The following is a 56,280-nucleotide window of genomic DNA, read 5'->3' as shown; positions in this document are numbered from 1 at the left end:
ATCGGTCTCGACAATAGCAAACGTGCCGGTTGTATTGCCGGATTTGACCATAAAAATATCGTCACGGCGTGGAGCGCACTTCTTTGAATATTCGAAAAAAAGTTCATTGGTTATGAAGCCTCGGCGCCTTTCAAAATCAATTCTGCTGTTCTTAATTGCTTCAGCCGATATGAACTGCATGCCGGAATCGACGAACTCTGGAGTTTCGTGAGGACCATCAGTGATGGGTATTTCAATGCAATGCTTGAGTGCTTTGACCTCCCAGCCCAGGGGGGCCTCACCAATCCACTGGACGCCCGATGCTTTGTACGTGGGATATGGCTCGAAGGTCACGCAGTCACCTCATTCAGCAATGCCAAGATCTCGCTTGTCACGGCCTTGAGCTCGGCATCAATCACTTCTAGCGGCCGTGGCGGCGTGTACTGGTAGAAGAACCGATTGAACGGGATCTCGTACCCGATCTTAGTCTTGTCGTGGTCGATCCATGCATCAGGCACATGGGGCAGCACCTCACGCTTGAAGTAGGCTTCGATGTCGTCCTTTAGGGGAACGTTTTCCGTGTCACGCAGCTTGGCGTCGGCCTTGGCCTTACCCTTCTTGTCCGAGACCGCCTTACCTTGCTCATCTTTGAGTGGGCGCTCCACAGTGATAGTGCTGTATCCAAAGTCGTTGTTGTCGAAAATCCGGCACACCAAGAACGTCTCGACCTTGCCGCCCTCAGGTGCAGTCGGGATTGGCTGATCTGCCGGCAAGACGCCATCGCTAATCGTCTTGCCGTCTGCATCGGTCATTTTTACCTGCCGTAACTCTTCGAAACGCCCATGCAGTTCAACCAGGCGTTCAATGTCTGACGGTGCTAATTCCTTGCGTTTGCTGCCAAGTGTCTTCCGCATCTTGCGGTAGTACTCTGCGCCGTTGATGAGCTGCACCTTGCCCTTACGAGCGTCAGACTTCTTGTTTGTGAGGATCCAAACGTACGTCGAGATCCCTGTGTTGTAGAACATGTCAGTTGGCAGTGCGACGATCGTTTCGAGCCAGTCATTTTCAATGATCCAGCCCCGGATCTCCGACTCACCAGAACCTGCGCCGCCAGTAAATAGGGGTGAGCCGTTCAGGACGATACCGATACGAGAGCCACCTTCGTCTTTTACCTTGTCGTAGGGGCGCATTTTCGACAGCAGGTGCATTAGGAAAAGTAAGCTACCGTCAGACACCCGTGGCAGGCCAGGTCCGAAGCGACCGGCAAAGCCGCGTTGTTCGTGCTCTTTGCGGATGTCCTTCTCCACTTTCTTCCACTCGACGCCAAACGGTGGATTGCTCAGCATGTAGTCGAAGTCTTTGCCGGCATGCCCATCATCCGACAACGTGTTACCCATGATGATGTTGCCGACGTCCTGGCCCTTGATGAGCATGTCCGCCTTACAGATAGCGTAGGACTCATCGTTGAGCTCTTGACCGAACATGACCATCCGTGCCTTAGGGTTAAGGCTGTGTAAGTGTTCGCCTGCGATTGACAACATGCCACCAGTACCCGCTGTCGGATCGTAGATTGAACGGACAATGCCAGGCTTAGTCAGTGCTTCATCGTCGGCGGTGAAGAGCAAGTCCACCATCAAGCGGATTACTTCTCGTGGCGTGTAGTGCTCACCGGCCGTCTCGTTCGAGAGCTCGGCAAAACGGCGGATCAAGTCCTCGAAGACCAGTCCCATGTCTGCGTTAGAGACGACGTTCGGGTGTAGGTCGATCGCCGCAAATTTCTGGACGATGAGGAAAAGCAGGTTGTTGTCGTCCAGCTTTTCGATCTGTTTAAAGAAGTCGTATCGTTCAAAAATGTCACGTGCGTTGTCGGAAAACGCGTTGACGTAAGCGATCAGGTTGGCCTTGATATGGGCTGGATCACCCTGCAACTTTGCAAAGTCGAACGGCGACGTGTTGTAAAACGACTGCGCTGCCTTCTTCGTCAGGAACGTCTTGAGGTCGATGCCTTGGCTCTTCCGAGCCTCTACCTCCGCCAGTACGGCTGGCTTAGTGGCTTCGAGCACGCAGTCCATGCGACGGAGCAGCGTGAAGGGCAAGATGACCTTCCCGTAGTCGGATTGCTTATAGTCGCCCCGAAGAAGGTCGGCCACTGACCAAGTGAAAGATGCGATTTCGGAGTAATTTGATGACACTTTTGATCCTGAGAGTTAATTTCTGTAAGGCATTGTACGAGCAAGGAGACCAGCTTGGAAGGGAGAAATGGGAGGAACTTGGTCGCATTCCGGCGTTGCGGAACCCACGAAAAACCGAAATTTGGTGGGTTCTGATTTCTCTGGATTGTCTACCGGCGTTGGGATTCTGGAGGACTTTGTTATCTTGTAGGTAGAGGGTAACGAAAGGAAGCAAAAAAATACCGTTCCGCAGCAAGACAGCGTTGCTACGCCGTCACTGTAGGGTTAGCTTCGGCCGAGACCGTATCTGCTCACCGGCCTGTACTCCTAGTGTGAAAAGCGTCCAACAAAAAATACTACCCCAGCCATACGTGTGGCAAGATCAAGTTTTGAAATCGGAGGAACCATGGGGAAGTACGGCGACGCGGCAGTGAAAGCAGTTCGAACCTATACGACCGGGACGACTAGTTCGATAATGGACGCGTGGAACTCGGCTGTCGTTGAGATCTTCCCAAGCAGCCCATCTTCTCAGGACAAGGGCTGCCCGCGTGGGACTTTCTTGGGCATATGCGAAAGCGGCATCGTAGTTGGTGTCCCCAGCGGAAAGTATACAAAGTCGGCGAAGAATAAGATCTATGGGTTAAAGGCGGTAGCCACGCTACGGAAAGATCCTCACTACGCAAACGACGTGGCGGCTCTTTGGAAGCAAATTATGGACGGTGAAACAAAAGTACCGAATCACCAAATGGATGTAGTTACGTCGCTTTGGAAGAATGGGCTTCTCAAAGACAATGCGTAGAGGGGCCGTCTGACTTCACAATAGCTCGCAACTCTTCAATAGCTAGCAATTTAAGGCCACGATGCAGCATACGATGACAATTCGAGCAAACAATTGCTAAGTCGTGCAAGTACGTGACAGTTCTTTTGCCAGCAGAGGCGAGTGGAATTTTATGATGCACTTCGCAGTAGTCTTTCCCGTGCGCTCCGTATTTTTGCTCAAAATCGAACTCGCATACTTCGCATGCTAGAGTATGTTTTTCATTGAGGACTTGATTCTTCTTCTCCTCAACGATTGCTTGATTGCGTTCGCGTTGTAGGTGCATCACCCAGGACGCAGCGCCTTCGTTAGCAAAGATTTCGCCGTCGATATCTGGTATATCTGAGTCTGCAGCCCTGTCAGCGGCTACCCATCCAAGCTCCTCCAAGGCTGTAGCGAATTCTTCGTACATGATCCATTGGCCGTGTCCGTTTTCATCAAGAGTCGTCGTCCACTCTGCAATAGTGCTGAGTTGATCAACCGTCGGTGGAGATATTCCTGACGCCTTTGAGATAGCTCTGGCGAGTTTTCCGTAGTGGAGGCGTCCGGATCTGGGACCAGTATAGCCAGCTAGCGCAGCAAGTTTTTTAACGGATATGGTCATGTCTGGCGCTGCATAGTGCCCGACCAGCATCTTCATTTGGCTATCGGTAATCTTGGGCCTCAACTCGGTCAATGCATCCTTGAAGACCTCGACATGGTCGATTTCATCTTCGAGTGCGGTGTCCGAAGCTGATTCCAAAAGCGGCGACGGGACATCGATCTGTCCCAATGCACTCCACTCCAGTTTGCTGAGCGCTCCCCGACGAAGACGCTTATACCGTGCAAGAAATCCTGGGACTTCATCTATTGAAAATCCGATAATGGGCCAGTCGCTATCGTGTTTATGCACGTTGCAGTTTCGGCCCGAAAGGTCGACTTCACGTTCTAGCCAAGCTCGCACCATCGCGGGCGTGATACCGTACACGTCTGTGACCGCAGCAGGGCTAATGGCAATTTCGACGTCGTTGCCTTCGTAAATATTGCTCCAATATACGGCGTTGACTTGGCCTAATGCATTCGTCAAGCGAAATCCATGGGCGAGATCGCCGAAAGTAGTTTTGCCAAAAGCGACGCGAACGTCATCTTTTAACTTGCTCTTCAAATTTTCTGAAAGCATGGCGCCCCTAAGCATATTGATCAATTGTGAGAGCGGTCTCCGATCCATCAGATTCCGTTGCAGGCTCATTATGTAAGGATCTTTTAAAGAATCCCCTGAGATAGCATCACCACTTCCATCGTGCGATAGTGGTGCATATCTGTCAACAAAAATCGCACCGCTCAGGATTCGGTCAGACGAAAAGATGGAGTGTGACCGGCCGAAAGCAATGAACAAAAAATCCCCTAAACTACGGGGAGTCAATGCGTCGTTACCGCTGAAGAAAGCGTTTGCTACGACAATCTTTCCCAGCCAGCCAGCCTGACGCCACGCTGAAGACAGTGAAGAGTACTGGAAGCTCGATGCCAACCATAGCCAGCCCGATCAGGGTCGTGAAAACTCCCCTGGCCTGTCGCTGCTGGCTTTCTTGTCCAGTTTTTCACGAAGCGTCGGCTTAGCGGTCTTGATGGCCTCGGCAACCGAAGCGTCATCGCCACCATCAGTTCTGACATCAGCACTGGCGTCAGAATAGTACTCTTCGACGATCTCTGAAATTTCTTCGCCCGAATCTTCGAAGGCACCGTTGGCAAAGCCCTTTTTGGCGCTTTCGTCGAGCGCAGTTTGATCGTAGCCAACCGCCTTCCTGCGCTCGTCGTTTGCCCTAGCCTCGGCGATGCTTTCTTCCAGTGTCAACCCTTCGCGTACCGTCAGATCGACATAGTAGACCGGGGTCCTGTGGCTCATGGTCGTGCTCTTGCCACGTAGACGAAGCTCAAGGGGAAGGCATGCCAGCAAATTCCCTGACACTGCCTGGTAATAGTTGAGCCTTGCAGCGAGACTGCGGATGCTGTTGAACCCAGTCGTGCGGAAGATGAAGGTTCCCACTTCGTCTTCGTCCCCGATTTTTACATTCAAACGACCGTACGGCTTGCATAGACCACCCTTAGCAAGCTCGCAAGCGTCAGGTGAAGGGCATGGCAGCGCCTGAACGCCGGAGGCCGTATAGCGCCTGCAAACCTCTCCATTGCCGACGCACATCGGACGGCCTGTCGAACGATCAAACATGCTGTACTCGGCCCTCAGGTTTAGGTCAGGATCGTTAAACAGCACGCGTACCGGAATTGAGCGGATCTTTCCGTTGCCCGATGCTTTTCTGAACTGCTCGTCGTAGGGATGATTCACCCATCCATCCCGGCTCTGGACCTGACTGGTGATGGTGAATTGGTCGTCCTTTTCGGGCAACCGTTTGCCGTTCTTCTCAACAACACGTCCGATTGATATCCGACCCAATACCGGGGGCGTTATTGCCAAACCTTTGATCATTTTCTGGCTCCTTGTCAAAGTGCCGCCCGCCCTCGCTTTCACGAGAGGGGCATGCAACGGAAACAGCCCCGACTGGGGCGTAGACTTCGGTTGAACTGCAGTGGGGTTTGTTACGTGCTGATGAGAAAACGGCGGCTACCAGGACGAAGGAGCGGGTAAGTCGATAGCAGTTCTGGTTGTTCTCGGAGAAGTGCAGTCGCGTCGAGGCCGATGCCATCTTTGCTTCGCTTCCAAGACACGCTGCCGGTCTCGAACTTGGCTTTGCTCGCATCGCCCATGCGTTGCTGGATACGCTGCTTGAGCTCAGCCTCAATCTTTTCCCGAACTTCGATCTCAGCCTTGATTGCGACCAGATCTGAGAACGTATTGGACATCTCGGTATCGTCGGTGAGATCAAGCGTACTGCCCGAATCATGCGGATACAGACACTGAAGAGCCATGGCAGCCGAATCTGATCCATCGGCAGGTGGTGGCGTATCAGTCTCAACGTAGTGCCAAAACTTCCGCTCAAGCTCGCTCAGCATGGAGATCAAAGCGTCGTCACGTTCGATGCGATGAACCCTGATCTCTTGGCCGCAGATAAGAACGCAGACATCTGCCGCTTGCTTGTTTGTGACCGCAAGTTGATGCTGCACCTGAAGCTGGACGTACTCTGGTACACCCTCTTTCCAGAGCCTTGAGCCGAACTCGCCAGCGGTCTTACATTCAAGGATCTGAACGTCATGGGCACCAGAGACTGCGTAGTCCAGATTGGCCAGCATCCAGGCTTTGTCCGGATCGGGATGCTGCAAAACTGCGTTAATCCGCCGCACCCGGTTACCAGTTCGCTTGGTGTAGTGCGCCGCAACGATCGGTTCCAACAACGAGCCCCAATACATTGGAGAGGTCTCGTCCTTTGGATCGATCTTCGGAAGCCCCTCGTCCCGGCCCGTTTTCACAAGCCACAGTTCCAACATCGATTGGTACGGATTGAGCCCAACTGCCGCTGCCGCGTCCGAACTCCCGATGCCACGCTTGCGAACCTCCAGCCACGATTCACGGCTCCGATCCTTTGTCGATACAAGCCGAAGTGCCGGCCGGGTGCCTGCTACCGCTACTGTTCCCATATCAATGCCTCCTCAATGTGAAAAGCCCGACTGAGGGGTTAGCTCAACCGGGCTTCGGATGGTTCAGTAATGAATAATCTCGTTCTAGGCGATCATGATCAATGCCTGGTCGAGTGCTTTTTGCTTCAGTGCGGCGCCTTGACCGAACCACGCTGAATCCAATCGGTGGTCGGTGCTACGAGCTCGTCGTTCATGGTCGACAAATTCTGTGACGGAGTTCAGAAGGCCAAACGCCGTCCCCTTCGATGAAGCCAGTTCTGCGCCCTTGCCTTGGCCTTCGTACAGAGACATTGCCTTCGTCATTGCGCGTTCGTTAGTCAGCCCTGCAGGATTGTTCGGATCTGAGAAGACACGCAGGAAGTAGTTGAAAGCCTCCGTCGATTTCACCTTGCGTTCACTCAGGCCCTTCATCTGGTACATGAAGCTGTCCCAAGACGAGACCGAAATGCCTAGTTTCGCCTTCACTGCTGCAGGATCGAACGTGGTGCTATGTCGAACCTTCACTGCACCAGTGCTGCCGGCCAGCGCTACAGCCAACGTGTTGTTACAGACGACCCTGATCGAAGTGAACTGTGCCGTTGTGGCAAGGGTGCCGTCGCAACCGGTCGCCAGCAAAACGTAGCCATTGGTTACGTCGCCGCCCTTTAACGTTGATGACTGCCCAGTGCGAGCAAGGGCCCAGATCGTGCGACCGCCTTTGAGGACGCCAGCTGTTTCGAGCTCGTACCCCGAGATCTCCGTGAGGTCACGGTAGAACTCCAAAATTTCACGAGGCTGAACGACTTTGTATCGCTGGCTCACGACCGAGAGAGGTGCGTTGCTGTCCGAACGGTAAAGTACCTTGTTGTCGGGATAGCTCATGATTGCGCCCAGACTGCCAACGCTTTCAGTCATGAATCGGACGGGAGTCTCCTTGATCTGAAAGTTCAGACCAGCTTGCTTTGCCCAGACTTCGAGCGGTTGATGAGTGGCGAGGCGGTTACCGAGGCCATGCCAAGGTGTTTCGGCGACATACGCCATTGATTCGACGAGGTGAGCCATAGTTTTTCCTTTAATTTGAACGGACGCGACAATGCCGCTGCAAGGAGACACCGATAGTGTTCGACGTGAGGTAGTTGAAATTTGCGAAAGTACGATTACGTGGCGAGGGCCGATGGGGTGCGAGCGATAGATTATTTACGCGCGTAGGTAAACGAATTCGACGGTTGCCCGAATACTTCTTCAAGTACCTCAACGATAAACCTCACGATTTTCACAATGAGTGAAAAGGAAAATTTATGTAGACACTGCTTCATGGTAAGGCACCTTTAAGGAATAGTGAAAGACGTTACTTCTCACATTTCTTATACCAAATCATTGTGTTGTTATTGAATGAGGTCACAGTTACAGGGACTGAGTGACGGCGGATGTAGCGGTGCTGGGGCAGCGAAGCTGAGCCAAACTAGTCTTCATTTCTCTGTCTATAAGAAATTAATCTAGGTATGCAGGGCGATGGCAATGGCCAAACGTAAGGGCAGGAAGCTTTCGAAATCTTATTTTCCCGGGGGACGTAGGGACCAATTCCAAACTTGTACCGTTCCGACCTCTCGATGAGCATAGTTGTCAAATCACAACTTTCCGGTTATTCTAATGCCACGTATGCCGAACGAAGAGACCATCGACAATCGTAGACTTTGAGCTCAAGTCAAAATTCGGAATCGCCTCGAAACCATTCAAGACAACTTCAGGACTCAACATGCGCTTCCCGCAAGCCATAATTGTATTTTTATGTGATCAAAAAAAATGGCTTATATATACGGCGATAATTCTTTCGCAACTCCTTATAGCTGCCGATATTGAAAACGCCATTCTTTCCCCACGAGTTAGTTGGCAACGCGCATTCTTCGGGATCATTGCTACAGAATTGCTAGCATGCCTTGTAATGACGCCAAGTCTATTGCTGCTCTTTCGAATCGTCGCTAGGTTCGCAGAATTGCTTGGAACGATGCGAGCTACGTTACTTACCGTCGCTGTAATCTTCTCCGAAGAAATCCTGACAAGAACGACGAGAGACCACATGTTTATGGCACCCAACTTCGCTTTAGACATAGTCGCATGGGTGCTTATGTCCGCAGCAGTGCTATTCGTCGTCAAAGGAAAAGAACGCTTCTTCGAAAGGTCAGTTGTATCGGAAGGTGCGATTCAGTCAGAGTCCCGCTTACAACCAAATTCCCGGAATAGTGATGGAGTTTCGGACTCCAACGAACGTTCGTCTGTACGGTACGGAATGGAGCGCCTGTCACTCCAGCAGCATTTGGCTCTATACGCAAGGATAGGCCGGGCTACGCGGATGCCATTCGTTATATTGGTGCTAGCTTTAAGCTGCATCTTCCTTTTTTACCAATTCCTCCCGCGTTCGCAAAGCACTTTCCAGAAAAAGGAAGAGTTACAAAGTGAAGTAGCGATGAGCGATCAGAATGCGGAGAAAGAAGGTCGTAATCGGATAATTACTCCAGAACTAGCCGAAGCTATGAGTAATGGGTCCAAATTCGATTTCTCTGGCTGCATAGGAAAAAGCTTAACTGAATGTATAGAGGGTGCTACTTATGGAAAAGCCAAGCTCGACGGGATTGAATTGCATTTTCAAGTTAGTCCAGCAGATTCGTGTGGACCTCAGGCGAGATTTCTTGCCGTGCTCGGCCCAAAAGGTGGACCAACCAGTGGTTGCTGGATAAAGAATGGTGAGGAAGTAAAGACGTGGATCTTTACGACTCTAGATGCAAATGGAAATTATAGAAAGGTCAGCGGCCCGACAGTCCGGTTTATTGAATTAATGCCTTATTACAAAACTCATAACCTGCCCGAAGACGTAGCCCCAGGGCTTACGGCGAATGCTGCTGCCTCAGTGCCCCTCACAGAGACTGTAGACTTTGATGAGACGGATGAATGTCAGGGAGGGCTTAAACGGTTTGTCATCGGATTTTCTGGCAGTTTCACCGACGAGAACCGGCAAGCTATAAGAAGGAATTGCGCGTCAAAACGCAGCGAATGGTTATGCTTTATTGAGAAGGCAGGCGACGGCGACATAAGTGCAGCGGAAAAAAACCAGATAGAAATTGCATGCAACCTTAACGAGTGAAGTGTGGCGGTAACAGCGAAAATATAGACCATACAGTATTCTTGCCGATATACAAAAGTGCAACGAAGACTCCTTCTTCATATCGGCAAATTTTCGAAAAAAATGGATGGCTCTTTTTGCGCATCAAAAAACTTTTGGCTTGATGGGTTTTTCCTTAAAAAATTACTTCGGAATTAACTGGGCACCTTAAAGAAATAAGTAAAGAAATTTTAAATTGCCGTTGAATATGATTCGAACGAGTGGTGGCGGAGGTTAAAATATATCTGACAGGTAGATGACAAGGCTCTGATAAAGCCCTGCCAGATGACGATACAGTCTTACTAAGAAAAATAACAAGGAAAATGCGATGTTTCAACTAACGAAAAACTACGTAAAAATTGCCGTAGATAGGATCGGCGGTCCAACAAAAGCAGCCACTGCTATGGCCGTGTCGGGCACCACCATCCATCATTGGATTAAACGGGCTCGAATCGCCGATATCGAAAAGGCAACGCTGATGGCAGCGCTTGCAGGGCTAGAACTTCAGCAGCTCAGGAGTACGCAATGACAGAAAACCAAGTGAGGAAAGCCCAAGCCCAGGCTCTCATTGCCCAAGCACTGGAAGTCTTTCGAGGCGAGTCCTACGTCGAGCAGCCAAAGAAGGTAATTTCCTCGGAGAGGTATGACGACCTGTCCAGAGAGCAGCTCGACCAAAGCGTTATTGCACTGGTTGTCCACTCCAATTTGTCGGGTGGGTCCGTAGGCGACATGAACCTATACAAGCTCATCAGGACCTACTTGCGGAATCCCACCGCTCGATCGGAAATCAACGCCGTGGTGGGCCGCTACGGGCTTTGAGTAGGTGGTCTCTGACGCCCCAAGTAATTTTCGATTGGGAAGTGCGACCCGGGGGATGGTCGCGTAAAGTAACGATGGTGTTTGCGAAAGCTAGCTGAAGCGCCGAGCCTGATATCCCGAGATTTCCCGACATTGATCGGTTAGGTAGCACATGGGTAGCACAGCCTAGAGACCTAAAAGTTTCCGAGGGCCTCAAAGTACCAATGTTCANAAGTAACGATGGTGTTTGCGAAAGCTAGCTGAAGCGCCGAGCCTGATATCCCGAGATTTCCCGACATTGATCGGTTAGGTAGCACATGGGTAGCACAGCCTAGAGACCTAAAAGTTTCCGAGGGCCTCAAAGTACCAATGTTCATTGGCCTGCCCAGCTGGGTTCGAACCAGCGACCCTCAGCTTAGAAGGCTGATGCTCTATCCAACTGAGCTATGGGCAGTCAGTGTCCGGCAGAACTGCCGGGAGAAATGAAAACGGGCCGTCAGAAGACGGCCCGTTATGAAGCTTTGGTCGGAGTACAAGGATTCGAACCTTGGACCCCCTGGTCCCAAACCAGGTGCGCTACCGGGCTGCGCTACACTCCGAATACAAGTATTTTACTCGCCGCGCGGCGCCGCGTCAATGTGCGCCCCGCTTGAAGCAAGTTTCGATATCAAGCGGCCAGCTTGTCGGCGATTCTGCGGGCCATGCTTTCGGCCTGGTCCGCCTCTTTCGCTTCGACCATCACGCGGATCAGCGGCTCGGTGCCCGAGGCGCGGATCAGCACGCGGCCGGCGTCGCCCAGCTCGCGCTCGACGGCTTCCTTTTCGGCAACCATGCCAGCATCCTGGGTCCAGTCGAAGCCTGCCGGCACTTTCTTGTTGATCAGGGTCTGCGGATACAGCTTCAGTTCGCTGCAGCATTCCTGCAGCGACTTCCCGCTGCGCTTCAGGGCCGACAGCACCTGCAGGGCCGAGACGATGCCGTCGCCAGTGGTGTGCTTGTCCAGCGCCAGCAGGTGGCCCGAGCCTTCGCCGCCGAGGATCCAGCCGCGCTCCTGCATCACTTCCAGCACGTAGCGGTCGCCGACCTTGGCGCGCGCGAAGCCGATGCCCATTTCCTTGAACGCCACTTCGAGCGCCATGTTGGTCATCAGGGTGCCGACGGCGCCCGCCACCGGGCCGGTGGCCATGCGGTCGCGCACCATCAGGTACAGCAGTTCGTCGCCGTTGTAGACGCGGCCGGTGGCGTCGACCATGATCAGGCGGTCGGCGTCACCGTCGAGCGCGATGCCGAGGTCGGCCTTGTTGTCGACCACGGCCTGCGCCAGGGCCTTCGGTGCGGTGGCGCCAAAGCCGGCGTTGATGTTGAAGCCGTCCGGCGTGGCGCCGATCGACACCACTTCCGCGCCCAGTTCGTGGAACACATGCGGGGCAATGTTGTAGGCGGCGCCATGGGCGCTGTCGACCACGATCTTCAGGCCGCGCAAATCGAGTTCGTTCGGGAAGGTGCTCTTGCAGAATTCGATGTAGCGGCCCTGGGCGTCGCGCAGGCGGGTGGCGCGGCCGAGTTTATCCGACGGCACGCAATCCATCGGCTGGTCGATCGCTTCCTCGATCGAGAGTTCGACGCTGTCGGGCAGCTTGGTGCCATGTTCCGAGAAGAACTTGATGCCGTTGTCCTGGAAGGGATTGTGCGAGGCCGAGATCACGACGCCGGCCTGCAGGCGCAGTGCGCGGGTGAGGTAGGCGATCGCCGGGGTCGGCATCGGGCCGGCCAGCATCACGTCGACGCCGGCGGCCGAGAACCCCGCCTCGAGGGCGGCTTCCAGCATGTAGCCGGAAATGCGGGTGTCCTTGCCGATCAACACGGTCGGACGGGTCGCCGCGGCATTGTCCTTGGCCAGCACCTTGCCGGCCGCATAGCCGAGGCGCATTACGAAGTCCGGGGTGATCGGCGCCACGCCAACCTCGCCGCGGATGCCATCGGTACCGAAATATTTGCGTGCCATGCTTCTTCTCTTTCTTGTTAGGGTCAATCAATGGTCGCCGCGCGCCATACCTTCAGCGCGTCGACCGTCTCTGCGACATCATGTACTCGAATAATTCTAGCGCCCTGCGCCACCGCAGCCAAGGCGCCAGCCAGGCTGCCGGCCAGGCGCGCCTCGACCGGGCGGCCGGTAACGGCGCCGATCATCGACTTGCGCGACAGGCCGATCAGCACCGGCAGCCCGAGTTCGTCGGCAATGCGCTGCGTATTCTTCAGCAATGCGTAGTTGTGTTCGACCGTCTTGCCGAAGCCCAGGCCGGGGTCCACGCAGATGCGCTCGCGGTCGACACCGGCCGCTTCCAGCGCGGCGACACGCTCGCGCAGGAAGGCGATGACTTCCGCCACCACGTCGGTGTAGGCCGGCTGGGCCTGCATGTCCTGGGGCGTGCCCTGCATGTGCATCACGCACAGGCCGCAGTCGCCCTTCACCACGGCCTCGATGGCGCCGGGCGCCTGGAAACCGTTGATGTCGTTGATCATGTCGGCGCCGGCAATGATGGCTTCGCGCATGACCTCCGGCTTGCAGGTGTCGACCGACAAGGCCTTGCCGGCTTCCTGCAGTGCATACAGGGCCGGCATCACGCGCGCCAGTTCTTCGGCCACCGGTACGCTGGGCGAACCGGGCCGGGTGGATTCGCCGCCGATGTCGATCAAATCGACGCCGCTGGCCACCATCTCCTCGGCGCGCGATACGGCGAACTCGAGTGCATGGTAATGGCCGCCGTCGGAAAACGAATCGGGGGTGACGTTCAGGACGCCCATGACGAGGGGGCGCCGCCCCAGCTCGAAACGGAAGCGGCCGCACTGCAAGAATTGACGCATGACGGGACTAGGATTCGGGGAAAACAGAAGTGTTAACGAGCAAAAGGCATCCGGGGATGCCTTTTGCAGGGTGTTGATCTAGACGATCAAGACGCGCCGATCAAGCCGGTGCCGGGGCGTTGGTGGCGACGCCACCTGAACCGCTGTCGCCAGGAGGCGTACGCTTGGTCAGGATGCCGGCTTTCGGCGGATGCGGTTCGCGGCCAGCCATGATGTCGTTGATCTGCTCGGCGTCGATGGTTTCCCAGTCGAGCAGCGCCTTGGTCATCTTCTCGACCTTGTCGCGGTTCTCTTCCAGCAGGCGGCGTGCCAGTGCGTACTGGGTGTCGAGAATGGCGCGGATCTCGGCGTCGACCTTTTGCTGGGTCGCTTCCGAAATTGTCTTGGTGGCGCCACCGAAGAAGCCTTCGTTCTCGCTGTCTTCATAGACCATCACGCCCATGCTTTCCGACATGCCGAAACGGGTGACCATCGAGCGTGCCAGCTTGGTCGCACGCGAGAAGTCGTTCGAGGCGCCGGTCGACATCTGGCCGACAAAAATCTCTTCGGCGATACGGCCACCGAACAGGATGGAGATTTCTTCCAGCATCTTGTCCTTGTAGCCGGACAGCGCATCGTGCTCAGGCAGCTGCCAGGTCAGGCCGAGGGCATAGCCGCGCGGCATGATCGTGACCTTGTGCACGGGGTCGGCCTTCGGCAACAGCTTGGCGATGACCGCATGGCCCGACTCGTGGTAAGCCGTGTTGCGGCGTTCCTCTTCGCGCATGACCATCGACTTGCGCTCCGGACCCATGTAGATCTTGTCCTTGGCATCTTCGAAGTCGAGCATCTCGACCAGGCGCTTGTTGCGGCGCGCGGCGAACAGTGCAGCCTCGTTGACCAGGTTGGCGAGGTCGGCGCCCGAGAAGCCCGGGGTGCCGCGTGCCAGGATGTCGGCTTTCACGTCGGCGCCGATCGGCACCTTGCGCATGTGCACGTTCAGGATCTGTTCGCGGCCGCGGATGTCCGGCAGGCCCACCATCACCTGGCGGTCGAAACGGCCCGGGCGCAGCAGCGCTTTATCGAGCACGTCGGCGCGGTTGGTGGCGGCGATCACGATCACACCCGAGGTGGCTTCGAAACCGTCCATCTCGACCAGCAGCTGGTTCAGCGTCTGTTCGCGTTCGTCGTTGCCGCCGCCCATGCCGGCGCCACGGTGACGGCCGACCGCGTCGATCTCGTCGATGAAGATGATGCAAGGCGAATGTTTCTTGGCGTTCTCGAACATGTCGCGGACACGGGATGCACCCACGCCGACGAACATCTCGACGAAGTCGGAACCCGAGATCGAGAAGAACGGCACCTTGGCTTCGCCGGCAATGGCGCGCGCCAGCAGGGTTTTACCGGTACCTGGAGGACCGACCATCAGCACGCCGCGCGGAATGCGGCCGCCGAGTTTCTGGAACTTGGTCGGGTCTTTCAGGAAGTCGACGATTTCGCTGACTTCTTCTTTCGCTTCGTCGCAACCGGCGACGTCGGCGAAGGTGACGCTGTTGTTCGTTTCATCGAGCATGCGCGCCTTCGACTTGCCGAACGAGAAAGCCCCGCCCTTGCCGCCGCCCTGCATCTGGCGCATGAAGAAGACCCAGACGCCGATCAGCAGCAGCATCGGGAACCAGGAGATGAAGACCTGCTGCAGGAACGATGGCTCTTCCGGCGGCTTGACGTCGAAGCGCACGCCGTTCTCGCGCAGGTCGCCGATCAGGCCACGGTCGAGCATGGTGGCGGTGGCGCGCACCTTGGTGTCGTCGCTACGGGTGGCGGTGATGTTCGCGCCTTCGATGACGACGTCCTTCACGCGGCGCGCCTTCACATCGTCGAGCAGCTCGGAATAAGCGATGGTCTTGCTGCCACCGGCCGGGCTGTGATTGTCGAACTGCTTGAACAGCATGAACAACAGCAGTGCGACGACCACCCAGATGGCGGATTTGGAAAACATATTATTCACGAAAACTCCTCCGATGCGATCCGCACCATTACCAGTGAGATTGCCGATTTTACTCGCATTAGACATGCTGTGCTACGAGGCCACGCTCCACGCGGAGCCTCAACATGCCATATTGCCACTTTTTTCCGTTCCGTGCGGCACGACTCAAGTATTGGGCGTACCGAACGGAGCATCACGGCGTGCATGTGTGGCTGCGATCTCAAATATCAAGGGCCGAATCGTCGTCCACGCCGGATTTATATTCCACTGGATTCTTCAGACCGCGCCCGAGCAGGAAGATTTCCGAAGACTTGTCGCGGCTTGCTTTCGGCTTGATCTGCTTGACGGTCTTGAACTCGGTGCGGAACTTCTCGACGATCTGGGTAAAGCCCATGTCCTTGAAACACTTCACCAACAATGCGCCGCCCGGCTTCAGATGCATCTGAGAAAACTCAATCGCGAGATCGATCAAATGTTCCATGCGCGCAGCGTCGGCAGTGGGAATCCCAGACAGGTTCGGGGCCATGTCCGACAGTACGAGATCGGTCTTGCGGCCTTCCAGCACCTCGGCTAGTTGGTCTAATACAACATCTTCGCGGAAGTCGCCCTGGATGTAATGGACGTCGGCAATCGGCTCCATCGGCAACAGATCGAGGCCGATGATGGTGCCGTTGATGCCGCCGCCTTCCTTGCCCGCCAGCTTGCGGCGGGTATATTGCGCCCAGCTGCCAGGGGTGCAGCCGAGGTCGACAACGACCTGGCCGGACTTGATGAGTTTCTCGCTTTCGTCGATTTCCTTGAGCTTGAAAGCAGCGCGTGCGCGGTAGCCTTCTTTCTGCGCCAGCTTGACGTACGGGTCGTTAATATGGTCGTGTAACCAGTTTTTGTTTAATTTGTTCTTGGCCATTCGCGTAGAATACTGCTTTTATAGGTACATCCAAAAATTATTATGCTTAAACTCACTCCGGCCGAGCGCAGCGCGCTGCGCGCGGAAGCCCATGGGCTCAATCCAGTTGTCATGATCGGCGAAGCCGGCCTGACCGAGTCCGTCATGAAGGAAATCGCTGCCAGCCTCGACGCACACGGCCTGATCAAGGTCCGCGTCTTCGGCGACGACCGCGAAGCCCGCGTTGCCATGTACGAACAGATCAGCGCCGAGCTCGACGCCGCGCCGGTCCAGCACATCGGCAAACTGCTGGTGCTCTACCGTCCGAAAAAAGAAGCGGTGAAAGAACGTAGCGCCAAGGCCGGCAAGGGCATGCGCGAAGTCACCATCGTCAAGGCCAGCGCCAGCGGCACCAAGAAGCCGAGCGTCACCAAGGTTATGCTCAAGGGCAACGAGCGGGTCACCGCCGGCGGCAACATCAAGCGCGCCAAGCCGCGCCAGACCAGCAGCAAAAAAACCTCGCTGAACTGAGCGTCGCTGGACTAAGCCTCGCTGAACCAGGCGGGAACAAGAAACCGGGGATATCCCCGGTTTTTTCATGGCCGATAGCGGTTGCCTTCGTAGGGTGGGCGCTCCGTGCCCACGCGTGAAGCGTGAGCGGTATTTGCCGAACCCATGCCAGCAATGATCGCCGTTCCGCGTGGGCACGGGGCGCCCACCCTACCGTTTCATCGGTCCCGGATTTGCGGCACGGTCAGCGGCTCTTCAACAGCAGCACCGCCGCCAGCACGCTTTCGATCAGGTGGAACAGCTGCGACACGCCATGCATGATCGCGAACCTGGTCCACTCGGGCGAGGCGCGGATGCCAGCCGGGCCAGCCGCCTCGCGCATCGCCGCCATCGCCGGCTGCAGGCCCACGTACATGACGAGCGCACAGGCCAGCATCGCCAGCACCAGCAGGTTCAGGAACCTGCGCCGTGCACCATCGAGATCCCCCGACAGGCGCACCAGCACCAGCATCAGCGCCGCGCAGACAAAACTGATCCACGCCAGCCGGTGCAAAAACGCGCCGACGATATCGCCCGCCATCGTTCCCGACGCCGTCGAGAACACCGCCGGCGCCGCGATGTAGCCCAGCACCCACAGCGCACCGCCCCAGAAGGCCGCGACCAGCAGCCGTGCGCCGGAGACCCGGGAACGCGCCGACATGCCCGTCATCAGACGTAGCGCACTTCCAGGATTTCGTATTCGCGCGGGCCGGACGGCGCCTGCACTTCGACCACGTCGCCGGCGAACTTGCCGATCAGGGCGCGTGCGATCGGCGAGGTCACCGACACTTTATTCACCTTGATGTCGGCTTCGTCGAGGCCGACGATCTGGTAGCTCACCTTCTGGCCATTGTCCAGGTCTTCCAGGTCGACGGTGGCGGCGAAGACCACGCGGCCTTCGGCGTCCAGCGTGGCCGGGTCGATGATCTGGGCGGCACTCAGCTTGCCTTCGAGTTCGGCGATGCGGCCTTCGACGAAGGCCTGGCGTTCCTTGGCGGCGTCGTATTCGGCGTTCTCCGACAAGTCGCCGTGCGAGCGCGCTTCGGCGATCGCGTCGATGACGCTGCGGCGTTCCTTGGTCTTGAGCTGATGCAGTTCTTCCTTCAGGAGTTCGGCGCCGTATTTGGTGAGCGGTACGGTATTGTTCATATATGTCTCTTGGCTTCTACTGATGTTCGGGGGCGTACAAGTGAAAACCACAGAGGCACGCGACGGGAGCCGCGCGAACTCTGTGGTTTGACGGGTACTACTTGACGCTTAGTTTAAGGTTTTATGCAGGCCTTGTAAATCGTAGACCCGAATCTCGTCAAGATGACGCATGCCCTGGATCGCCGCTTCCGCGCCGGCGATCGTGGTGTAGGTCACGGCGCGTGCCGCCAGCGCCGAGGTACGGATGGTACGCGAGTCGGTAATCGCACTGCGCTTTTCCTCGACCGTGTTGATGACCATCTCGATCTCGTGGTTCTTGATCATGTCGACCACGTGCGGACGGCCTTCGATCACCTTGTTCACCGCCGTCACCGGCAGGCCGGCGGCCGAGATCACGGCAGCGGTGCCCTTGGTGGCCACCAGCGAGAAGCCGAGCGAGACCAGGTCGCGCGCCACCTTCACGGCGCGCGGCTTGTCCGAGCCCTTCACCGACAGGAAGACCTTGCCCGACTGCGGCAGCTTGATGCCGGCGCCCAGCTGCGATTTGACGAAGGCTTCGCCGAAGGTCTCGCCCACGCCCATCACTTCGCCGGTCGACTTCATTTCCGGTCCGAGGATGGTGTCGACGCCGGGGAATTTCACGAACGGGAACACGGCTTCCTTGACGCTGTAGAACGGCGGCACCACTTCCCTGGTGACGCCCTGGCTTGCCAGCGTCTGGCCGACCATGCAGCGCGCCGCGACCTTGGCCAACTGCACGCCGGTGGCTTTCGACACGAACGGCACGGTACGCGATGCGCGCGGGTTTACTTCCAGCACGAACACCGTATCGACCGTCTTGCCGTCGACTTCCGACTGCTGGATCGCGAACTGCACGTTCATCAGGCCGACCACGTTCAGGCCTTTCGCCATCAGCGCGGTCTGGCGCTTGAGTTCATCGATGGTCTCTTGCGACAGCGAGTAAGGCGGCAGCGAGCAGGCCGAGTCGCCCGAGTGCACGCCGGCCTGCTCGATGTGTTCCATCACGCCGCCGATGAAGGTGGTCTCGCCGTCCGAGATGCAGTCGACGTCGACTTCGATCGCATCGTTCAGGAAGCGGTCGAGCAGCACCGGCGAATCGTTCGACACCTTGACTGCTTCGCGCATGTAGCGCTCCAGGTCGCGCTGCTCGTGCACGATTTCCATCGCGCGGCCACCGAGCACGTACGATGGACGCACGACCAGCGGGTAGCCGATTTCCTGGGCCAGCGCCAGTGCTTCGGGTTCGGTGCGCGCGGTGCGGTTCGGCGGCTGGCGCAGGCCGAGGTCCTGCAGCAGCTTCTGGAAACGCTCGCGGTCTTCGGCGGCATCGATCATGTCCGGCGAGGTGCCGACGATCGGCACGCCGTTCGCTTCCAGGTCCAGCGCCAGCTTCAAAGGCGTTTGACCGCCGTACTGCACGATCACGCCGACCGGCTTTTCCAGCTCGACGATTTCGAGCACGTCTTCCAGCGTCAGCGATTCGAAGTAGAGGCGGTCCGAGGTATCGTAGTCGGTCGACACGGTCTCCGGATTGCAGTTGACCATGATGGTCTCGTAGCCGTCTTCGCGCATGGCGAGGGCGGCATGGACGCAGCAGTAGTCGAACTCGATGCCCTGGCCGATACGGTTCGGGCCACCGCCCAGCACCATGATCTTTTTCTTGTCGGTCGGCGCCGCTTCGCATTCCTCGTCGTAGGTCGAGTACATGTAGGCGGTGTCGGTCGAGAATTCGGCGGCGCAGGTGTCGACGCGCTTGTACACCGGGCGGATCCCCAGCGCGTGGCGGCGCTCGCGCACCGCGGCCTGCGTGGTGTGCATCAGGAAGGCCATGCGCGCATCCGAGAAGCCTTTTTGCTTGAGCTTGTAAAGCGTCGGCTTGTCGAGCGACTCCAGCTTTTGATGATCGAGCCAGAGTTCGATGTCGACGATTTCCTTGATCTGGATGAGGAACCACGGATCGATCTTGGTCAGCTGATGGACTTCTTCCAGCGTGAAGCCCTGGGCGAAGGCGTCGCCCACGTACCAGATGCGTTCCGGGCCAGGCTCGCCCAGCTCTTCCTCGATGACTTCGCGGTCGCGCGTCATCTCGTTCAGGCCGTCGACGCCCACTTCCAGGCCGCGCAGGGCCTTCTGGAACGATTCCTGGAAGGTGCGGCCCATGGCCATCACTTCGCCCACCGATTTCATCTGCGTGGTCAGGTGCTTGTCGGCCGCCGGGAATTTTTCGAAGGCAAAGCGCGGGATCTTGGTCACGACGTAGTCGATCGATGGCTCGAACGAGGCCGGGGTCGCGCCGCCGGTGATCTCGTTACGCAGCTCGTCGAGCGTGAAGCCGACCGCCAGCTTGGCGGCGACCTTGGCGATCGGGAAGCCGGTGGCTTTCGAGGCCAGCGCCGAGGAACGCGAGACGCGCGGGTTCATCTCGATGACGATCATGCGGCCGTCTTGCGGGTTGATCGCGAACTGCACGTTCGAGCCGCCGGTGTCGACGCCGATCTCGCGCAGGACGTTGATCGACGCATTGCGCATGATCTGGTATTCCTTGTCCGTCAGCGTCTGCGCCGGCGCCACCGTGATCGAGTCGCCGGTATGGACGCCCATCGGATCCAGATTTTCGATCGAGCAGATGATGATGCAGTTGTCGGCCTTGTCGCGCACGACTTCCATCTCGTACTCTTTCCAGCCCAGGAGCGACTCTTCGATCAGCAGCTCGGAGGTCGGCGAGGCTTCGAGGCCGCGCTTGCAGATGGTTTCGAACTCTTCTTCGTTGTAGGCGATGCCGCCGCCCGAGCCGCCCATCGTGAACGACGGACGGATGATGGTCGGGAAGCCCAGCTCGCGCTGCACGGTGCGCGCTTCTTCCATCGAGTGCGCCACGCCCGAGCGTGCCGAACCCAGGCCGATCTTGGTCATCGCGTCCTTGAACTTGGAGCGGTCCTCGGCCTTGTCGATGGCTTCCGGCGACGCGCCGATCAGCTCGACCTTGTATTTTTCCAGGATGCCGTTGTGGTGCAAATCGAGCGCGCAGTTCAGCGCGGTCTGGCCGCCCATGGTCGGCAGGATCGCGTCCGGACGTTCCTTGGCGATGATGCGCTCGACGACCTTCCAGGTGATCGGCTCGATGTAGGTGACGTCGGCCATCTCCGGGTCGGTCATGATGGTCGCCGGATTGCTGTTGACCAGGATGACCTTGTAGCCTTCGTCGCGCAGGGCCTTGCAGGCCTGGGCGCCGGAATAGTCGAACTCCGCGGCCTGGCCGATGACGATCGGGCCGGCGCCGATGATCAGGATGCTTTTGATATCACTACGCTTAGGCATTCACTTCTCCTGCATTTGCTTTTTTTTCTTGGGCTTGCATCAGGCCGATGAAGCGGTCGAACAGATAGGCGACGTCGGTCGGGCCCGGCGATGCTTCAGGGTGGCCCTGGAAGCAGAAGGCCGGCTTGTCGGTGCGGGCAAAGCCCTGCAGCGAGCCGTCGAACAGCGACACGTGGGTCACGCGGCAGTTCTTCGGCAGCGTCTCCGGGTCGACCGCGAAGCCGTGGTTCTGCGAGGTGATCAGGACCTTCTTCGAGTCCAGGTCCTGCACCGGGTGGTTCGCGCCATGGTGGCCGAACTTCATCTTCATGGTCTTCGCGCCCGAGGCGAGCGCCATGATCTGGTGGCCGAGGCAGATGCCGAAGGTCGGGATGCCCTTCTCGATCAGCTCCGCGGTGGCCTTGATGGCGTAGTCGCAAGGCTCCGGGTCGCCCGGGCCATTGGCCAGGAAGATGCCGTCGGGGTTCAGCGCCAGCGCGTCGGCGGCGGTCGATTCCGCAGGCAGCACGGTGACCTTGCAGCCGCGTTCGGCCAGCATGCGCAGGATGTTGCGCTTGACGCCGTAGTCGAAGGCGACCACGTGGTATTGCGGGTTTTCCTGCTTGCCGAAGCCCTGGCCGAGCTTCCACTCGGTTTCGGTGAATTCGTAGCGCTCTTTCACGGACACGACTTTCGCCAGGTCCATGCCGGCCAGGCCAGGGAAGGAGCGTGCCAGTTCCAGTGCCTGCGCTTCGGATGGCTGGTTGCCCTGGGTGCCGGTGAGGATGGCGCCGGCCTGGGCGCCTTTTTCGCGCAGCAGGCGGGTCAGCTTGCGCGTGTCGATGCCCGAGATGGCCACGACGTTCTCGGCCTTCAGGTAGTCGGACAGCGATTGGGTGGAGCGGAAGTTCGATGCCAGCAGCGGCAGGTCGCGGATGATCAGGCCTGCGGCGTGGACTTTCGACGCTTCGACGTCGGCAGTGTTGACGCCGTAGTTGCCGATGTGCGGGTACGTCAGGGTGACGATCTGACGCGAGTAGCTGGGGTCGGTCAGGATTTCCTGGTAGCCAGTGATCGCGGTATTGAAGACCACTTCACCGGTCGTATGGCCGGCGGCGCCAATGGAAACACCTTTGAAAATCGTTCCGTCTGCAAGGGCCAGGATGGCCGGGACGGCTGGGCCAGAAAAAAATGGCGGCAAGGGTAACTCCCAATAAAGTTACCGTAGCGGCGCCACGTCAGACCGACACCCAAAAACCGCGGATGCACCTGGGCAAATCCGAGTTTGGAGGTCGTTTGGAATGAGGAATGGAAGGTAGGCGCTACGGCAAGTAAGTAGAATGGTTAAACCCCTCAATTATAGCGCGCTTCGATGGCATCGGCAATGTACCGACGGCTTGATTCGGGGCGAAATGCGGGTTTTTACTTACTGATGAGCGGGAGTTTTCCGTGTTTCAACGCCGATGGTGATGGGCGTAGGGTGGGCGCTCTGTGCCCACGCGTGAGGTTTGCATGGTGTTGACGGAGAAAGCAGGCCAACAATATTCATCGTTCACGCGTGGGCACAGGGGCGCCCACCCTACGTGTCATAAGCCAACGATAACTATGGCGTGCCGACCAGCGCGGCGATACCCGCCTTGGCGATCTGCGCATCCTGTTCCGACTTCACGCCCGATACGCCGACCGCGCCGATCACGTGGCCGTCGACGATCACCGGCACGCCGCCTTCGAGCATGCCTTCGATTTCCGGCGCCGACAGGAAGGAGACGCGCCCGCCATTGATCACGTCTTCGTAGATCTTCGATTCGCGGCGGCTGAGCGCGGCGGTCTTGGCCTTGGCGGGCGAGATGTGCGACGACACCGGCGGCGCGCCGTCCAGGCGCTGCAGCCACAGCAGGTGGCCGCCGTCGTCGACGATCGAGAAGGTCACGGCCCAGTTGTTCGCCAGCGCTTCGGCTTCGGCCGCGGCGGCGATGATCTTCACGTCTTCCAGGGTCAGGAATGGTTTGGTTTTCATGTCGTTTCCTCCTTTAAGCTAGTTCGGTGATCAAGGCTGCTGTTGCTTGGCCTTCAGCCTGGCCTTCAGTTGCGGCATCACGGCGGCGGCGGCCTGCTCGCCGGCCAGGATCGCCAGGTTACGGCCGGCAAAGTCGGCGCTGCCCATCTTGCCCAGCGCCGGGGTGATGACGACGTCGGCTTCCTTCAGTTCATACGAATTGATACGCTGGCCCATGATGCTGAAGCTCTGCAGCAGCACATCGACCGAACTGACGGTGGCCTGCGAGTCGGCCTGGGTCGAGATGTTGACCGCGATGATGAAGTCGGCGCCCATCTCGCGCGTGTACTTCACCGGCACCGGCGCCACCAGGCCGCCGTCGACGTAGGACTTGTTCCCGATCTTCACGGGCTGGAACACGCTCGGCACCGAGGACGATGCGCGCACGGCCAGGCCGGTGTTGCCCTTGTTGAAGAGGATGGCTTCGCCGGTCTTCAGGTCGGTGGCGACGGCGCCGAAGCGTTTTTTCAGGCGCTCCATCGGCACGTTGCCCACCGCCTTGTTGACGTAGTTCTGCAGGGCCTCGCCTTTCAGCACGCCGGTGGATTTCGAGAACAGCGGCAGCGCCCAGTCGGAGATCGTCGCTTCGTCCATGCTCATCGCGGTGCGCTGCAGGGTGAAGCCATCGAGGCCCGAAGCATACAGGGCGCCGACTACCGAGCCGGCGCTGGTGCCGACCACGATCTCGGGGATGATGCCCTGGGCTTCAAGCGCCTTGATCACGCCGATGTGGGCGAAGCCGCGCGCCGCGCCGCCGCCGAGGGCCAGGCCGATGCGGATTTTTTTCGGAGGGGCCGGGGTGGCGACCACGGCTGGAGTCGGTGCAACGGGCGGCGGGGTGCTGCCGCAGCCGGCCAAGGCGAGTGCGCTGAGCGCAATGAGGGAAGTGCGTCGAGAGAACATGTGCGGGTCGAGAAGGACAATTCTCGATTGTACCGCGCAATGTGGGGCGATGGATGAGGCCGGGCTTATGGCCGATTGAATCGGATACGGGCGGCGAAATACCGCTTTTGTGGGGTGGGCATTTGTAGTGCTGGCATTTAGCCAGCCCTACTGCCCGCGCGGTCGTACCGGTGCGTCACGCAAAGCGACCGGAGACCACAACGGTCGCTGGGCATTTTCACACGTGGCGTGGTCGCGACCGACGTACCGCGTGGGCACGAGTGCCTTGCGCGGCCCGGCCCACCGTACAAAACCTAACCCGGCAGCGAGGTGTTGGGCAGGGAGGCGGTAAACGTACTCCCCTCCCCCGGCTTCGAACAAATCTTCACGCGCCCGCCATGCCGCAGCAGCACGTGCTTGACGATCGCCAGCCCCAGCCCGGTCCCCTGCGTCTCGCGCGAGCGGCTCTTGTCGACCCGGTAGAAACGCTCGGTGAGCCTGGAGATATGCTGCGGATCGATCCCGATCCCGCAATCCTTCACCGAGAACTGCAGGTCATCCTCGCCGCGCTGCCACGACAGCGCGATGCAACCGCCTTCGGGCGAATAGCGCACCGCGTTCGACGCCAGGTTGGCAAACGCGCTGCGCAGCTCTTCCATGTTGCCCATCACGTCGGGCCCATCGACCGCCACCGTGATCTCGTGCCGCCCGCCCGACAAGGCGCGTGCCTCGGCCGCCACCGAATCGACCAGCGCCGCGATATCGACCCGTTCGCGCCGCAGCGGGAATTCGTCCGACTCCAGGCGCGACAGGGTCAGCATGTCCTCGATCAGGCGCTGCATGCGTCCGCCCTGCTCGGTCATCAGTTTCAGGTGCGCCGAGCGCGTGGCCGCATCCATGCACGGATCGGACATCGCGATTTCCAGGAAGCCGACGATCACCGTCAGCGGCGTGCGCAGTTCATGCGAGGCATTCGCGATGAAATCGCGCCGCATCGCCTCGATCCGTTCGGTGTCGGTGGCATCGTGGGTGACCAGGATCTGGCGCCGGTTCTCGAACGGGATGATGCGGCACTCGATCTTGCGGCCCCGGAACGACAGCGTCAGCGGCTGCTCGTAGCGTCCCAGGATGATGTAGTCGATGAAGTCCGGGTGGCGCACCAGGTTGGTCACGCGCAGGCCCTTGTCGCGCTCCAGCGTCAGGCCCAGATGGCGTTCGGCGGCCGGGTTGCACCATTCGAGGAACAGCACGTCGTCCATGATCGCCACGCCTTCCGGCAGCAAACTCATGGCCTGGCGGAAGCGCGCCAGCCATTCCACCAGTTCGGACTGGTGGCGCTCGTCCTCGCGGCGCAGGCGGTACAGGCGCGCAAAGACGTCGGTCCAGGCGCCCCAGCCGTCGGGCAGCTTGCCGGATTGCGGGTCGTCCAGCCAGTTGCCCAGTTGCTGCAGGTAGCGCAGCTGCGACACCAGCACCACGATCATGCCCAGCAGCGCGGCAACCAAGCCTGCCACCAGGCCGCCCATCCACCAGATCACGCCGGCGGCAACGAAGAGGGACGCCAGGCGCAACAGCGCCGGCACCCAGAACAGCAATGTGGGATTCATCTGGCCTTCAGGGAAGCGTTATTTTTCCGACAGCATATACCCGACGCTGCGTACCGTGCGGATCAGCCCTTCGGCGCCCTTCAGCGCCTTGCGCAAACGGAGCACGTGCACGTCGACCGTGCGCTCCTCGATCACGGCGTGGTCGCCCCATACCTTGTCGAGCAGCTGGGCGCGCGAAAACACGCGCTCGCGGTGTGCCAGCAAGAACTTCAGCAGCTTGTATTCGGCGTTGCCGATGTCGATCTGGCTGCCCTCGATGGCCACCGTACAGCTGGCCGGATCGAGCACCACGGCGCCGGCGCGCAGCGGCGCCTCGGCCAGGTGCGGGCTTTTGCGGCGCAGCAGCGCGCGCGAACGGGCCAGCAGTTCGCGCGGCGAGAACGGCTTGGTGACGTAATCGTCGGCGCCCGTATTCAGGCCGGCCAGCTTGTCTTCTTCCATGCTCTTCGCGGTCAGCATGATGACCGGGATGTCCTGGAAGTCGCGATCCGCGCGCAGCCGCGCCAGCAGGCGCAGGCCGCTCTGGTCGGGCAGCATCCAGTCGAGCAGCAGCAGGTCCGGCTTGCCGTGGGCGATGCTGTCCCAGGCCGCGGCCGTGGTGCCGACCGAGCGGATGGTCCAGCCGGCTTCGCGCAGCGAATAGCTTACCAGTTCCACAATCGCCGGCTCGTCTTCCACCACCAGTACACTCGTGTTCTGCATTGCGTATCAGCCCTCTTGCACGACCGGCTTGCTGTGGCGGATGTCGCGCCCTTCGACCACGTAGATCACGTATTCGGCGATGTTCTTGGCGTGGTCGCCGATGCGTTCGATGGCCTTGGCTACCCACAGCGTGTCCAGCGCCGACGAGATCGTGCGCGGGTCTTCCATCATGAAGGTGATCAGGTTGCGCAGGATGGTGCGGAACTCGTGGTCGACGATTTCGTCGGCCGCGATGATCTGCAAGGCCTGCTTGCCGTCCAGGCGCGCAAAGGCGTCGAGGGCGTCGTGCAGCAGGTCCGACGTCGCCTTGCCGATGGTGCGGATCATGTCGTAGTGGGCGAAACCGGTGGTGCCACGGCCGTGCAGGCTTTTCGCAGTGCGCGCGATCTTGCTCGACTCGTCGCCGATGCGTTCCAGGTCGGTGATGACCTTGATGGTGGCCATCACGGTGCGCAGGTCGTTTGCAGTCGGCTGGCGCTTCACGATCAGGTGGCTGCAGGCGTCGTCAAGCTGCACTTCGAGCTGGTTGACGGCGTGGTCGTCGGCCATCACCTTGTCGGCCTTGGCGGCGTCGTCGACGCGGAAGCAGTTCAGCGCTTCCTCGAACTGGGTTTCCACCATGCCGCCCATGAGGAGCACCTTGGAGCGGATGCCCTCGAGTTCCTGGTCGTACTGCTTGGATGAGTGTTCGCCGATCATTCGCTTCTCCTAGTCTTGTTCTAATAATTAACCGAAGCGACCCGTGATGTAGTCCTGGGTCTCTTTACGGCTTGGGTTCATGAACAGCTGGTCGGTCTCGCCGAATTCCACCAGTTCGCCCAGGTACATGTAGGCCGTGTAGTCCGAGCAGCGCGCCGCCTGCTGCATGTTGTGGGTCACGATGGTGATCGTGTAGTCCTGTTTCAGCTCGCTGATCAGTTCTTCGATCTTCGCGGTCGAGATCGGGTCCAGCGCCGACGTCGGCTCGTCCAGTAGCAGCACGTCCGGCTTCACCGCCACGCCGCGTGCGATGCACAGGCGCTGCTGCTGGCCGCCCGACAGCGACAGGCCGCTCTTGTTCAGCTTGTCCTTGGCTTCTTCCCACAGCGCCGCCTTTTTCAGAGCCCACTCGACGCGCTCGTCCATCTCGCCCTTCGACAGGTTTTCATACAAGCGCACGCCAAAGGCGATATTGTCGTAGATCGACATCGGGAACGGCGTCGGCTTCTGGAACACCATGCCGATTTTCGCGCGCAGCGCGTTCACGTCGACGCCCGGCTCGAGGATGTTGCGGCCGCGGTAGTTGATCTGTCCCTCGGCGCGCTGGCCGGGATACAGATCGTACATGCGGTTCAGGGTACGCAGCAGGGTCGACTTGCCGCAGCCCGAAGGGCCGATGAAAGCGGTGACCTGCTTGTCGTGGATGTCGAGCGAAACGTTTTTCAGGCTCTGCGTTTTACCGTAGAAGAAATTCAGGCCAGCGATCTCGATGGTCTTGGTCTTGGCGCTCGGGGCCGCGGTCGGGGTTGCCATAGCTAGTGTCATGGGTCGTCAGGATAGATTAACGTGGCGTCTTCTGGGTGAAGACGGTGCGCGACAAAATGTTCAGGAACAGCACGGTGAAGGTCACCAGCAGCGCGCCGCCCCAGGCCAGCGAACGCCAGTCATCGTAAGGGCTCATCGCAAACTGGTAGATCACCACTGGCAGATTCGCCATCGGTGCATTCATGTCGCTGCTGAAGAACTGGTTGTTCAGGGCGGTGAACAGCAGCGGTGCGGTCTCGCCCGAGATGCGGGCCAGGGCCAGCAGCACGCCGGTGATGACGCCGGCCTTCACGGCGCGCAGGCGCACCAGCATCGCCACCTTCCAGCGCGGCGCGCCGAGGGCGAAGGCGGCCTCGAGCAGGCTGTTCGGAACCAGGCGCAGCATGTTGTCGGTGGTACGGACCACGACCGGGATCGCGATCAGCGACAGCGCGATGGTGCCGGCGTAACCCGAGAAGTGCTTCACGTTCGCCACATACAAGGCGTAGACGAACAGGCCGATCACGATCGACGGGGCCGACAGCATGATGTCGGTCACAAAACGCGTGATCTGGCCGAAGCGGTTGGTTTCGCCGTATTCGGCCAGGTAGATGCCGGCCAGGATGCCGATCGGCGTCGACACCAGGGTCGACAAACCGACCATCATCAGGCTGCCGAAGATCGCATTGCGCAAGCCGCCGCCTTCGCTGCCCGGCGCCGGGGTGTCGCCGGTGAACATGTTCAGCGACAGGGCGCCGAAGCCGTTGGCCAGCAGGGTCCAGAGGATCCAGGCCAGCATCGCCAGGCCGATCGCCATCGCGCCGACCGACAGCACGATGCCGATGCGGTGCGCCAGCAGGCGCTTGCGGTAGACAGGATTCGTGGTGTTCATTTCGTGCCTTCCTTGCGGGACATCCCCGCCAACATCAGTTTTGCAGCCGACAGCACGACGAAGGTGATGGCGAACAGGATCAGTGCCAGCGCGAACAGCGAGGACACGTGCAGCGGCGAGGCCGCCTCGGCGAATTCGTTCGCCAGGGTCGAGGAAATCGAGTTACCGGCCGAGAACAGCGACCAGCTCAGTTCATGCGCGTTACCGATGACGAAGGTGACCGCCATGGTTTCGCCGAGGGCGCGGCCCAGGCCCAGCATCACGCCGCCGACCACGCCGTTGCGGGTATAAGGCAGCACCACCTTGCGCACCACTTCCCACTTGGTGCAACCGAGGCCGTACGCCGATTCCTTCAGCACGGTCGGCACGATCTCGAACACGTCGCGCATCACCGAGGAGATGAAGGGGATGATCATCACGGCCAGGATCAGGCCGGCGGTCAGGATGCCGATGCCCATGGTCGGGCCCTGGAACAGCTGGCCGATCACCGGCAGCTGGCCGAGCGTGGATTTCAGCAGCGGCTGCACGTGGTCGGCAAACAGCGGCGCGAACACGAACAGGCCCCACATGCCGTAGATGATGGACGGGACGCCCGCCAGCAGCTCGACCGCTGTGCCCATCGGGCGGCGCAGCCAGACCGGGCAGATCTCGGTGAGGAAGAGCGCGATGCCGAAGCTGATCGGGAAGGCCACGGCCAGCGCGATCAGCGAGGTGGCCAGCGTGCCCCAGATCGCGATCAGGGCGCCGAACTTGTCCTCGACCGGGTCCCACTCGACGGTGCTGATGAAGGCCGGGCCGAACTCCGCGAATGCGGGCGCGGCGCCGATCGCCAGCGAAATGATGATGCCGACCAGTGCGATGAGCACACTGGCCGCGAACAGCAGGGTTACCTTGTGGAAGATGAAGTCCTGGATGCGCTGGTTGCGCATGGTCTTGCTGAGGGCGGCGTGCTGCTTGTCGGCGTGGGCCGCGCTGGCTGCCTTGTCGAGGGCGACGGATGGGTGTGCGCTCATGTGTATTTTTATTGAGTGTGCTGCTTTCAGGTCGTGCGAGGCGCCGCCGGCGTGATCGGGTGCCGGCGGCGGAAGGAAGCGCTTACCAGACCGCCTTGCCCGAAGCATCCTTCAGGTTGGCTTTCCATGCGTCCTGCACCAGCTTGGTGACGGCGGCCGGCATCGGCACGTAGTCCAGGTCGGCGGCGGCGGCGCTGCCGTTTTTATAGGCCCAGTCGAAGAACTTCAGGACCTCTTTACCCTTGACCGCATCGGCCTGCGACTTGTGCACCAGGATGTACGAGGCGCCGGTGATTGGCCAGCTGGCCTTGCCCGGCTGGTCGGTCAGCACCACGGCGAAGCCCGGGGCCTTGGCCCAGTCGGCGCTGGAGGCGGCCGCCTTGAAGGCGTCGTCGTCCGGCTGCAGGAAGGCGCCTTCGCGGTTCTGCAGCTGGGTGTGCGACATCTTGTTCTTCTTGGCGTAGGCCCACTCGACGTAGCCGATCGAGCCCTTGATGCGCTGGACATTCGCGGCCACGCCTTCGTTGCCCTTGCCGCCCACGCCCACGGCCCACTTGACCGAGGTGCCGGCGCCGATCTTCAGCTTCCAGTCCGGATTGGTTTTCGACAGGTAGTCGGTGAACAGGAAGGAGGTCCCCGAGCTGTCGGCGCGGTGCACGACGGTGATGTCGTCGGCCGGCAGCTTGACGCCAGGGTTCAGGGCGGCGATCGGCTGCGCGTTCCACTTGGTGATCTTGCCCATGAAGATATCGGCCAGCACGGCGCCGGTGAGCTTGACCTGGCCCGGGCCCACGCCGGGAATGTTCACGATCGGGACCACGCCGCCCATCACGGCCGGGAACTGGAACAGGCCGGCGTCGTTCAGATCCTTGGCCGGCAGCGGCATGTCCGAGGCGCCGAAGTCGACGGTTTTCGCCTTGATCTGCTTGATGCCGGCGCCCGAACCCACCGACTGGTAGTTCAGGCCGGTGCCGGTGCTGGCCTTGTACATTTCCGCCCATTTCGCGTAGATCGGATACGGGAAGGTTGCGCCGGCGCCGGTGATGTTCGCTGCCTGGGCAGTCGTCGCCAGGGTGGCGGCGGCAAGCGCGACGGTGAGGAACAGGTGCTTCATACGCATATCGATATCCTTTCGAGGTGTAGTGCGACACTGCATTTCCGGACGGTCCCGGCTTCGTTGCAGCGCAGTCTACTGATTGAATATGACAACTTAATGACATCGCAAAACACCCTGTCATCGAATCGATGACATCGGGTTCTGGGCATGTCATACATGTATGTCATGCAGGTGTCAGCCGTATGACAGCATCCGGCCGGCCGCGTCCACGCCCCGTCAAGCGAATCCCGCGCCATAGTGCCGTCTTACCGGAATGGCCGTCACACAATTGATGACACCTGGGTTGGATGTGGCTGGCGGGCAGCCTCGGCGGGCAAATTGTCAAGCGGGCACGGGTGCAAAAAATCGCCCGGCGGCGCTCTTGTAAATACACCGGCGCCTGCTATGCTCAAAGCGTATCAACACGTTGGAGGGAATGCTGAAGAGCGTTTAGGCCGTATGTTTAACATGTTTGTGTTTGCAATCCTCAGCGGCATGGTTGGCCTGATTGCCTACGAAATCTACCAAGAGATCGGCGGCAGTTCGGAAGCCCTGCGCGACCACTATCACGAATAGTGCACGGCCCATCATGGGCCAGACGTCAAGACGTAAAAAAGCGGCGAGGCCCCAGGGCACTCGCCGCTTCGTTTTTACAAACCCTATACGTATTAACGCAGGAAGCGCGCCAGCGCCGTCATCGCGCCCAGTTCCAGGCTCTGGAACTGGAACCCGGCCTTGAACTCGCCATGGCTGAGGATGCAGTGCGTGACCTTGACGCGGGTGTTGATGGAAACGATGTTGCCCTCGACCAGCAAGTCGAAGCGCAATTGCGCCATCTGCCCGGCCGGCACCGGGTTCGGCAGGTTGATGCTGACGCCCTGGGCGCTGATGTCGGTGGTACGGCCCAGCACCGGGGCGCTGCCTTCGACGGCCAGCATGGCGCGGGTCTTGAATACTTTACGGGGAGACTGCCTTTGCTCTGTCACGAATTCACCAGCCTGCTTATGGAACGATACCCATTATAGGTAAAAGCGGCGGACCCGTCAGTCAATACGGGTACGCTCAGCCGCTCAATCGAGCTCGCGCAGCTTGCTGAAAGCCTGGTCGATGCGTTCGACCGCGATGATGTTCATGCCCTCGATCTTCTGCTTCGGCACGTTTGCCTTGGGAATGATCGCCACCGAGAAGCCGAGCTTGGCCGCTTCCTTCAGGCGTTCCTGGCCGCGCGGCGCCGGGCGGATTTCGCCGGCCAGGCCCACTTCGCCGAACACTACCAGCCCGCGCGGCAGCGGCTTGTTGCGCATCGACGAGTTAATCGCCAACAACACAGCCAAATCGGCCGCCGGTTCGGCGATCTTCACGCCGCCCACCGCGTTGATGAACACGTCCTGATCAAAAGCCGCGATGCCGGCATGGCGGTGCAGCACCGCGAGCAGCATCGCCAGCCGGTTCTGCTCCAGGCCCACGGAGAGCCTGCGCGCATTCGGCAAGTGGCTGGCGTCGACCAGGGCCTGGATTTCCACCAGCAGCGGGCGCGTGCCCTCCTGCGTCACCATCACGCAGGAACCCGGCACCTGGCTGTCGTGCTGCGACAGGAACAGCGCCGACGGATTCGACACGCCCTTCAGGCCCTTTTCGGTCATGGCGAACACGCCCAGCTCGTTCACCGCGCCAAAGCGGTTCTTGATTGCCCGCACCAGGCGGAAGCTCGACTGGGTATCGCCCTCGAAGTACAGCACCGTGTCGACGATATGTTCCAGCACACGCGGCCCGGCCAGTGCGCCCTCTTTCGTCACGTGGCCGACCAGGATGATGGTGACCCCGGTCTGCTTCGCCACACGGGTCAGCTGGGCCGCGCATTCGCGCACCTGAGACACCGAACCCGGCGCGGCAGTCAGCGCGTCCGAATACAGGGTCTGGATCGAGTCGATCACCGCCACTTCCGGCTTCAGGTCGGCCAGGGTGCCGAGGATCTTCTCGAGCTGGATCTCGGCCTGCAGCTTCAGGTCCTTGGCCTCCACCGCCAGGCGCCGCGCGCGCAGGGCGATCTGGGCGCCGGATTCCTCGCCGCTCACATATAAGGTACTGCGCGTGGCGGCGAGATTGGCCAGCGCCTGCAGCAGCAGGGTCGACTTGCCGATGCCGGGGTCGCCGCCGATCAGCACCACGCCGCCGGCCACCAGGCCGCCGCCGAGCACGCGGTCGAATTCCTCGATGCCGGTGCCGAAGCGCGGCACGTCGGTGGCCTCGATGTCGGCCAGGGACAGCACCGGCGCCGTCTGCGCCAGCGCCTTGTGGTTCACGGTCTGCGACATGCGGTTCACGCCCGCGGTTTCCACCGCCGACTCGACCAGCGTGTTCCAGGCCTTGCAGTCCGGGCACTGGCCCATCCAGCGGCTGGTGACGCTGCCGCATTCGCTGCATACAAACTGGGTCTTTGCCTTAGCCATGGGTTCCCATCCGTCCTTCACTCACGCGCACGCGCGGCGCGAGTGCGCACATCAATTCATAGCCGATGGTGCCGGCAGCCGTTGCCACCTCGTCGATCGGCAAGCCATCGCCCCACAGGGTGACCTTGCTGCCGATGCGCGCATTGCGGATCGGCGTCAGGTCCACCGTCATCATGTCCATCGACACCCGCCCTACCACGCTGGTGCGCACGCCGTCGACGATCACCGGGGTGCCGTGCGGCGCGTGGCGCGGGTAGCCGTCGGCATAGCCGCAGGCCACCACGCCCACCTGCATCGGCGCCGTGGCTTCGAAGCGGCTGCCGTAGCCGACGGTATCGCCCGTTTCCAGCTGCTGGATCGCGATGATCTCGGAGCTCAAGGTCATGGTCGGGCGCAGCCCGAAGTCGTGCGCCGTGCGCCCGCCGCCCGGGGTGCCGCCGTACAGCATGATGCCGGGACGGACCCAGTCGTTCTGCAGCTCTTGCGCCAGCACTTCCTGGTGCAGCACGCCGGCCGAATTCGACAGACTGCGCTCGCCGCCCAGTCCCTCGACACCGGTGCGGAAGCGGCGCACCTGCTCGGAAATCGTCAGGCGCGGGTGCTCCAGCTCGTCGGCATTCGCGAAGTGGGTCATGTGGGTGATGTTGCGGATGCCGGGAATCGCGCGCAGGCGTTTATACGCGGCCGCGTATTCGTCGGGACGAAAGCCCAGGCGGTTCATCCCGGTATTCATCTTCAGGTGCACGTCGATCGGGCGGTACAGCTGGGTATATTCCAGCATCCTGATCTGCTCGAGAGAATGGACGGTGCTGTTGATATCGTGCTCGGCCAGCAGCGGCACGTCGGAAGCATCGAAGATCCCTTCCAGCAGCAGGATCGGCTTGGCCCAGCCGAGTTCGCGCAGGCGCAGGGCATTCTCGGTTTCGATCAGGGCCAGGCCGTCGGCCTGGGCGAAGCCTTTCATGCCGCGTTCCAGGCCGTGGCCATAGGCGTTCGCCTTCACCACGGCCCAGGCCTTGGACTGCGGGGCGCAGGCACGGGCGCGGGCCAGGTTATGCTGCATCGAATCGAGGTGAATGGTGGCGCAGAGGGGGCGTGGCATGGCAACTATATGGGGAAAGAGACCGGAAAAAGAAGAGAAACGGTATTAGGTGAAAGGCTCTATTTTACCGGACAGCCCCCCTTTCTGCCGGGCTGAATTCTTTGGCGGGTCACCCTTTCATGGTATAAAGCAACCCAGACTTGTTTTCAGATACTTTCGATGAACCGTGGTTTCTACACCATTATGGCGGCGCAGTTCTTCTCGTCGCTGGCAGACAATGCGCTGCTGTTCGTAGCCATTGACATCCTGGTGACGATGAACGCCCCGGCATCGCTGACGCCGTTGCTGAAGCTGTCGTTCGTGCTGTTCTATGTGCTGCTGGCCGCCTTTGTCGGCGCCTTTGCCGATTCGCTGCTCAAGGGCCGCGTGATGTTCATCGCGAACCTGATCAAGATCTTCGGTTGCGGCCTGATGTTCCTCACCGTCCACCCCCTGCTCGCCTACGCCGTGGTCGGCTTCGGCGCCGCCGTGTATTCGCCGGCCAAGTACGGCATCCTGACCGAACTCCTGCCCCCTGAAAAACTCGTCGCCGCCAACGGCTGGATCGAGGGCCTGACCGTGATGTCGATCATCTTCGGCACCGTGCTCGGCGGGGCCCTGGTGAGCGACGCCGGCTCGCGCCTGCTGCTCGGCCTGGGCATTCCCGGTGTCGACAGCACCAGCGAAGCGGCGATGGCCGTGGTCGTCATCATCTATATCCTGGCCGCCCTGTTCAATCTGCGCATCCCGGACACCGGCGCCCGCTACGAGCACCAGGAACGCAACCCGATCAAGCTGATTGCCGACTTTGCGAATTGCTCGGCCACGCTGTGGAAAGACAAGCTGGGTCAGATTTCGCTGGCCGTGACCACCGTGTTCTGGGGCGCGGGCGCGACCTTGCAATTCATCGTGCTGAAGTGGGCCGAACGCTCGCTGCACATGCCGCTCGACAAAGCCACCAGCCTGATCGGCGTGGTCGCCATCGGCGTGGCAGTGGGTGCGGCGCTGGCGGCGAAGATGATCCCGCTGAAGAAATCGCTGACCGTGATCCCGATGGGCATCCTCATGGGCCTGGTCGTGACGGTGATGGTGTTCGTGCACGACGTGATCGTCGCCTACCCGCTGCTGGCCCTGATCGGCTTCCTGTCGGGCTTCTTCGTGGTGCCGATGAACGCGCTGCTGCAGCACCGCGGCCATGTCTTGATGAGCGCGGGGCACTCGATCGCGGTGCAGAATTTTAACGAGAATTTGTCGATCCTGACCATGCTGGCGATGTACGCGATCATGATCACGCTGAACCTCGACCTGGACGTGATCATCGTGATCTTCGGGCTGTCGATTGCCAGCATTACTTTCCTGATCCTGAAGCGGCATCAGCGGAATCAGAAGCAGCATGATTCGCTGGCCTTGATTGGTGAGCACAAGCATTAAGCCGATACCCGGTGCTTCCCGTACGGTGGGCACCCCGTGCCCACGCGCTTACGTGCTCATCTCTTGGACACGTACGTAAAAACGTCGCTCGCCAACGTCAGCGATATTGCGAACGTTTCGGGAAGATGACGGTGCGGCCAACAATATAGGCAAACGTGCGTACCGCGTGGGTACGGGGTGCCCACCGTACGGTTGAGGTCGCAGCCATGGTATTGGCAACCCGGATATTCGCCCGACAATGGCTGCAAATAATATTTGCACTTATTGAAATATTACCAAATAATATTTCGCGTCACATGCGCCGGATAACGCGCTGCCGCCCGTTCGCGCCAGTCGTTCGGCACGATGAAACCGCGCTCGATCTCTTCCACGCAGCCCGGCGTGTCCCGCACAACCGCTACCAGCACCGGCGCCCCCGATTCCTCGAACTGCGCCTCCAGCTCCGCATGCAGTTGCGCGCGATTCAATAGCCCATCCGCCCCCGCCGCACGAAACGGCGCCAGCCATTGCAGCTTGGGCAAAATCAGGAAGGCATCGGCCCCGGTCGCATCGAGTTCATCGAGCGCGCACCAGAAGCCGCGGCAGTGGCCGGCCGTGATCCCGCTCATCGCCGCCCAACTGCCGGCCGGATAGAACAGCCAGCCTTTTACCAATGCCCGCGCCGCCGTCACCGGACGCGGCAACAGGGCCTGGGCCGCCGGGTGCGCCCCGAGCTCCAGCTGGCGTTCAAAAATCTTGCGCATCTTCGCGCCCAGGCTGTCGGCCAGGTTGGGGCCCACCAGGGCGTCGAATTCCTGCCCGTCCCCGCCCTGCAGCAGGTAGAACTTGGTGGCGAACTCGATGTGTTCCAGCGCGTCCGGCCCGGCGTCGAGCAGGAAGTCGAACTCGCCGACGGTGTCGTTGCGGCTGGCGCGCACCTGCAGGCCATGTTCGACCAGGCGGCCCTGGTGCTGGAAATAAAAGGCCATCAGCTTTTCCGCATACAGCCCGAGGCGGGTGTAGACGCGCGGGCCGAGCGCGGCATCGAGTAGCGCAGGATCGTGGTCGAGGTCGGCCAGCCAGCGCGCCGTTTCCGGCGTTACCGGCCCGAGCGAAGCAATGCGGCCCTGCCAGTGCGGGGCGGCGCTGTCGAGCAGGTCGGGAGAGTCGAGCAGCCAGGCCAGCGCCCGCACCCGGGCGCGCCGCAGGTGCGACCAGCGGCGCTGAAAGCCGGATTGATAACTATCGGCTCCGTCGCGCATGGGCGGCTCGCGCGCGGCACAAATCGGCCCATGCCAGCGCCTTGTCGGCACCGCGGCGCAGCAGTTCGCCCGGATGCAGGGTCGCCACCAGGTCGGCGTCGCCCAGCGCGTGCACGGCGCCGCGGGCACCGGCCAGCGGCTCCTGCAGGGGCTTGCCGAGCAGGCCGTTGGCGGCGATCTGGCCAAGGGTGAGCACGGTCGATGCGCCGGTGAGCGCCAGTTCGCGTTCCAGGAAAGGGCGGCAGGCGGCCGCTTCCTCGAAGGTGGGGGCGCGGTCGCCGCCGTTGGCGCTGGCCGGGCGGCACTTCACCAGGCTGGTCACATACACGCTGTCCTGGCGCGAGAGATCGACCGCGGCCAGCATGTTGTCCAGCAGCTTGCCCGCCTCGCCCGACAGCGGCTGGCCGGCTTTTTCGTCGGCGCTCGAGGTGGCGCCGGCGGCGGCGAACCAGCGCGCCTGGCGTGCGCCGGCGCCGTACACCGGCTTGCGGCCGCCTTCGCCGCCCTTGCAGCCACCGCAGCGGCGGCAAGAGGCGATCGCGGTGCGCAGCTCGTCCCAGTCCATGCGCGCGATTTCTTCAGGCGATGGGCCGGTGTCTTCCTCGACTGGCGCGGGCGGCGGCGACGGCGCCCAGGCGGCGGGCGGCGGGGCCGAGGTCATCGGCACCTCGCCCCAGGCCGGGTCGCGTGGCGGCGGCGGGATGAAGCCCGGGGGCCGTGCCAGCACAGGGGCTGCGGGGGGCGCGGCAGGCGCCGGAGGTGCAGCCGGCGCCTGCGCCTCGGTATCCGCCGCCACAGCGTCGCCAAGCGCCACCTCCGCCTGCTGCGTTTGCGCAGCCTGCTCACCGTCCTGCGCTGCATCGTCCTGCGGCTGGCGGCGCAGGCGCCACAGCGGCGCAATGCCCATCTCCTGCAGGAAGACTTCGTCGCGCTTACTTACACTCATAATTCCAGCCTCATCACGATCGCATCCTCGCGCTTGCCCTCATGCGCCGGATAATACCCCTTGCGCCGGCCGATCTCCCTGAAACCGTAGCGCGTGTACACGTGCAGGGCCCGTTCGTTCGAGGGCCGCACTTCGAGCAGCACCGATGTGGCGCCGCAGGCGCGTGCACGGGCGCCGAGGGTGTCGAGCAGCCAGCGTCCGAGGCCGGCGCCATGGCGTTCGCCGGCCACCGCCACGTCGAGCAGGTGGGCTTCGTCGAGCGCGTACATCAGCAAGAAGTAGCCGGCGAGCTTGCCGCCGAAATCGCGCGCGACCCAGGCGTCGTAGCCGCTGGCGATGCAGTCGACGAAGTTCCCGCGCGTCCACGGGTGCGGGAAGACGCTGCATTCGAGCGCGTACACCTCGTCGACGTCGCCGGCCTCCATCGGGGCCAGCGCCAGGCTGGCGTGCTGCATGCCTGTCATGCGCCGGCCTTGGCAGCGTTGATCGCCTGGCGCTCGGCGCTGGTATAGGCGACCTTGTTGCGCAGGTAGAGCGGCTGGGCTTCGGCGGCCGGCAGGGCCTGGCCCGCGGCCAGCGCCGGCGCGGCCAGCACGGCCAGTTCGCGTGCGTGCGGCACGATGTCGCCATGCGCGCCGTGCGCGAAATCCTTGCCCTCGAAAGCTTGCGGATAGACCGCGAAACCGTTGCCGCAGGCAGCCAGGCCGTCCGCCGCCAGCGGCTGCACCGCTTCCGGTGCGCACAAGACCGGCTCGACGACCGTGGTCCACCCGCCATCGGCATCGCCGCTGAACCTGTATTGCGCCCAATAGACTTCGTTCATGCGCGCGTCCAGAACGGCCAGCACCTCGGTGGCGCCGGTGCGCGCGCGGCAGGCTTCGGCCATGGCGGCCAGCGTCACCAGCGGGATCACCGGCAGCCCGGCGCCGAAGGCCAGGCCCTGGGCCACGCCGCAGGCAGTGCGCACGCCGGTGAACGAACCGGGGCCGGCGCCAAAGGCGATGGCGTCGCAATCGGCCAGCCTGATGCCGGCCTCAAGCAGGAGTTCCTGCACCATCGGCAGCACCGACTGGGAATGGGTACGCACGCCGCTTGATTCGCGCGACAGGACTGTAGAGTCAGACAGCAGCGCGCACGAGGCAAGTTCCGACGAGGTTTCGATGGCAAGGATGATAGGCATGCGCTATTTTACCGCGCCGCGGGATGTCGACCAAGGACCCGGCCACGGCTGCCGCCCGATACCGATGCTGCCGGATTCGTCCGCGCGATGTAGAATTCGCCCATGCACAGCCTGACACTCGACCTCGACAACCGCGACGCCGTCGCCGACGCCATTGCCGGCGACCGCTGGGTCGTCGCCTGCCTGTGCGCCGCCTGGTGCGGAACCTGCGGCGGCTACCGCGCCGCCTTCGAGGGCATCGCAGCACGCCACCCGGACAAGGTCTTCGTCTGGATCGACATCGAAGACCAGGCCGACGTGGTGGGCGACCTCGACGTCGACAACTTCCCTACCCTGCTGGTCCAGCGCGACGACACCGTCGCCTTCTTCGGCACCATGCTGCCCGACCCCGCCGTGGCCGAGCGCCTGCTCACGGCCCAGGCCGAGCTGCCGCCCGCCGAGCTGGCGCGCCTGGCCCAGTCCAGCGACGAACGGCGCACATGGCAGCGCGACTGCAACCTGCGCACCCTGCTGCAGGACGCCGGCTGAGGTCAGCTGAGGGCTGCGCCGAACAGGTTACCGCAAACAGAAGACTCAGTCGCCCGGCCCTTCGCCCGGCATGGTGTCGGCCATCAGGCGCAGTTCGTCCGGCGTGAGTTCCTCGGGCTTCTTGTCCTTCAGGCCGTCGATCTGGTCGGATGATGGTTGGGATGGCTGGGTGGACTGGGCTTCGGGTTGCCGGTCTTCGGCAGGATGGTTCTCGGTGCTCATGTGACGCTCCTTGCGAGGTTTCGATGACGCCAGTCTGGCACAGTCGGAGCGCAAGCGGCGTCATCTAGCCTGGCGGCAAAGCTATTTCGGCACTGTGAAGAAGTCGATCCGGTTCAGCCACTTCACATGGCGCGGCCCAGGCTTCGTGTCGGACAGCGAACGCAGCGCGTACGGGCCTTCGCCAGGTGGCAGCGGCTTGCCGTTCATGCTGGTGATGACCAGCACGTTGTCGCCGGCGCGGCCGTTGTAGAGCTCGCCCCAGGAAAACAGCACCGCATAGCTGTCGGTCGCGCGCGCCGCCACGCCGGAGTGGCGCAGCGCATGGCGGTCGAGCTTCTGCACGCCGGCGGCGTCGAGCAGGTCGCGCAGCAGCACGCCGCGGTAGCGCACCTCGGCCTGCTCGGTCTTGGCGCCGGCGCCCACGCTGCGGGTCTCGACCAGTTCGGTCTGCGGCAGCGCGGCGATTTCGGCTCCCGTGAAGCGGCGCGCAGCCGCTTCGCCGATCTTCACCTCGACGCCGCTATTCTGCGCGAATGCAAGGCCGGCTGCCAGCAGTAGCGGCGCGAACACGGCGTGCCGCCATCCCCAAGCGCCGGCGCGCGCCATCTTACTTGCCGCCTCTGCTGTTTCCCGCATACGACGGGAAGAACACCTGCTGGCCTTCGACCTTGAACGCGGCGATCAGGCCCTGGCCTTCCGGCGAGGTGATCCACTCGACCAGCTGCATCGCGCCCTTGTAGTTCGCCTGCGGGAAGTTCTTCGGATTCACGGCAATGATGCCGTAGGGGTTGAACATCCTGGTGTCGCCTTCGACCACGATCTGCAGGCCGGTCTTGGCGCGGTAGGCGATGTAGGTGGCGCGGTCGGTGAGCGTGTAGGCGCGCAGTTCGGCGGCCATGGTCAGCACTTCGCCCATGCCCAGGCCGGCCGACACGTAGTTGCCGCCTTGCGGCTGGCTGCCGGTCTGCTTCCAGTACGCGCGTTCCATCTGGTCGGTGCCGGAATTGTCGCCGCGCGAAATGAACTTGGCGCCGCTGGCCGTGATCTTCTTCATCGCGTCCAGCACGTCCTTGCTGCCCTTGATCTTCGCCGGGTCGGTCTCCGGGCCGACGATGATGAAGTCGTTGTACATCACGTCGCGCCGGTTCACGCCATGGCCCTCGGCCACGAACTTGTCTTCCGAGGCGCGCGCGTGCACCAGGGTCACGTCGACGTCGCCGTTCTTCGCCAGCTCCAGCGCTTTACCCGTGCCGACCGAGATCACGTTGACCTTGGAGTTGGTCCTGGCCTCGAACTTCGGCAGCAGGTATTGCAGCAGGCCCGAGTTCTCGGTGCTGGTGGTGGTCGACAGCTTGATGACTTGCTGCGCGAATGCCGGGACGGCGGCCGCCAGCAGGAAGCCGAATACGGCAAGGTGTTTCTTCAGGTGGGTCATGCTTTTCTCTCTCGTTTAAATTTGGTCAACCGTATTCGTTCAATGAAACCCGTACTTGCACAGGATGTCCTGGCCCTGCTTGCCCAGCGAGGCATTCGTGCAGTACATGATGCAGGCGTCGGCGCGGTCCTGTTCGAAAGCCGTGATGCAGGGCAGCGTGCTGGTCGGGTCGAGGTTGGCGGCGCCCGACAGCTTCGGCGCCTTGGCATCGAGCACGGCGTACAGGCCGGGCTGCTGCAGATCAGCTTTGCGGAAAAACTGCCGGGTGTAGTCGCCCATCGGGTCGCTGACCGGGGGCAATCCCTCGGCCTCTTATCGATGTGCTATGGTAAGCCGCCCTCAGAAACTTTCAATATGAACATGTTTGCATATGTTGCACGTTAAGCTAACCTACACCTTCGCCGATTCCGCCGCCCTGCGCTCCCAGCTCGACAATCCCTTGTTCGACATCCTGACGGCGATCCACGGCGCGGGGTCGGTCGGCCAGGCAGCCATCACGCTCGGCCTGTCCTACCGCCACGTGTGGGGCGAGCTGAAAAAGTGGGAAACCGCGCTGGCCTCGGACCTCATCGTCTGGGAACGGGGAAAGCGCGCGCGCCTGTCGCCGTTCGGCGAAAAGCTGCTGTTTGCCGAGCGCCGTGCACGCATGCGCGTGCTGCCGCAGATCGAGAACCTGGTGGCCGAGATGGAACGCGAGTTCGCGCTCGCTTTTGATCCGGGCGCACACGTGATCCCGATGTGCGCCAGCCACGACCTGGCCCTGCCGCGCCTGAAGGAATTCATGGGCCGCAGCGCCAAGCTGCACCTCGATTTGCAGTTCCGCGGCAGCGTCGAATGCCTGGAAGCCCTGGAGCGCGGCGAATGCCAGCTGGCCGGTTTCCACGTCAGCGAAGACCGCGCACCCGGCAGCATGGCCCAGAAAGCCTTCAAGTCGCTGTTGAAACCAGGGCGCCACAAGCTGATCAACTTCGTCGGCCGCCAGCAAGGATTGATGGTCGCGCACGGCAATCCGAAAGCCATCCACGCCGTGCCGGACCTGGCGCGCCCGGACGTGCGCTTCGTGAACCGGCAAGTCAATTCCGGCACCCGGCTGGCGGTGGAACAGCTGCTGCGCCAGGCGGCCATCGCCACCACCAGCGTGCGCGGCTTCGATAGTGCCGAGCCGACCCATTTGTCGGTGGCCGCGGCCGTGGCTTCCGGCCTGGCCGACGCCGGCTTCGGCATCCAGGCCGCGGCGGTCGAGTTCGGGCTGGATTTCATTCCCGTGATGCGCGAGCAGTATTATTTTGTCTGCCTGAAGGAAGCGGTCGACGCCGCGCCGATCGCGAAACTGCGAGAACTGCTGGCGCGCAGCGAGTGGCAACGCCTGACGGCCGACCTGCCCGGCTACGACACCAGCGGCGCCGGCGAGGTCGTGTCGCTGAGCCGCGCCCTGCCCTGGTATGCCTTCCGCAAACCCAAGTGAAGAACCGGTATGAATGAGGAGCTGCCGCAGGTGGTGCAAGCGGAGGTGGCGCCGGGACTGGCTCCACCCCCGCTGCGCTTCGACCGCGCCGAGTGGGCCGCCGCCTTTGCCGACCTCGGCACCTTCATTCCCTACGTGGTCGCCTATGTGAGCGTGCTGGGGATGGACCCGGTCGGCATCCTGCTCGCCTTTGGCGCGGCCCTGGTGTGCTGCGGCTTCGTGTACCGCACCCCGCTGCCGGTGCAGCCGATGAAGGCGGTCGGCGCGGTCGCAGTGGCCCAGGCGGCCGCGATTTCCAGCGGCGCAGTCGTCGCGGCCAGCCTTGTCACCGGAATACTGTGGCTGCTGCTGGGCCTGAGCGGCGCCGCCAGCCGCCTGGCGCGGGCGATTCCGCGCGGCGCGGTGCTGGGCGTGATGCTGGGCCTGGGCATCTCCTTCATGCTGCAGGGCCTGCGCATGATGGCCGGCGACTGGATGGCTGCCCTGGCGGCGCTAATACTTGCCGTGGTGCTGAGGAACAGCCGGCTGTTCCCGGCGATGCTGGTCCTGCTCGTCGGCCTGGCCTACGGCGTGCTGCGCCAGCCGGCGCTGTGGGAGGGCGCCTCGTTCGGCTTCCACCTGCGTTTGCCCGCGCTGGCTATCGCCGACCTGCACTGGCAGGACTTCGTCACCGGCACCCTGCTGCTGGCCCTGCCCCAGCTGCCGCTCACGCTGGGGAACGCCATCATCGGCGTTACCGAAGAAAACAACCGCCTGTTTCCGGACCGCGCCACCAGCGTGCGCAAGGTGTCGGTGTCGACCGGCGTGATGAACCTGGCCGGCGGCGCCATCGGCGGCGTACCGATGTGCCACGGCGCCGGCGGCATGGCGGCCTATGCGGCCTTCGGCGCCCGCAGCGGCGGCGCCCCGATCATCTTCGGCGCCACGCTGGTGGTGCTGGCACTGTGCTTCAGCGGGGCCATCGCTTTCCTGCTGCAGGCCGTGCCGGCGGCGGTGCTGGGCGCGATCCTGTTCCTTACCGGCGTCAGGCTGGCGATCGGCAACGCACCGCGCACGCGCGACTGGCGCGTGCTGCTGCCGGTGGCGCTGACGGCGGCGGCGGCCTTGTGGAACGTGGGGCTGGGGCTGCTGGTGGGCATCGCGGCTTGCTGCATATGCCGGCAAAAACACAACAAGGGTCAGGTCTGACATCCAGACACGGACTCAGCCTTGGCGCTGGACGCGCAGGCTAGTGAAAGGGGCTGACGCAGAGGCGAGGCTTGCTAAAGCCGAGCTCGTGTTTGAATGGCAGACCTGCCCCCGGCTGTTTGCGCGATCACATGATTCCGCAAGAAAGAATATTTTGATGCTAGTATCTAGCAAACAATTATTCCATAACCAAGCGTTGGCGCGGCGGCGTATCGTCAGGTCCATGCTAAAGGAGGAGATGCAGCAGATGCGAACCGCGTTTTCCACTCTCATGCTCGCCATTGGGTTGCTTGTCTTGCCTCCGCCACCTGCGTTCGCCCAGGATACCAACGCCAGCAGGCAGCAGATCGAACAGCTGGTCGAGCGCTTTCGCACCGCCATCGTCGACAAGGACACGGCCGGCTTCATGCAGCTGTTCCTGCGCGAGGACATCACCTGGAATGTCGTCTACACCGATGACAGCGTGCTGCGCTACAACGCCAGGCTGAAAGACACGAATATCCCCTTGGCGACCCGGGTCCAGAGCGGCAGTCCCAGAGCATTCATCGAGAGCATCGCCAGGTCGAAACAGGCCCGTTCCGAAGCCATCTCCAACATGCGCATCGATACCGATGGCGAAATCGCCCAGGTATGGTTCGATTTCGCTTTCATGATCGGCGACTACAAGAGCGCCTGGGGCAAGGAAAGCTGGCAGCTGGTGCGCACCGACGCCGGCTGGAAGATCGCCGGCGTGGTCTGGTCGGCGGAAGAAAATCCGGCCCCGCGCTGACCTGGCGATGCCGGCTGGGATCGCTTCCGCCGGAGCACCCTTGGCCGCGCTTACGCCAGCACCAGTTTGTCCCCGAACGACCGCACCATCCGGATGTCGTATTCGCGCGCCATCTCGTTCATGACGTGAAAGATGCGCAGGTGGTTGAATGCCCGATTGTGATCGACCGCCAGCGCCTTGTGCCCGATGAGCCGCTCGACCGCCTCCCGTGTCGGGGCGATGCGCTGCGACAGCGCCAGCGCACCGAAGCGCCGCACATATGCCCCGATGAGCTTTTCCGGCACCTCGCGCTGACTCGACTGCATCAGGCTGCCGGCGAACAGTTCGCAATCCGACCAGGTCTGGCGGCGTGGGCAGGTCGAGCTCGCGCATGGCCGTCGGATTGACCACCGCGCATATGGCGGCCTTCAGCATCCTTGGGTCATCCATGTACCCGGCAATCTCGGCCGCGAAATTGGCATAGGCACCGAAATACGCCGTCAGTTCGCCCACATATACACCCGCGGTCTCGGGCGGCAACTCGATCGTCGATCGGCTGGCATGACCTTCGGCGCCCGGCACGAGTCCGTTCGCGAGAATCTCGTGGAGGCGCCCCAGCGAGGTGCCGTGTTTGACGATCGTGCCCTTCTTCAGTACAAATTTGCTCATGAACTAGCCTGGTTTTCTTGTTGAATCGATGGAGTGCCTGGCAAGCGCAGTCGAGCACGCAGCCGACAGAGGGCTTCACAACCCACCGGGCCTTGCCAGGTGCTGAGCATTATGTCCGTCGAATTCTCAAAGAAAATGGCTGGCCGCCGGGTACCGATCGGCAGCCTCGTCAGTATTGCGTCGCTGTACTGGATGGAAAGCGGGGGCAGGTCTGCCAACCGGACATGGACTCGGCCTTGGCGCGGAAGCAGCAGCCCGAAGCTGGCGAGCGCAGGCGCAAGCAAGCCGTCCTTACAGCCGAGCTCGTGTCCGGATGGCAGACCTGACCCCTGTTGTTTAAGTCAAACGCAGCGGCAAACTGCGCAACCGTTTCCCCGTCAACGCAAACACCGCTGCCGCCACGGCCGGCGCCACCGGCGGCACGCCCGGTTCGCCCACGCCTTCGGGCGGCTCCGCGCTCGGCACGATGATGGTCTCGACCACGGGCGTGCGGTCGATCCGCAGCACCGGGTAGTCGCCGAAGTTCGACTGCTGCACGCGCCCGTCCTGGATGGTGATTTCGCCGGCCAGCGCCGCCGACAAGCCGAACACCACCGCCGACTCCATCTGCTGCGCCACGATGTTCGGGTTCACCACGATGCCGCAGTCGATCGCACAGACCACGCGGTGCACGCGGATGTCGGTCCCTTCCACCGAGACCTCGGCCACCTGCGCCACGATGCTGCCGAAGGACTGGTGCAGCGCCACGCCATGCGCGCGTCCGCTTGGGGCCTCGCCGGCGGCGCGCACCGCGGCATCCAGCACCGCCAGGTGGCGCGGGTGGCGGGCCAGCAGCGCGCGCCGGTAACGCACGCCGTCCTGCCCCGCCGCATGCGCCACTTCGTCGAGGAAGCCCTCCTTGAAGAAGGCATTGTGCGAATGCCCCACCGAGCGCCAGTAGCCGAGCGGCACGGCGCTGTCGACGATCACGTGGGCGATGCGCTGGTTGTCGATCTCGTACTGCATGTCGTACTCGCCCTCGGCCGTGGTCTTGTCCGGCCCCATGCCGGGCAGGCCCAGGTTGCGCGGGAAGTACTGGTGGCCGATGGCGCCGCCCGCGGACTTGTTGTTCCAGGCCAGGATGCGGCCTTCGGCGTCGAGCTGCGCCGTGAAGCGCGCCAGCGCCGCCGGGCGGTAGACGTCGTGGGTCGTGTCGTCCTCGCGGGTCCAGATCAGCTGCACCGGCTTGCCATTGCTGGCCATGGCCACGGCCACCGCCTGGGCCACCATGTCGCCTTCCAGCCGCCGTCCGAAGCCGCCGCCGAGCAGCATCACCTCGATGCTGACGTCCTCGCGCGCCACGCCGGCCACCTTGGCGGCGACGTCGACCGCGATGCTCGGCACCTGGGTCGAGGCCCACAGCCGTACCTTGCCGTTCGCCACCTGCGCGGTGCAATTCACCGGTTCCATGGTGGCGTGGGCCAGGAAAGGCGCGCGGTATTCGGCGCTCACTGTACTGGCCACGCCGCGCACGTCCTGGGTGCCGGATTCGAAGTAGGCGTAGCCGGATTCCTTGTCCAGCGCCTCGGCAAACCCCTGGTAGATCGCTTCCGACGACAGCTTGCTGTGGGCGCCCTCGTTCCAGGTGACGGGGAGCGCTGCGGCGGCCTGTTTCGCCTGCCACCAGCTGCGCGCGACCACGGCCACGCCCGCGCCTGCGCCGGAAAATTCGCCCAGCGCACCCGAGACATCGACGACGCCACTCACGCCCGCCATGCCTTTGACGGCCGCGGCGTCGAACGACGCCACCGTGCCGCCGATCACCGGCGACATCTTCACCGCCGCATACAGCATGCCTTCCGGCCGCGCATCGATGCCGAAGCGCGCGCTGCCATCGACCTTGCCCGGGGTATCGCGGCGCGGCACCGGCTTGCCGATCAGGCGGAATGCGCGCGGCTCTTTCAGCTTCACATCCGACGCATCGATGCCGGCGCCCACCTCGGCGGCACGCGCCGCCAGGCTGGGGTAGGAAGCGCGGCGGCCGTCGCGGTGCATCACGTAGCCGTCCTCGGTGCGGCAATACGCCACCGGCGCCTTCCAGTCCTCGGCTGCCGCCTTGACCAGCATGGCGCGCGCCACGGCGCCGGCTTCGCGCATCGGCACCCAGGCATCCTTGACGCTGGTCGAGCCGCCGGTGAACATGATGCCGAGTTCGCGCCCGACCTTGGACAGCATCCACTGCACGCCGTCCTTCACGTTGCCGCGTTCGTCGGGGTGGAAAGGCAGGTTCTCGCGCAGCACGGCCAGGTTGCCGAAGATCTTGTCGATCGGCGCGGGGGCGATGCGCACCTGCGCCAGCGGCACGTCGAGCTCCTCGGCCACCAGCATCGGCAAGGCCGTGTGCACGCCCTGCCCCATTTCGCTGCGCGGCACCACCACCGACACCGTGCCGTCGGGATGCAGCGCCACCCAGCCGTTCAGCGCGACCACGCCTTTCTCGACCGGCAGCGGCACCGACGTATGAAGGCGCTGGCGCGGCGCCTGCATGCCCCAGCCGACCAGCAGCGCGCCGCTGCCCAGCAGGCCGCCCAGCAAAAACCGGCGGCGCGAACGGCGCGGCAAAGCGCCCTGCGCGGGCTCAGGATCGATGTTCGCGTTGCCCGGATTGTCTCTCATGCGTGTCCTGTCCCCAGTCTGCCAGCAGCGCTTCCGGCCCCACCGGCCGGCCGTACAGGAACCCCTGCGCCCGGTTGCATCCGTGGCGCAGCAGGAAGGCTGCCTGTTGTTCGTTTTCCACCCCCTCGGCGATTACCGAGAGGTTCATGCTCTTACCCAGCTGGATGATGGCGATCGCAATCGCCTCGTCGTCGGCATCGGCCGGAATGTCCTTGATGAAGCTGCGGTCGATCTTCAGCACGTCGACCGGCAGCTGCTTCAGGTAGGCCAGCGACGAGTAGCCGGTGCCGAAGTCGTCGATCGCCAGTCCCACACCCAGGCCGTGCAGTTCGCCGATGAAGGCGGCGGCATCCCCGGTGTTCATGATGATCGATTCCGTCACCTCCAGCTGCAGCCGCCCCGGCGCCAAGCTTGTCGCCGCCAGCACGCGCGCGACCAGCGGCGCCATCGCGCCGCGCTCGACCTGGCGCACCGACAAATTCACCGCCATCTTCGGCACCTGCAAGCCCGCCGCATCCCAGCGCGCCATCTGGTGGCAGGCTTCGTTCAGCACCCATTCGCCGAGCTGGTTGATGAAGCCGGTGTCCTCGGCCATCGGAATGAAGCGCGCCGGACTGACCAGCCCCAGTTCGGGATGGCGCCAGCGCACCAGCGCCTCGACCCCGAGCAGGCGGCCGCTGTCGATTTCCACCTGCGGCTGGTAATGCAAAAAGATCTCGCCGCGCTCGATGGCGCGCCGCAGCAGCGCTTCCATGCGCAGGCGCTCGACGCCCTCGCCATCCATGGCCGGCGAATAGAACTGGTAGCCGTTGCGGCCGCGCGCCTTGGCCTGGTACATCGCCACGTCGGCGTGCCGGATCAACAGGTTCGCATCCTGCGCGTCTTGCGGATAGAGCGCGACGCCGATGCTGCCGGTGACGAACAGCTCGTGGCCGGATACCAAAAAAGGCTGCTCGAACAGCGCCACCATCTTCTGCGCCACCTGGGCCGCGCCGTACTGCCCATCCACGTGCTCGAGCAGGACGATGAATTCGTCGCCGCCCAGGCGGGCCAGGGTGTCGCCCTCGCGCAAGCGCGCGTTCAGGGTCGCCGCCACCTGTTCCAGCAGCCGGTCGCCGGTCTGGTGCCCGAGCGTGTCGTTGACGTTCTTGAAGCGGTCGAGGTCGATGAACATCACGGCCAGCTGCTGGTGCTCGCGCGCCGCGCGGCCGATCGCATGCAGCAGCCGGTCCTGGAACAGCAGCCGGTTCGGCAGGCCGGTCAGCGGGTCGTGGTGGGCCAGGAAGTCGAGCTGCTCCTGCGATTCCTTCAGGCGCGTGATGTCGCTGAACACGCCCACATAATGTGTAGGGAGGGTAGGCGGGGTCGGCGGGCTCAATGGGTTCGACGGGCCAGCGCCGGCGTTGTCGCTGCCGCGTACCGCCGACACGGTCAGCCACTCGAGGAAGACTTCGCCGTTCTTGCGGCAGGACCAGACCTCGCCGCGCCAGAAGCCGCTGGCCTCGAGTTCGCGCACCAGGTTGGCGTAAAAGGCGTCGTCATGGCGGTTCGAGCGCGTCAGGTCCCAGTAGTGGCCAATCGCCTCGGCCTCGGTATAGCCGGTGATGGACGTGAAGCCGGGATTCACGGCGACGATGTGTCCTTTGGTGTCGACCACCATTACACCGTCGGCGATGTGGGCGATCGCGGTGGCCGACAGGCGCAGCTCTTCCTCCGCCTCCTTGCGCTCGGAGATGTCGGCGAACACCCAGACGTTGCCCGCTTCCGGCTGGCCGGGCACGAGCGGGCTGCCGCTCACCAGGCACCAGATCAGGCTGCCGTCGCGGCGCCGGAACTGGCGCTCGTGGCGCGCGTTCTCGCCGCGCGCCATGCGCGGGAAGAAGACGTCTTCGGCGCGCGCGTGTTCGTCCTGGCTCGCGAACAGCACCGCCGCCGGCTGGTCGACCAGGGCGCCGTCCGGGTAGCCGAACAATTCCTCGGCGCGCTGGTTGGCCGAGACGATGCGCCGTTCGCGTGTAAAGACCACGCCGAACATCACGTTGTCGAGGATCGCGCCCTGCTCGACCAGCAGCGCCTCGATGCGCATTTCGTTGTGCTTGCGCTCGCTGATATCGGAGATGATGCCGTCGACGCGGAAATCGGGGTCGCCCGGCCTGCCTTGCGGCTGGCCGCTTTCCAGCACCCAGCGCTCGAGGCCATGGGCGTCGATGATGCGGTATTCGATTTCGTAGCTGCGTCCGGTGTTGATCGCTTCGCGCGTGATGTGGCGCTGCAGGCGCCGGTCTTCGGCACAGACGATGTTCGACCAGTCCTCGGTGGTGCCGCGCATCAGCTTGGCGGCCGGGTAGCCGGAAATGTCCTCGATGGCGTCGCTGACGAACTCGATGGCGCCGCCGGGGCAGGCGCGGAACACGGCGCCCGGCACCTGGTTGACGATGGTGCGGAACTGCTCCTCGCGGCGCGCGATGTCGACGAACAGCGCGCGGATCGCGGTGCGCATGCGCTCCATCTGGCGCCCGAGCCGCGCCAGTTCGCCCTTGGCATCGAGGTCGAGCGGGGTGTCGAAGTCGCCGCGCGAGAGACGGTCGGAAAACGCCGACAGCCCACGCATCGGCCGATGCAGGCGGCGCCGCAGAAAGGTAACAATGAGAGCCAGCGACAGCACCACCTGCAGCGCCAGCACCAGCGCGTAATTGACCTGCTTGTGGCGCAGCGCCTGCTCGCTTTGCAGGTCGTCCATCTCGATGACCACCTGGCCGACCGGCTGGCCGCGCACCATGATCTGGCGCTCGGCGCGCAGCACCCGGCCCAGCGGGCGCGCCGGTGCGCGGGCGTCGATCAGGCCGGCGCCGGCCGGGCTGCCGGCCACGCCGCGCACCTCGATCCGCACCACCGAGGGGTCGCGCATCACCGAATCGACCAGCGAGCGGGCGGCATCGGTGTTCATGTTCCAGAGCGATTCCTGGACGCCGAGGGCCAGGATTTCGGCATTGCGCTGCAGGGTGGCGTCGAGTTCGGCCACGGTCACGCGCCGTTCCTGCACCGCCAGCAGCAGGTAGCCGGCGGCCAGGGCCGGAATCACCAGGCCGCAGACCACCACGATGATGAGCGCGCCGTAGACCGAGCTGTGATATAAACGGCTCAGTCTGGATGGAAGTGCGCGCAAGGCAATCGGGAACATCATCGGGCCGCAATCATTGGGCCGGCTCGGCCGGCGGTCGGGTGTGCAGAAGCCCACGATTATGCATAGTTAATTGCTGCTAGTCACCATGATTGACGCTGCACGTCCATATGAGACCGACAGTCGCCCCACGCCTGGAAACTGCCGGTGTCGCTTCCATGATCGCATATGGCGCGTCAATACTACAGCCGCGTTTCAACCGTGCTCGGGAATTGTCGAAACGATCAGGTATTTCGGCGCGGATAGCCCTGGGCCAGGATGCGCTGCCACACGATTTCCTTTTGCCCGGCGTCCATCGAGACCCAGTTCGCCACCTCGGCCACGGTGCGTCCGCAGCCGCGGCAGATGTCGTCGAAAGTGGTCGAGCAGACCGCGACGCAGGGCGTGTCCGGCCGATTCGGCACCGGCGGCGGCGCCACTGCCGGCTTAGCGTGCTGGTCCGACATCGAGCTTGTCCCAGCCTTCGTGGCCCAGTTTTTCCATGGTCTCGATGTTGCGTTCGAAGATCTCGGCGGCGTCGGGGAAGGCTTCCACGGCGCGCTCGATGCTGTCTTCGCGCAGAAGCTGCAGGATCGGATACGGCGCGCGGTTGGTGAAGTTCTCGATGTCGTTCTTGTCGGTGTCGGCGAACTGGTAGTCCGGGTGGAAGCTGGCCACCTGCAGCTCGCCATCGAGGTGCATGTCCTCGACGGCGGCGTCGGCCACGTCGAGGAACTCGTTGTAGTCGAGGAAATCGTCGAGTACGAAAGGATGGATCAGCAGCGTGGTGTCGATCTTCTCGGCCGGGGAATCGGACAGCAATTGCAGCTCGTCCATCAATTGCTCCAGCAAGGCCTCGGGCGTGCGCGCCGGCGACACGACGTAGCGCACCTGTTCCTTCACATACACCGACTTGGCGAACGGGCACAGGTTCAGGCCGATGACGGCTTTCTCCAGCCAGCGGCGGGTGGCGGCGACGATCGCATCGTCGTCGGCGTTCAGGTTGGGCTTGCTCATGTAGTGCTTTCGATAAGAAGAAACGCCTGGGGCGAAAGCGCGATTGTACGCAGAGTTTGCGTGCGCTCATAGACCGGCAATGCGTGCCGGGTAAGTTGGGAACGTCTACAAGCGGGCTGGATCGCAGGCTTCATGAACCTTCAGGAAAGCCGGCCACACTTCATTTTATTGCTTCAAAGAATATCTTCTGCTTGGCAATTTTTTGCATACCCCAAGGGAGTACCCTGGCATCAAAAACGCATTTCCCTCTACGTATTCCAAATAAATACCGGATACTCCGTTAAAAAGTTCCATAAAGTATTTCTTGTTAGCATATTGAGTAGACAGAAAAATTTGTAACCAGCCGGACTTATTGCTTGACTGTCTCAGCCGCAGCTACTTACACTGCCCCCTTATTGTCAGTCCCGCCGTTCCTGGACGCAACACTGGAAAGACTACAACGACATGACCCGCTACACTTCCCTTGCCGCTGCGATCGTGCTGCTGTGTTCCGCACCGCTCGCCATGGCCATCGATGCCGCGCCGGCGAATGCCACCGGGAGCGCCACCCTCGCCCGCAATGCAGGCCCGGCCACCGCCGCCTCGCTGAAGGTCGACGAATACAAGGAAACCGACGTCTGGGGCCGTATTCGCAGCGGTTACGCGATTCCCGACATCAACAACAACCTGGTCGAGCGCCACGCCAAGTCGTACAGCGCCAAGCCGGAGTACATGGCCCGCATCTCCGGCCGCGCCTCGCTCTACATGTACCACGTGGTGCAGGAACTGGAAAAGCGCGGCATGCCGACCGAACTGGCCTTGCTGCCGATCATCGAATCCGCCTTCAACCCGCAAGCCCTGTCGAGCGCCGACGCCGCCGGCATCTGGCAATTCGTGCCCGGGACCGGCAAAGACTTCAACCTGAAGCAGAACACGTTCAAGGACGAGCGCCGCGGCGTGCTGGCCTCGACCGACGCCGCCCTGACTTACCTGCAGCGCCTGTACACCATGTTCGGCGACTGGCAGCTGGCCCTGGCCGCCTACAACTGGGGCGAAGGCAACGTGCAGAAGGCCATCAAGCGCAACCAGGAAGCCGGCAAGCCGACCGACTTCGAAAGCCTGGCCGATTCGATGCCGGCCGAGACCCGCAACTATGTGCCGAAGCTGCAGGCCGTGAAGAACATCGTCGCCAACCCGGGCCAGTACGGCGTCAACCTGCCGGTGATCGACAACCAGCCTTACTTCACCGCGGTCGACAAGACCAGCGACATCGACATCGCCGTTGCCGCCCAGCTGGCCGAAATGTCGCTCGCCGAATTCAAGGCCCTGAACCCGCAGTTCAAGCGCCCGGTCATCACCGGCGACGAAAAGACCAAGATTTTGCTGCCGAAGGAAAACGCGGAAAAGTTCCACCTGAACCTGGCGCAGTGGGGCCAGGCGCTGTCGAGCTGGACCACGCACAAGATCACCGGCGCCAAGGAAAGCATCACCTCGCTGGCCTCGAAGTTCGGCACTACCCCGGAAGTCATCCGCTCGGCCAACAACATTCCGGCGCAAACCCGCCTGAAGGCCGGCTCGACCATCCTGGTGCCAAGGATCTCGGCCAGCATGCACAGCGACATCGCCGAGAACATCGTCGACAATGCCGTCATGACCCTGGAAGCGGACCGCGGCGACAAGCGCAGCGGCGCGCGCACCCAGCGCTACAAGAGCAAGGCCGTGGCCGTATCCAGCAAGCGCAAGCACCGCTGATACAATATCAAGGCGGCGCCAAGCACCCGCCTTCCTGCCCTCCCCGCCAGGCAGCGGACTTGCATCAAGTCCGCTGTTTGCGCAACATCAAATCGACCTCACTGTGCAAGGTCGTTGAATCTGCTGTATAGTGTCGTTTGTGCGCTGCAAAATGAACGTGATTCCTGAGTCGCCAGACTCATGGCCGTGGCAGCGTCAGTACCGATTTACTAGCAGCTTCGCAAGCCAGGCGTATCAATCAGATACCCTCCCATAAAGCCCTCCCGCCCTGCGTGTCGCACCTTGACACCGTCCCGGCGCAAAGCTTTTGTGCCGAAATTTCTTTCATTTTTGAGTCATTTCGTTGTGTTGGTTCGCGTTGCTATTTTGCGCTCCGAAATCATCCATGAGCGCTGATTTCTACCGAAAGAAAATTAAACAATGAGTTTTGAAGCACTAGGTCTCCACGCGTCCCTCGTCCAGGCAGTCGCCGCAGCCGGTTACACCAAGCCGACCCCAGTCCAGGAACAGGCCATCCCTGCCGCCATCGGCGGCCGCGACCTGCTGGTCTCCTCGCAAACCGGTTCGGGCAAGACCGCGGCATTCATGCTGCCGGCCCTGCACAAGCTGGCCAGCGCCGAGCCTGCTCCTGCCGGCCGCACTCCTGCGCAAGAAGCGCAGTCGGCCCGCTCGCGCGGCGAGCGCGTTCGCTTTACCGCGGCCAAGCCGAAAATGCTGGTCCTGACCCCAACCCGCGAACTGGCACTGCAAGTGACCACCGCGACCGAGCAGTACACCAGCTCGATGCGCCGCATCCGCGCCGTCTCGATCCTGGGCGGCATGCCTTACCCGAAGCAGATGCAACTGCTGGCCAAGAACCCTGAAATCCTGGTGGCGACCCCAGGCCGCCTGATCGACCACATGGAATCGGGCAAGATCGACTTCTCGGAACTGGAAATCCTGGTGCTCGACGAAGCCGACCGCATGCTGGACATGGGCTTCATCGACGACATCGAGAAGATCGTCGCCGCCACGCCTGAAACGCGCCAGACCATGCTGTTCTCGGCAACGCTCGACGGCGTCGTCGGCAACATGGCGCGCCGCATCACCAAGAATCCGCAGACGATCCAGATCATGAGCGCGGCCAACCGCCATGAAAACATCGTGCAGCGCGTCCACTTCGTCGACGACCTGTCGCACAAGAACCGCCTGCTCGACCACCTGCTGCGCGACGACACGATGGACCAGGCCGTGGTCTTCACCGCCACCAAGCGCGACGCCGACATGATCGCCGACCGCCTGAACATCGCCGGCTTCGCAGCCGCCGCGCTGCACGGCGACATGCATCAGGGCGCGCGCAACCGCACCCTGGACAGCATGCGCCGCGGCCAGGTGCGCGTGCTGGTGGCCACCGACGTCGCTGCCCGCGGCATCGACGTGCCGACCATCACCCACGTGGTGAACTACGACCTGCCGAAGTTCCCGGAAGACTACGTCCACCGCATCGGCCGTACCGGCCGTGCAGGCCGTAACGGCCTGGCGATCTCGCTGGTGAACCACGCCGAAGGCATCAACGTCAAGCGCATCGAGCGCTTCACCAAGCAGCTGATTCCGGTCAACGTGGTGGAAGGTTTCGAGCCGAAGCGTGCCGCACCGGCATCGCGCGGCGGCGCCCGTCCGGGCTGGAAACCAGGCGACGGCCGCAGCGCCGCCAAGCCGGGCCAGCGCAGCTTCAGCAAGCCTTACGGCCAGCGCGAAGGCGCACCGCAGGGTGGCGGTTACAACCGCGATGCAGCTCCGCGTGAAGGCGGCTATAACCGTGAAGCGGCGCCACGCACCGGCGGCTACAACCGCGAGGGTGGTCACAACTCGGCCCCGCGTGAAGGCGCCCAGCGCCGTGAAGGCGGCTTCCGCAGCGGCAACGCGCATCCGCGCTCGTTCGAAGGCGCCCGCCGCACCTTCGGCGACAACTGATCGCTGACGTGATCTGAATAAGGAACGGTTGCCTTGGCGGCCGTTTTTTTTCGTCCCTGCTCATCGTCGAATGGCTGAACTTGCCGGTTCGTACGGTGGGCACCCCGTGCCCACGCGGTTACATACGTATCCTTTAGCTGGCGGCAGGGAGATGTCGCTCGCGCGGCAGTGTCAGGCCGAATGATGCGCACGTAACCGCGTGGGCACGGAGTGCCCACCCTAATGTGA

52 protein-coding genes and 2 tRNA genes (1 of these 54 only partly in view) are annotated in these 56,280 nt (G+C 62.0%); 13 read left to right on the top strand and 41 right to left on the bottom strand.

All coding sequences use genetic code 11. The annotated features are described in order from the left end of the window. Together QWL29_RS20375 and QWL29_RS20370 are read right to left on the bottom strand one after the other, a co-directional pair. Positions 1-333, bottom strand: partial view of a restriction endonuclease subunit S gene (locus tag QWL29_RS20375; protein WP_305824705.1) — the start only. Its footprint begins 1,035 nt before the window's first position; the window shows 333 of its 1,368 coding nt (coding positions 1-333); its start codon is at positions 331-333; its stop codon lies beyond the left edge, outside the window. Next, positions 330-2,171 carry a type I restriction-modification system subunit M gene (locus QWL29_RS20370; RefSeq protein ID WP_305824704.1) on the bottom strand — a complete coding sequence of 614 codons (1,842 nt, stop codon included), beginning with the start codon at positions 2,169-2,171 and terminating at the stop codon, positions 330-332. The genes QWL29_RS20375 and QWL29_RS20370 overlap by 4 nt, the downstream gene beginning before the upstream one ends. 385 nt (positions 2,172-2,556) lie before the next feature. Between QWL29_RS20370 and QWL29_RS26950 the strand changes: the two genes are divergently transcribed. Then, a complete protein-coding gene (locus QWL29_RS26950) occupies positions 2,557-2,949 on the top strand; it encodes a DUF6979 family protein (protein WP_441295511.1) in 393 nt (130 codons plus the stop codon). On the opposite strand, the gene QWL29_RS20365 is transcribed toward QWL29_RS26950, so the two are convergent. The 4 genes from QWL29_RS20365 to QWL29_RS20350 form a co-directional block, all read right to left on the bottom strand. Next, entirely contained in the window at positions 2,933-4,342 is a 1,410-nt protein-coding gene (locus QWL29_RS20365; RefSeq protein ID WP_305824703.1) for an HNH endonuclease, read from the bottom strand. The two genes, QWL29_RS26950 and QWL29_RS20365, sit on opposite strands and share 17 nt — an antisense overlap. Before the next feature lie 147 nt (positions 4,343-4,489). After that, positions 4,490-5,428: a recombination directionality factor gene (locus QWL29_RS20360; RefSeq protein WP_305824702.1), complete on the bottom strand. Its 939-nt coding sequence runs from the start codon at positions 5,426-5,428 to the stop codon at positions 4,490-4,492. Positions 5,429-5,538: 110 nt separating this feature from the next. Further along, entirely contained in the window at positions 5,539-6,534 is a 996-nt protein-coding gene (locus QWL29_RS20355) for a YqaJ viral recombinase family nuclease (protein ID WP_305824701.1), read from the bottom strand. A gap of 84 nt (positions 6,535-6,618) precedes the next feature. Then, the gene (locus QWL29_RS20350; protein WP_305824700.1) at positions 6,619-7,575 is read right to left on the bottom strand and encodes a DUF932 domain-containing protein; all 957 of its coding nucleotides are present in this window, start codon (positions 7,573-7,575) and stop codon (positions 6,619-6,621) included. Between the two features lie 694 nt (positions 7,576-8,269). Here QWL29_RS20350 and QWL29_RS20345 point away from each other — a divergent pair. From QWL29_RS20345 to QWL29_RS20335, 3 genes are all read left to right on the top strand, one after another. Continuing rightward, positions 8,270-9,652: a hypothetical protein gene (locus tag QWL29_RS20345; RefSeq protein ID WP_305824699.1), complete on the top strand. Its 1,383-nt coding sequence runs from the start codon at positions 8,270-8,272 to the stop codon at positions 9,650-9,652. Between the two features lie 346 nt (positions 9,653-9,998). After that, positions 9,999-10,199 carry a helix-turn-helix domain-containing protein gene (locus QWL29_RS20340; RefSeq protein WP_305824698.1) on the top strand — a complete coding sequence of 67 codons (201 nt, stop codon included), beginning with the start codon at positions 9,999-10,001 and terminating at the stop codon, positions 10,197-10,199. After that, the gene (locus QWL29_RS20335) at positions 10,196-10,489 is read left to right on the top strand and encodes a hypothetical protein (RefSeq protein ID WP_305824697.1); all 294 of its coding nucleotides are present in this window, start codon (positions 10,196-10,198) and stop codon (positions 10,487-10,489) included. The genes QWL29_RS20340 and QWL29_RS20335 overlap by 4 nt, the downstream gene beginning before the upstream one ends. A 356-nt stretch (positions 10,490-10,845) precedes the next feature. Here the strand turns inward: QWL29_RS20335 and QWL29_RS20330 are convergent. The 6 genes from QWL29_RS20330 to QWL29_RS20305 form a co-directional block, all read right to left on the bottom strand. Further along, positions 10,846-10,922: transfer RNA gene (locus tag QWL29_RS20330), tRNA-Arg, on the bottom strand. A gap of 68 nt (positions 10,923-10,990) precedes the next feature. Continuing rightward, a tRNA-Pro gene (locus QWL29_RS20325) sits at positions 10,991-11,067 on the bottom strand. A 68-nt stretch (positions 11,068-11,135) separates the two neighbouring features. After that, entirely contained in the window at positions 11,136-12,473 is a 1,338-nt protein-coding gene (gene glmM, locus QWL29_RS20320; RefSeq protein ID WP_305824696.1) for a phosphoglucosamine mutase, read from the bottom strand. A gap of 23 nt (positions 12,474-12,496) precedes the next feature. Further along, positions 12,497-13,333, bottom strand: a complete 837-nt coding sequence (gene folP / locus QWL29_RS20315; protein WP_305824695.1) for a dihydropteroate synthase — start codon at positions 13,331-13,333, stop codon at positions 12,497-12,499. 100 nt (positions 13,334-13,433) lie between these two features. Beyond that, positions 13,434-15,320 (bottom strand): ATP-dependent zinc metalloprotease FtsH, encoded by a 1,887-nt coding sequence (ftsH, locus tag QWL29_RS20310; RefSeq protein ID WP_305824694.1) that lies wholly within the window; start codon positions 15,318-15,320, stop codon positions 13,434-13,436. A 199-nt stretch (positions 15,321-15,519) separates the two neighbouring features. Further along, positions 15,520-16,206 carry an RlmE family RNA methyltransferase gene (locus QWL29_RS20305; RefSeq protein WP_305824693.1) on the bottom strand — a complete coding sequence of 229 codons (687 nt, stop codon included), beginning with the start codon at positions 16,204-16,206 and terminating at the stop codon, positions 15,520-15,522. A 42-nt stretch (positions 16,207-16,248) separates the two neighbouring features. On the opposite strand from QWL29_RS20305, the gene yhbY reads away from it, so the two are divergent. After that, on the top strand, positions 16,249-16,716 hold the full coding sequence (gene yhbY / locus QWL29_RS20300) for a ribosome assembly RNA-binding protein YhbY (RefSeq protein WP_305824692.1): 468 nt from the start codon (positions 16,249-16,251) through the stop codon (positions 16,714-16,716). 223 nt (positions 16,717-16,939) lie between these two features. Here the strand turns inward: yhbY and QWL29_RS20295 are convergent, their stop codons facing one another. The 13 genes from QWL29_RS20295 to pstS form a co-directional block, all read right to left on the bottom strand. Then, positions 16,940-17,395: a DUF4149 domain-containing protein gene (locus tag QWL29_RS20295; RefSeq protein ID WP_305824691.1), complete on the bottom strand. Its 456-nt coding sequence runs from the start codon at positions 17,393-17,395 to the stop codon at positions 16,940-16,942. An 8-nt stretch (positions 17,396-17,403) separates the two neighbouring features. Next, positions 17,404-17,883, bottom strand: coding sequence for a transcription elongation factor GreA (greA, locus tag QWL29_RS20290; RefSeq protein WP_305824690.1), 480 nt, complete (start codon positions 17,881-17,883; stop codon positions 17,404-17,406). A 108-nt stretch (positions 17,884-17,991) separates the two neighbouring features. Further along, positions 17,992-21,222 carry a carbamoyl-phosphate synthase large subunit gene (carB, locus tag QWL29_RS20285; RefSeq protein ID WP_305824689.1) on the bottom strand — a complete coding sequence of 1,077 codons (3,231 nt, stop codon included), beginning with the start codon at positions 21,220-21,222 and terminating at the stop codon, positions 17,992-17,994. Continuing rightward, positions 21,215-22,402 carry a glutamine-hydrolyzing carbamoyl-phosphate synthase small subunit gene (gene carA / locus QWL29_RS20280; RefSeq protein WP_305824688.1) on the bottom strand — a complete coding sequence of 396 codons (1,188 nt, stop codon included), beginning with the start codon at positions 22,400-22,402 and terminating at the stop codon, positions 21,215-21,217. Before carA ends, carB begins: the two co-directional genes overlap by 8 nt. Positions 22,403-22,804: 402 nt before the next feature. Beyond that, positions 22,805-23,218: a GlcG/HbpS family heme-binding protein gene (locus tag QWL29_RS20275; protein WP_305824687.1), complete on the bottom strand. Its 414-nt coding sequence runs from the start codon at positions 23,216-23,218 to the stop codon at positions 22,805-22,807. A gap of 30 nt (positions 23,219-23,248) precedes the next feature. Next, positions 23,249-24,160, bottom strand: a complete 912-nt coding sequence (locus QWL29_RS20270; RefSeq protein ID WP_305824686.1) for a patatin-like phospholipase family protein — start codon at positions 24,158-24,160, stop codon at positions 23,249-23,251. Between the two features lie 293 nt (positions 24,161-24,453). Continuing rightward, positions 24,454-25,746, bottom strand: coding sequence for a phosphate regulon sensor histidine kinase PhoR (phoR, locus tag QWL29_RS20265; RefSeq protein ID WP_305824685.1), 1,293 nt, complete (start codon positions 25,744-25,746; stop codon positions 24,454-24,456). Positions 25,747-25,764: 18 nt separating this feature from the next. After that, positions 25,765-26,448, bottom strand: a complete 684-nt coding sequence (locus tag QWL29_RS20260) for a response regulator (RefSeq protein ID WP_305824684.1) — start codon at positions 26,446-26,448, stop codon at positions 25,765-25,767. Between the two features lie 6 nt (positions 26,449-26,454). Beyond that, positions 26,455-27,147 (bottom strand): phosphate signaling complex protein PhoU, encoded by a 693-nt coding sequence (gene phoU, locus QWL29_RS20255; RefSeq protein WP_305824683.1) that lies wholly within the window; start codon positions 27,145-27,147, stop codon positions 26,455-26,457. Between the two features lie 27 nt (positions 27,148-27,174). After that, entirely contained in the window at positions 27,175-27,960 is a 786-nt protein-coding gene (pstB, locus tag QWL29_RS20250; RefSeq protein ID WP_305824682.1) for a phosphate ABC transporter ATP-binding protein PstB, read from the bottom strand. 28 nt (positions 27,961-27,988) lie between these two features. Continuing rightward, positions 27,989-28,843 carry a phosphate ABC transporter permease PstA gene (gene pstA / locus QWL29_RS20245; protein ID WP_305824681.1) on the bottom strand — a complete coding sequence of 285 codons (855 nt, stop codon included), beginning with the start codon at positions 28,841-28,843 and terminating at the stop codon, positions 27,989-27,991. Next, positions 28,840-29,856: a phosphate ABC transporter permease subunit PstC gene (gene pstC / locus QWL29_RS20240; protein WP_370663721.1), complete on the bottom strand. Its 1,017-nt coding sequence runs from the start codon at positions 29,854-29,856 to the stop codon at positions 28,840-28,842. Before pstC ends, pstA begins: the two co-directional genes overlap by 4 nt. Positions 29,857-29,938: 82 nt before the next feature. Beyond that, the gene (gene pstS, locus QWL29_RS20235) at positions 29,939-30,976 is read right to left on the bottom strand and encodes a phosphate ABC transporter substrate-binding protein PstS (protein ID WP_305824680.1); all 1,038 of its coding nucleotides are present in this window, start codon (positions 30,974-30,976) and stop codon (positions 29,939-29,941) included. Between the two features lie 381 nt (positions 30,977-31,357). On the opposite strand from pstS, the gene QWL29_RS20230 reads away from it, so the two are divergent. After that, positions 31,358-31,528 carry a hypothetical protein gene (locus QWL29_RS20230; protein WP_305824679.1) on the top strand — a complete coding sequence of 57 codons (171 nt, stop codon included), beginning with the start codon at positions 31,358-31,360 and terminating at the stop codon, positions 31,526-31,528. Positions 31,529-31,620: 92 nt separating this feature from the next. On the opposite strand, the gene QWL29_RS20225 is transcribed toward QWL29_RS20230, so the two are convergent. The 3 genes from QWL29_RS20225 to alr form a co-directional block, all read right to left on the bottom strand. Continuing rightward, on the bottom strand, positions 31,621-31,938 hold the full coding sequence (locus QWL29_RS20225; RefSeq protein WP_305824678.1) for a PilZ domain-containing protein: 318 nt from the start codon (positions 31,936-31,938) through the stop codon (positions 31,621-31,623). 84 nt (positions 31,939-32,022) lie between these two features. Then, complete coding sequence (radA, locus tag QWL29_RS20220; protein ID WP_305824677.1) at positions 32,023-33,402, bottom strand: DNA repair protein RadA; 1,380 nt, start codon at positions 33,400-33,402, stop codon at positions 32,023-32,025. Then, the gene (gene alr, locus QWL29_RS20215; protein ID WP_305824676.1) at positions 33,395-34,504 is read right to left on the bottom strand and encodes an alanine racemase; all 1,110 of its coding nucleotides are present in this window, start codon (positions 34,502-34,504) and stop codon (positions 33,395-33,397) included. The genes radA and alr overlap by 8 nt, the downstream gene beginning before the upstream one ends. 159 nt (positions 34,505-34,663) lie before the next feature. Between alr and lplT the strand changes: the two genes are divergently transcribed. Next, the gene (gene lplT, locus QWL29_RS20210) at positions 34,664-35,914 is read left to right on the top strand and encodes a lysophospholipid transporter LplT (RefSeq protein ID WP_305824675.1); all 1,251 of its coding nucleotides are present in this window, start codon (positions 34,664-34,666) and stop codon (positions 35,912-35,914) included. Between the two features lie 272 nt (positions 35,915-36,186). On the opposite strand, the gene QWL29_RS20205 is transcribed toward lplT, so the two are convergent. The 4 genes from QWL29_RS20205 to tsaB are packed head-to-tail and all read right to left on the bottom strand — an operon-like array spanning position 36,187 to position 39,281. After that, positions 36,187-37,155: a DUF1853 family protein gene (locus QWL29_RS20205; RefSeq protein ID WP_305824674.1), complete on the bottom strand. Its 969-nt coding sequence runs from the start codon at positions 37,153-37,155 to the stop codon at positions 36,187-36,189. Further along, positions 37,136-38,101, bottom strand: a complete 966-nt coding sequence (locus QWL29_RS20200) for a uracil-DNA glycosylase (RefSeq protein ID WP_305824673.1) — start codon at positions 38,099-38,101, stop codon at positions 37,136-37,138. Before QWL29_RS20200 ends, QWL29_RS20205 begins: the two co-directional genes overlap by 20 nt. Further along, on the bottom strand, positions 38,098-38,565 hold the full coding sequence (gene rimI / locus QWL29_RS20195) for a ribosomal protein S18-alanine N-acetyltransferase (protein WP_305824672.1): 468 nt from the start codon (positions 38,563-38,565) through the stop codon (positions 38,098-38,100). Before rimI ends, QWL29_RS20200 begins: the two co-directional genes overlap by 4 nt. After that, complete coding sequence (tsaB, locus tag QWL29_RS20190) at positions 38,562-39,281, bottom strand: tRNA (adenosine(37)-N6)-threonylcarbamoyltransferase complex dimerization subunit type 1 TsaB (protein WP_305824671.1); 720 nt, start codon at positions 39,279-39,281, stop codon at positions 38,562-38,564. Before tsaB ends, rimI begins: the two co-directional genes overlap by 4 nt. A gap of 102 nt (positions 39,282-39,383) precedes the next feature. Between tsaB and QWL29_RS20185 the strand changes: the two genes are divergently transcribed. Continuing rightward, a complete protein-coding gene (locus QWL29_RS20185) occupies positions 39,384-39,809 on the top strand; it encodes a thioredoxin family protein (RefSeq protein WP_305824670.1) in 426 nt (141 codons plus the stop codon). Positions 39,810-39,854: 45 nt separating this feature from the next. On the opposite strand, the gene QWL29_RS20180 is transcribed toward QWL29_RS20185, so the two are convergent. The 4 genes from QWL29_RS20180 to QWL29_RS20165 all read right to left on the bottom strand — a co-directional run bounded on the left by QWL29_RS20180 (position 39,855) and on the right by QWL29_RS20165 (position 41,766). Continuing rightward, complete coding sequence (locus QWL29_RS20180; RefSeq protein WP_305824669.1) at positions 39,855-40,031, bottom strand: hypothetical protein; 177 nt, start codon at positions 40,029-40,031, stop codon at positions 39,855-39,857. An 81-nt stretch (positions 40,032-40,112) separates the two neighbouring features. After that, entirely contained in the window at positions 40,113-40,601 is a 489-nt protein-coding gene (locus QWL29_RS20175) for a molybdopterin-dependent oxidoreductase (protein WP_305824668.1), read from the bottom strand. Positions 40,602-40,638: 37 nt separating this feature from the next. Beyond that, positions 40,639-41,466: an ABC transporter substrate-binding protein gene (locus QWL29_RS20170; protein WP_305824667.1), complete on the bottom strand. Its 828-nt coding sequence runs from the start codon at positions 41,464-41,466 to the stop codon at positions 40,639-40,641. A gap of 39 nt (positions 41,467-41,505) precedes the next feature. Continuing rightward, on the bottom strand, positions 41,506-41,766 hold the full coding sequence (locus QWL29_RS20165; protein WP_305824666.1) for a type 2 periplasmic-binding domain-containing protein: 261 nt from the start codon (positions 41,764-41,766) through the stop codon (positions 41,506-41,508). 70 nt (positions 41,767-41,836) lie between these two features. Between QWL29_RS20165 and QWL29_RS20160 the strand changes: the two genes are divergently transcribed. The 3 genes from QWL29_RS20160 to QWL29_RS20150 all read left to right on the top strand — a co-directional run bounded on the left by QWL29_RS20160 (position 41,837) and on the right by QWL29_RS20150 (position 44,888). Further along, on the top strand, positions 41,837-42,931 hold the full coding sequence (locus tag QWL29_RS20160) for a substrate-binding domain-containing protein (RefSeq protein ID WP_305824665.1): 1,095 nt from the start codon (positions 41,837-41,839) through the stop codon (positions 42,929-42,931). 9 nt (positions 42,932-42,940) lie between these two features. Next, positions 42,941-44,119 carry a putative sulfate/molybdate transporter gene (locus tag QWL29_RS20155; RefSeq protein ID WP_305824664.1) on the top strand — a complete coding sequence of 393 codons (1,179 nt, stop codon included), beginning with the start codon at positions 42,941-42,943 and terminating at the stop codon, positions 44,117-44,119. 295 nt (positions 44,120-44,414) lie between these two features. Further along, the gene (locus QWL29_RS20150; protein ID WP_305824663.1) at positions 44,415-44,888 is read left to right on the top strand and encodes a nuclear transport factor 2 family protein; all 474 of its coding nucleotides are present in this window, start codon (positions 44,415-44,417) and stop codon (positions 44,886-44,888) included. A gap of 50 nt (positions 44,889-44,938) precedes the next feature. On the opposite strand, the gene QWL29_RS20145 is transcribed toward QWL29_RS20150, so the two are convergent. The 5 genes from QWL29_RS20145 to QWL29_RS20125 form a co-directional block, all read right to left on the bottom strand. After that, positions 44,939-45,193 carry a hypothetical protein gene (locus QWL29_RS20145; protein ID WP_305824662.1) on the bottom strand — a complete coding sequence of 85 codons (255 nt, stop codon included), beginning with the start codon at positions 45,191-45,193 and terminating at the stop codon, positions 44,939-44,941. 679 nt (positions 45,194-45,872) lie between these two features. Further along, positions 45,873-48,191 carry a xanthine dehydrogenase family protein molybdopterin-binding subunit gene (locus QWL29_RS20140; protein WP_305824661.1) on the bottom strand — a complete coding sequence of 773 codons (2,319 nt, stop codon included), beginning with the start codon at positions 48,189-48,191 and terminating at the stop codon, positions 45,873-45,875. Next, positions 48,154-51,375: an EAL domain-containing protein gene (locus tag QWL29_RS20135; protein ID WP_305824660.1), complete on the bottom strand. Its 3,222-nt coding sequence runs from the start codon at positions 51,373-51,375 to the stop codon at positions 48,154-48,156. Before QWL29_RS20135 ends, QWL29_RS20140 begins: the two co-directional genes overlap by 38 nt. 221 nt (positions 51,376-51,596) lie before the next feature. Then, complete coding sequence (locus QWL29_RS20130; protein ID WP_305824659.1) at positions 51,597-51,818, bottom strand: DUF1289 domain-containing protein; 222 nt, start codon at positions 51,816-51,818, stop codon at positions 51,597-51,599. Next, the gene (locus tag QWL29_RS20125; RefSeq protein ID WP_305824658.1) at positions 51,799-52,368 is read right to left on the bottom strand and encodes a DUF1415 domain-containing protein; all 570 of its coding nucleotides are present in this window, start codon (positions 52,366-52,368) and stop codon (positions 51,799-51,801) included. The genes QWL29_RS20130 and QWL29_RS20125 overlap by 20 nt, the downstream gene beginning before the upstream one ends. 444 nt (positions 52,369-52,812) lie before the next feature. Between QWL29_RS20125 and QWL29_RS20120 the strand changes: the two genes are divergently transcribed. Further along, positions 52,813-54,099: a transglycosylase SLT domain-containing protein gene (locus QWL29_RS20120; protein WP_305824657.1), complete on the top strand. Its 1,287-nt coding sequence runs from the start codon at positions 52,813-52,815 to the stop codon at positions 54,097-54,099. A 420-nt stretch (positions 54,100-54,519) separates the two neighbouring features. Then, entirely contained in the window at positions 54,520-56,052 is a 1,533-nt protein-coding gene (locus tag QWL29_RS20115) for a DEAD/DEAH box helicase (RefSeq protein ID WP_305824656.1), read from the top strand. Positions 56,053-56,280: the final 228 nt, after the last annotated feature.

Source organism: Massilia brevitalea, from assembly GCF_030711405.1.
Taxonomy (GTDB): domain Bacteria; phylum Pseudomonadota; class Gammaproteobacteria; order Burkholderiales; family Burkholderiaceae_D; genus Telluria; species Telluria brevitalea.
This window is presented reverse-complemented; position numbering and strand designations above follow the sequence as displayed.

What these genes read in the sequence shown, in the direction of transcription:
- alr (WP_305824676.1), bottom strand. Translation starts at nt 34,504, where the DNA reads ATGCCACGCCCCCTCTGCGCCACCATTCACCTCGATTCGATGCAGCAT.
- QWL29_RS20145 (WP_305824662.1), bottom strand. Translation starts at nt 45,193, where the DNA reads ATGCAGTCGAGTCAGCGCGAGGTGCCGGAAAAGCTCATCGGGGCATAT.
- QWL29_RS20295 (WP_305824691.1), bottom strand. Translation starts at nt 17,395, where the DNA reads ATGTCGGCGCGTTCCCGGGTCTCCGGCGCACGGCTGCTGGTCGCGGCC.
- QWL29_RS20200 (WP_305824673.1), bottom strand. Translation starts at nt 38,101, where the DNA reads ATGAGTGTAAGTAAGCGCGACGAAGTCTTCCTGCAGGAGATGGGCATT.
- QWL29_RS20260 (WP_305824684.1), bottom strand. Translation starts at nt 26,448, where the DNA reads ATGCAGAACACGAGTGTACTGGTGGTGGAAGACGAGCCGGCGATTGTG.
- QWL29_RS20305 (WP_305824693.1), bottom strand. Translation starts at nt 16,206, where the DNA reads ATGGCCAAGAACAAATTAAACAAAAACTGGTTACACGACCATATTAAC.
- yhbY (WP_305824692.1), top strand. Translation starts at nt 16,249, where the DNA reads ATGCTTAAACTCACTCCGGCCGAGCGCAGCGCGCTGCGCGCGGAAGCC.
- QWL29_RS20205 (WP_305824674.1), bottom strand. Translation starts at nt 37,155, where the DNA reads ATGCGCGACGGAGCCGATAGTTATCAATCCGGCTTTCAGCGCCGCTGG.
- pstB (WP_305824682.1), bottom strand. Translation starts at nt 27,960, where the DNA reads ATGGCAACCCCGACCGCGGCCCCGAGCGCCAAGACCAAGACCATCGAG.
- greA (WP_305824690.1), bottom strand. Translation starts at nt 17,883, where the DNA reads ATGAACAATACCGTACCGCTCACCAAATACGGCGCCGAACTCCTGAAG.
- radA (WP_305824677.1), bottom strand. Translation starts at nt 33,402, where the DNA reads ATGGCTAAGGCAAAGACCCAGTTTGTATGCAGCGAATGCGGCAGCGTC.
- QWL29_RS20350 (WP_305824700.1), bottom strand. Translation starts at nt 7,575, where the DNA reads ATGGCTCACCTCGTCGAATCAATGGCGTATGTCGCCGAAACACCTTGG.
- QWL29_RS20355 (WP_305824701.1), bottom strand. Translation starts at nt 6,534, where the DNA reads ATGGGAACAGTAGCGGTAGCAGGCACCCGGCCGGCACTTCGGCTTGTA.
- QWL29_RS20160 (WP_305824665.1), top strand. Translation starts at nt 41,837, where the DNA reads ATGTTGCACGTTAAGCTAACCTACACCTTCGCCGATTCCGCCGCCCTG.
- QWL29_RS20335 (WP_305824697.1), top strand. Translation starts at nt 10,196, where the DNA reads ATGACAGAAAACCAAGTGAGGAAAGCCCAAGCCCAGGCTCTCATTGCC.
- QWL29_RS20360 (WP_305824702.1), bottom strand. Translation starts at nt 5,428, where the DNA reads ATGATCAAAGGTTTGGCAATAACGCCCCCGGTATTGGGTCGGATATCA.
- QWL29_RS20180 (WP_305824669.1), bottom strand. Translation starts at nt 40,031, where the DNA reads ATGAGCACCGAGAACCATCCTGCCGAAGACCGGCAACCCGAAGCCCAG.
- QWL29_RS20170 (WP_305824667.1), bottom strand. Translation starts at nt 41,466, where the DNA reads ATGACCCACCTGAAGAAACACCTTGCCGTATTCGGCTTCCTGCTGGCG.
- QWL29_RS20185 (WP_305824670.1), top strand. Translation starts at nt 39,384, where the DNA reads ATGCACAGCCTGACACTCGACCTCGACAACCGCGACGCCGTCGCCGAC.
- QWL29_RS20130 (WP_305824659.1), bottom strand. Translation starts at nt 51,818, where the DNA reads ATGTCGGACCAGCACGCTAAGCCGGCAGTGGCGCCGCCGCCGGTGCCG.
- QWL29_RS20115 (WP_305824656.1), top strand. Translation starts at nt 54,520, where the DNA reads ATGAGTTTTGAAGCACTAGGTCTCCACGCGTCCCTCGTCCAGGCAGTC.
- QWL29_RS26950 (WP_441295511.1), top strand. Translation starts at nt 2,557, where the DNA reads ATGGGGAAGTACGGCGACGCGGCAGTGAAAGCAGTTCGAACCTATACG.
- tsaB (WP_305824671.1), bottom strand. Translation starts at nt 39,281, where the DNA reads ATGCCTATCATCCTTGCCATCGAAACCTCGTCGGAACTTGCCTCGTGC.
- folP (WP_305824695.1), bottom strand. Translation starts at nt 13,333, where the DNA reads ATGCGTCAATTCTTGCAGTGCGGCCGCTTCCGTTTCGAGCTGGGGCGG.
- pstS (WP_305824680.1), bottom strand. Translation starts at nt 30,976, where the DNA reads ATGCGTATGAAGCACCTGTTCCTCACCGTCGCGCTTGCCGCCGCCACC.
- pstC (WP_370663721.1), bottom strand. Translation starts at nt 29,856, where the DNA reads ATGAGCGCACACCCATCCGTCGCCCTCGACAAGGCAGCCAGCGCGGCC.
- QWL29_RS20140 (WP_305824661.1), bottom strand. Translation starts at nt 48,191, where the DNA reads ATGAGAGACAATCCGGGCAACGCGAACATCGATCCTGAGCCCGCGCAG.
- QWL29_RS20340 (WP_305824698.1), top strand. Translation starts at nt 9,999, where the DNA reads ATGTTTCAACTAACGAAAAACTACGTAAAAATTGCCGTAGATAGGATC.
- carB (WP_305824689.1), bottom strand. Translation starts at nt 21,222, where the DNA reads ATGCCTAAGCGTAGTGATATCAAAAGCATCCTGATCATCGGCGCCGGC.
- QWL29_RS20125 (WP_305824658.1), bottom strand. Translation starts at nt 52,368, where the DNA reads ATGAGCAAGCCCAACCTGAACGCCGACGACGATGCGATCGTCGCCGCC.
- QWL29_RS20270 (WP_305824686.1), bottom strand. Translation starts at nt 24,160, where the DNA reads ATGTTCTCTCGACGCACTTCCCTCATTGCGCTCAGCGCACTCGCCTTG.
- lplT (WP_305824675.1), top strand. Translation starts at nt 34,664, where the DNA reads ATGAACCGTGGTTTCTACACCATTATGGCGGCGCAGTTCTTCTCGTCG.
- glmM (WP_305824696.1), bottom strand. Translation starts at nt 12,473, where the DNA reads ATGGCACGCAAATATTTCGGTACCGATGGCATCCGCGGCGAGGTTGGC.
- pstA (WP_305824681.1), bottom strand. Translation starts at nt 28,843, where the DNA reads ATGAACACCACGAATCCTGTCTACCGCAAGCGCCTGCTGGCGCACCGC.
- QWL29_RS20230 (WP_305824679.1), top strand. Translation starts at nt 31,358, where the DNA reads ATGCTCAAAGCGTATCAACACGTTGGAGGGAATGCTGAAGAGCGTTTA.
- QWL29_RS20155 (WP_305824664.1), top strand. Translation starts at nt 42,941, where the DNA reads ATGAATGAGGAGCTGCCGCAGGTGGTGCAAGCGGAGGTGGCGCCGGGA.
- QWL29_RS20135 (WP_305824660.1), bottom strand. Translation starts at nt 51,375, where the DNA reads ATGATGTTCCCGATTGCCTTGCGCGCACTTCCATCCAGACTGAGCCGT.
- rimI (WP_305824672.1), bottom strand. Translation starts at nt 38,565, where the DNA reads ATGACAGGCATGCAGCACGCCAGCCTGGCGCTGGCCCCGATGGAGGCC.
- QWL29_RS20345 (WP_305824699.1), top strand. Translation starts at nt 8,270, where the DNA reads ATGCGCTTCCCGCAAGCCATAATTGTATTTTTATGTGATCAAAAAAAA.
- QWL29_RS20275 (WP_305824687.1), bottom strand. Translation starts at nt 23,218, where the DNA reads ATGAAAACCAAACCATTCCTGACCCTGGAAGACGTGAAGATCATCGCC.
- phoU (WP_305824683.1), bottom strand. Translation starts at nt 27,147, where the DNA reads ATGATCGGCGAACACTCATCCAAGCAGTACGACCAGGAACTCGAGGGC.
- QWL29_RS20120 (WP_305824657.1), top strand. Translation starts at nt 52,813, where the DNA reads ATGACCCGCTACACTTCCCTTGCCGCTGCGATCGTGCTGCTGTGTTCC.
- phoR (WP_305824685.1), bottom strand. Translation starts at nt 25,746, where the DNA reads ATGAATCCCACATTGCTGTTCTGGGTGCCGGCGCTGTTGCGCCTGGCG.